At 73.0% G+C, this 57,671-nt stretch carries 47 protein-coding genes and 2 pseudogenes; 21 read left to right on the top strand and 28 right to left on the bottom strand.

Translation table 11 applies throughout. The annotated features are described in order from the left end of the window. Positions 1–150: 150 nt before the first annotated feature. The 7 genes from QQM72_RS08215 to tgmB all read left to right on the top strand — a co-directional run bounded on the left by QQM72_RS08215 (position 151) and on the right by tgmB (position 7,502). On the top strand, positions 151–1,311 hold the full coding sequence (locus tag QQM72_RS08215) for a hypothetical protein (protein ID WP_314220161.1): 1,161 nt from the start codon (positions 151–153) through the stop codon (positions 1,309–1,311). 164 nt (positions 1,312–1,475) lie between these two features. Further along, on the top strand, positions 1,476–2,036 hold the full coding sequence (locus QQM72_RS08210; RefSeq protein WP_314220100.1) for a (2Fe-2S)-binding protein: 561 nt from the start codon (positions 1,476–1,478) through the stop codon (positions 2,034–2,036). A gap of 66 nt (positions 2,037–2,102) precedes the next feature. Then, entirely contained in the window at positions 2,103–3,152 is a 1,050-nt protein-coding gene (locus QQM72_RS08205; RefSeq protein ID WP_314220099.1) for an FAD binding domain-containing protein, read from the top strand. Beyond that, positions 3,149–5,263 carry a xanthine dehydrogenase family protein molybdopterin-binding subunit gene (locus QQM72_RS08200; protein ID WP_314220098.1) on the top strand — a complete coding sequence of 705 codons (2,115 nt, stop codon included), beginning with the start codon at positions 3,149–3,151 and terminating at the stop codon, positions 5,261–5,263. Before QQM72_RS08205 ends, QQM72_RS08200 begins: the two co-directional genes overlap by 4 nt. Before the next feature lie 536 nt (positions 5,264–5,799). After that, complete coding sequence (locus tag QQM72_RS08195) at positions 5,800–6,084, top strand: YkvA family protein (RefSeq protein ID WP_314220097.1); 285 nt, start codon at positions 5,800–5,802, stop codon at positions 6,082–6,084. A gap of 223 nt (positions 6,085–6,307) precedes the next feature. Then, positions 6,308–6,499, top strand: a complete 192-nt coding sequence (gene tgmA / locus QQM72_RS08190; RefSeq protein WP_314220096.1) for a putative ATP-grasp-modified RiPP — start codon at positions 6,308–6,310, stop codon at positions 6,497–6,499. A 16-nt stretch (positions 6,500–6,515) separates the two neighbouring features. After that, entirely contained in the window at positions 6,516–7,502 is a 987-nt protein-coding gene (tgmB, locus tag QQM72_RS08185; RefSeq protein ID WP_314220095.1) for an ATP-grasp ribosomal peptide maturase, read from the top strand. Positions 7,503–7,567: 65 nt separating this feature from the next. On the opposite strand, the gene QQM72_RS08180 is transcribed toward tgmB, so the two are convergent. From QQM72_RS08180 to bdeA, 14 genes are all read right to left on the bottom strand, one after another. Beyond that, entirely contained in the window at positions 7,568–7,813 is a 246-nt protein-coding gene (locus QQM72_RS08180) for a DUF5133 domain-containing protein (RefSeq protein ID WP_314220160.1), read from the bottom strand. 106 nt (positions 7,814–7,919) lie between these two features. Further along, positions 7,920–9,689 (bottom strand): ABC transporter ATP-binding protein, encoded by a 1,770-nt coding sequence (locus QQM72_RS08175; RefSeq protein WP_314220094.1) that lies wholly within the window; start codon positions 9,687–9,689, stop codon positions 7,920–7,922. A gap of 26 nt (positions 9,690–9,715) precedes the next feature. Continuing rightward, positions 9,716–10,576, bottom strand: a complete 861-nt coding sequence (locus QQM72_RS08170) for an aldo/keto reductase (RefSeq protein ID WP_314220093.1) — start codon at positions 10,574–10,576, stop codon at positions 9,716–9,718. A gap of 169 nt (positions 10,577–10,745) precedes the next feature. Further along, complete coding sequence (locus QQM72_RS08165; protein ID WP_314220092.1) at positions 10,746–12,023, bottom strand: ABC transporter substrate-binding protein; 1,278 nt, start codon at positions 12,021–12,023, stop codon at positions 10,746–10,748. Then, positions 12,020–13,132 carry a branched-chain amino acid ABC transporter permease gene (locus QQM72_RS08160; protein WP_314220091.1) on the bottom strand — a complete coding sequence of 371 codons (1,113 nt, stop codon included), beginning with the start codon at positions 13,130–13,132 and terminating at the stop codon, positions 12,020–12,022. The genes QQM72_RS08165 and QQM72_RS08160 overlap by 4 nt, the downstream gene beginning before the upstream one ends. Continuing rightward, positions 13,125–14,021 (bottom strand): branched-chain amino acid ABC transporter permease, encoded by an 897-nt coding sequence (locus tag QQM72_RS08155; RefSeq protein WP_314220090.1) that lies wholly within the window; start codon positions 14,019–14,021, stop codon positions 13,125–13,127. The genes QQM72_RS08160 and QQM72_RS08155 overlap by 8 nt, the downstream gene beginning before the upstream one ends. Further along, complete coding sequence (locus QQM72_RS08150) at positions 14,018–14,923, bottom strand: ABC transporter ATP-binding protein (protein ID WP_314220089.1); 906 nt, start codon at positions 14,921–14,923, stop codon at positions 14,018–14,020. The genes QQM72_RS08155 and QQM72_RS08150 overlap by 4 nt, the downstream gene beginning before the upstream one ends. Next, positions 14,920–15,702 carry an ABC transporter ATP-binding protein gene (locus QQM72_RS08145; protein ID WP_314220088.1) on the bottom strand — a complete coding sequence of 261 codons (783 nt, stop codon included), beginning with the start codon at positions 15,700–15,702 and terminating at the stop codon, positions 14,920–14,922. The genes QQM72_RS08150 and QQM72_RS08145 overlap by 4 nt, the downstream gene beginning before the upstream one ends. Positions 15,703–16,052: 350 nt before the next feature. Then, positions 16,053–17,330 (bottom strand): acyltransferase family protein, encoded by a 1,278-nt coding sequence (locus tag QQM72_RS08140; RefSeq protein ID WP_314220087.1) that lies wholly within the window; start codon positions 17,328–17,330, stop codon positions 16,053–16,055. Next, positions 17,327–19,528 carry a polysaccharide deacetylase family protein gene (locus tag QQM72_RS08135; RefSeq protein WP_314220086.1) on the bottom strand — a complete coding sequence of 734 codons (2,202 nt, stop codon included), beginning with the start codon at positions 19,526–19,528 and terminating at the stop codon, positions 17,327–17,329. Before QQM72_RS08135 ends, QQM72_RS08140 begins: the two co-directional genes overlap by 4 nt. Positions 19,529–19,621: 93 nt before the next feature. Beyond that, positions 19,622–20,425, bottom strand: a complete 804-nt coding sequence (locus QQM72_RS08130; RefSeq protein ID WP_314220085.1) for a hypothetical protein — start codon at positions 20,423–20,425, stop codon at positions 19,622–19,624. 434 nt (positions 20,426–20,859) lie between these two features. Beyond that, on the bottom strand, positions 20,860–22,203 hold the full coding sequence (locus QQM72_RS08125) for a PucR family transcriptional regulator (RefSeq protein ID WP_314220084.1): 1,344 nt from the start codon (positions 22,201–22,203) through the stop codon (positions 20,860–20,862). Between the two features lie 108 nt (positions 22,204–22,311). Next, a complete protein-coding gene (locus QQM72_RS08120; RefSeq protein WP_314220083.1) occupies positions 22,312–25,524 on the bottom strand; it encodes a helix-turn-helix transcriptional regulator in 3,213 nt (1,070 codons plus the stop codon). Between the two features lie 209 nt (positions 25,525–25,733). Then, entirely contained in the window at positions 25,734–26,654 is a 921-nt protein-coding gene (gene bdeA, locus QQM72_RS08115) for a bis(hydroxyethyl) terephthalate hydrolase (protein ID WP_314220159.1), read from the bottom strand. A gap of 323 nt (positions 26,655–26,977) precedes the next feature. On the opposite strand from bdeA, the gene QQM72_RS08110 reads away from it, so the two are divergent. The 3 genes from QQM72_RS08110 (at position 26,978) to QQM72_RS08100 (ending at position 29,678) form a co-directional block, all read left to right on the top strand. Then, positions 26,978–28,381, top strand: coding sequence for a type III PLP-dependent enzyme domain-containing protein (locus QQM72_RS08110; RefSeq protein WP_314220082.1), 1,404 nt, complete (start codon positions 26,978–26,980; stop codon positions 28,379–28,381). A 71-nt stretch (positions 28,382–28,452) separates the two neighbouring features. Continuing rightward, on the top strand, positions 28,453–28,653 hold the full coding sequence (locus QQM72_RS08105; protein ID WP_314220081.1) for a hypothetical protein: 201 nt from the start codon (positions 28,453–28,455) through the stop codon (positions 28,651–28,653). 134 nt (positions 28,654–28,787) lie between these two features. Then, a complete protein-coding gene (locus tag QQM72_RS08100) occupies positions 28,788–29,678 on the top strand; it encodes a Gfo/Idh/MocA family protein (protein ID WP_314220158.1) in 891 nt (296 codons plus the stop codon). Between the two features lie 115 nt (positions 29,679–29,793). Here QQM72_RS08100 and QQM72_RS08095 read toward each other — a convergent pair whose 3' ends face one another. Next, positions 29,794–30,681: a GNAT family N-acetyltransferase gene (locus QQM72_RS08095; RefSeq protein WP_314220080.1), complete on the bottom strand. Its 888-nt coding sequence runs from the start codon at positions 30,679–30,681 to the stop codon at positions 29,794–29,796. A 230-nt stretch (positions 30,682–30,911) separates the two neighbouring features. Between QQM72_RS08095 and QQM72_RS08090 the strand changes: the two genes are divergently transcribed. Next, a complete protein-coding gene (locus tag QQM72_RS08090; RefSeq protein ID WP_314220079.1) occupies positions 30,912–32,003 on the top strand; it encodes a PP2C family protein-serine/threonine phosphatase in 1,092 nt (363 codons plus the stop codon). Here QQM72_RS08090 and QQM72_RS08085 read toward each other — a convergent pair. Further along, entirely contained in the window at positions 31,960–34,212 is a 2,253-nt protein-coding gene (locus QQM72_RS08085; RefSeq protein ID WP_314220078.1) for an MMPL family transporter, read from the bottom strand. The genes QQM72_RS08090 and QQM72_RS08085 overlap by 44 nt on opposite strands. Positions 34,213–34,352: 140 nt before the next feature. On the opposite strand from QQM72_RS08085, the gene QQM72_RS08080 reads away from it, so the two are divergent. Together QQM72_RS08080 and QQM72_RS08075 are read left to right on the top strand one after the other, a co-directional pair. Then, positions 34,353–34,559 carry a hypothetical protein gene (locus QQM72_RS08080; RefSeq protein ID WP_057603951.1) on the top strand — a complete coding sequence of 69 codons (207 nt, stop codon included), beginning with the start codon at positions 34,353–34,355 and terminating at the stop codon, positions 34,557–34,559. Between the two features lie 136 nt (positions 34,560–34,695). Beyond that, a pseudogene (locus QQM72_RS08075) lies at positions 34,696–35,055 on the top strand (Si-specific NAD(P)(+) transhydrogenase); the annotation flags it as partial. 30 nt (positions 35,056–35,085) lie between these two features. On the opposite strand, the gene QQM72_RS08070 reads toward QQM72_RS08075, so the two are convergent. Next, complete coding sequence (locus tag QQM72_RS08070; protein ID WP_314220077.1) at positions 35,086–35,547, bottom strand: DUF5709 domain-containing protein; 462 nt, start codon at positions 35,545–35,547, stop codon at positions 35,086–35,088. A gap of 333 nt (positions 35,548–35,880) precedes the next feature. On the opposite strand from QQM72_RS08070, the gene QQM72_RS08065 reads away from it, so the two are divergent. Continuing rightward, on the top strand, positions 35,881–37,353 hold the full coding sequence (locus QQM72_RS08065; protein ID WP_314220076.1) for an APC family permease: 1,473 nt from the start codon (positions 35,881–35,883) through the stop codon (positions 37,351–37,353). 11 nt (positions 37,354–37,364) lie between these two features. After that, entirely contained in the window at positions 37,365–38,324 is a 960-nt protein-coding gene (locus QQM72_RS08060) for a hypothetical protein (RefSeq protein ID WP_314220075.1), read from the top strand. Between the two features lie 219 nt (positions 38,325–38,543). Here QQM72_RS08060 and prcB read toward each other — a convergent pair whose 3' ends face one another. From prcB to QQM72_RS08040, 4 genes are all read right to left on the bottom strand, one after another. Beyond that, a complete protein-coding gene (gene prcB / locus QQM72_RS08055) occupies positions 38,544–39,407 on the bottom strand; it encodes a proteasome subunit beta (protein ID WP_314220074.1) in 864 nt (287 codons plus the stop codon). 87 nt (positions 39,408–39,494) lie between these two features. Next, positions 39,495–41,837 (bottom strand): glycoside hydrolase family 65 protein, encoded by a 2,343-nt coding sequence (locus tag QQM72_RS08050; protein ID WP_314220073.1) that lies wholly within the window; start codon positions 41,835–41,837, stop codon positions 39,495–39,497. Then, on the bottom strand, positions 41,834–42,622 hold the full coding sequence (locus QQM72_RS08045) for a beta-phosphoglucomutase family hydrolase (RefSeq protein ID WP_314220072.1): 789 nt from the start codon (positions 42,620–42,622) through the stop codon (positions 41,834–41,836). Before QQM72_RS08045 ends, QQM72_RS08050 begins: the two co-directional genes overlap by 4 nt. 57 nt (positions 42,623–42,679) lie before the next feature. Beyond that, complete coding sequence (locus tag QQM72_RS08040) at positions 42,680–43,075, bottom strand: YybH family protein (protein ID WP_314220071.1); 396 nt, start codon at positions 43,073–43,075, stop codon at positions 42,680–42,682. A 63-nt stretch (positions 43,076–43,138) separates the two neighbouring features. Between QQM72_RS08040 and QQM72_RS08035 the strand changes: the two genes are divergently transcribed. Both QQM72_RS08035 and QQM72_RS08030 read left to right on the top strand, forming a co-directional pair. Then, entirely contained in the window at positions 43,139–43,819 is a 681-nt protein-coding gene (locus QQM72_RS08035; RefSeq protein WP_314220070.1) for a nucleoside/nucleotide kinase family protein, read from the top strand. A 10-nt stretch (positions 43,820–43,829) separates the two neighbouring features. Then, positions 43,830–44,465 carry a DUF6461 domain-containing protein gene (locus QQM72_RS08030; protein ID WP_314220069.1) on the top strand — a complete coding sequence of 212 codons (636 nt, stop codon included), beginning with the start codon at positions 43,830–43,832 and terminating at the stop codon, positions 44,463–44,465. Here the strand turns inward: QQM72_RS08030 and QQM72_RS08025 are convergent. The 7 genes and pseudogenes from QQM72_RS08025 to QQM72_RS07995 all read right to left on the bottom strand — a co-directional run bounded on the left by QQM72_RS08025 (position 44,455) and on the right by QQM72_RS07995 (position 51,487). Continuing rightward, the gene (locus QQM72_RS08025) at positions 44,455–46,290 is read right to left on the bottom strand and encodes a hypothetical protein (RefSeq protein WP_314220068.1); all 1,836 of its coding nucleotides are present in this window, start codon (positions 46,288–46,290) and stop codon (positions 44,455–44,457) included. The genes QQM72_RS08030 and QQM72_RS08025 overlap by 11 nt on opposite strands. Positions 46,291–46,360: 70 nt before the next feature. After that, positions 46,361–46,669, bottom strand: a pseudogene (locus QQM72_RS08020) (hypothetical protein); the annotation flags it as partial. Then, complete coding sequence (locus QQM72_RS08015) at positions 46,645–46,818, bottom strand: hypothetical protein (RefSeq protein ID WP_314220067.1); 174 nt, start codon at positions 46,816–46,818, stop codon at positions 46,645–46,647. The gene QQM72_RS08015 and the pseudogene QQM72_RS08020, both read right to left, overlap by 25 nt. A gap of 2 nt (positions 46,819–46,820) precedes the next feature. Further along, complete coding sequence (locus QQM72_RS08010; protein WP_314220066.1) at positions 46,821–47,723, bottom strand: carbohydrate ABC transporter permease; 903 nt, start codon at positions 47,721–47,723, stop codon at positions 46,821–46,823. Then, complete coding sequence (locus tag QQM72_RS08005; protein WP_028806721.1) at positions 47,720–48,631, bottom strand: carbohydrate ABC transporter permease; 912 nt, start codon at positions 48,629–48,631, stop codon at positions 47,720–47,722. Before QQM72_RS08005 ends, QQM72_RS08010 begins: the two co-directional genes overlap by 4 nt. 116 nt (positions 48,632–48,747) lie before the next feature. Then, the gene (locus QQM72_RS08000; RefSeq protein ID WP_314220065.1) at positions 48,748–50,076 is read right to left on the bottom strand and encodes an extracellular solute-binding protein; all 1,329 of its coding nucleotides are present in this window, start codon (positions 50,074–50,076) and stop codon (positions 48,748–48,750) included. Between the two features lie 277 nt (positions 50,077–50,353). Further along, complete coding sequence (locus QQM72_RS07995; RefSeq protein ID WP_314220064.1) at positions 50,354–51,487, bottom strand: ROK family transcriptional regulator; 1,134 nt, start codon at positions 51,485–51,487, stop codon at positions 50,354–50,356. 321 nt (positions 51,488–51,808) lie between these two features. Here QQM72_RS07995 and QQM72_RS07990 point away from each other — a divergent pair, with 321 nt between their 5' ends. From QQM72_RS07990 to QQM72_RS07975, 4 genes are all read left to right on the top strand, one after another. Beyond that, positions 51,809–52,717, top strand: a complete 909-nt coding sequence (locus tag QQM72_RS07990; protein WP_314220063.1) for a BadF/BadG/BcrA/BcrD ATPase family protein — start codon at positions 51,809–51,811, stop codon at positions 52,715–52,717. A gap of 228 nt (positions 52,718–52,945) precedes the next feature. Further along, positions 52,946–54,862, top strand: a complete 1,917-nt coding sequence (locus tag QQM72_RS07985) for a phosphatase PAP2 family protein (RefSeq protein WP_314220062.1) — start codon at positions 52,946–52,948, stop codon at positions 54,860–54,862. A gap of 96 nt (positions 54,863–54,958) precedes the next feature. Beyond that, on the top strand, positions 54,959–56,617 hold the full coding sequence (locus QQM72_RS07980; protein ID WP_399076353.1) for a glycosyltransferase family 39 protein: 1,659 nt from the start codon (positions 54,959–54,961) through the stop codon (positions 56,615–56,617). Between the two features lie 98 nt (positions 56,618–56,715). After that, positions 56,716–57,639 carry a MurR/RpiR family transcriptional regulator gene (locus QQM72_RS07975; protein WP_171401163.1) on the top strand — a complete coding sequence of 308 codons (924 nt, stop codon included), beginning with the start codon at positions 56,716–56,718 and terminating at the stop codon, positions 57,637–57,639. The last annotated feature ends 32 nt before the right edge of the window (positions 57,640–57,671 follow it).

The raw sequence follows: 57,671 nt of genomic DNA, 5'->3' as shown, positions 1-57,671 counted from the left end.
CTGCGGGTGCCCGCGCCACCGACCCGCTTGATCGCGCACCCCCCGCGGCGGGCGATACTGGCCTTCGCACGCCGTCGCCACGTCGTCACCGCCCTCACGAATGGACTCACCCACATCTCCGCGACCGTTCCGCCCACGACGCCCTCCACGGTGTGGCAGACCCGTGGCCGTCACACCGGCCCCACCGCTCCGGACGTCCTGCGCAAGCACCTTCAGGCACTCAAGGACGCCGAGACCCTCCAGGACTTCATGGAGCTGCCGGACACCGACACCCCCGAGGGGGAGACGGCCTTCGAAGCCCGGTGGCTGGTCGCGGAGGAGGTGACCGTCCGTGCCCGGCTCAGGCTCGCCGAGTGGTCGGGCCAGGGCCAGGAATGGACGCTGACGGCGGAGGCGGAACGGCCGTGGGACCAGCGATGGCCCTCGCCCGCCGGGATGTTCTGGTCCTGGGAGGCGGCCACGCCATGGGGCAACGAGACCGTCACCGGTGAGCGGTTCCTGGCCGCGAACCCGCTCCCGGCGGACGACAAGGAGCTGCGGCGCGCGCTCCGGGGCGCCCTGCGGGACACCTGGGCCGTCCACCTCGTCGTGCACGAGGCCATGACACCCGACGAGCTGGGCCGGCGGTCGCTGGTCCCGTTGCTGCCGCCCGGCCTGCACCACCGGGTCGTCGAGCACCGCGCGGCCCCGCACCAGCTGCGCACCGTGAACTGGGCCCTCAAGGAGGCCCGGGTGGAGGTGCCGCGCGGCGGGGCGCTGGTGCTGCCGGGCATCCCCGCCCCGGCCGAGTACGACGCCGCCGACTACTCGGTGCGCAGCGTGTTCCTGGACGGCACGCATCCCACCGAGCTGCTGGACGCGGTACGGCGCTTCGCGGCGCTGCCCAGGGCGCTGCCGGAGGACGCCGACGCCGCGCTCACCGCGCTGCGGGAGGAGTGGCAGCTGCTGACCCCGCAGGAGGAGCTCGCGCGCGAGCGCAAGCTCGTGGTGATGTACAAGGAGGCGCTGGAGGCGATGACGGAGTCCCGGGACCTGTACCGGGAAGCCGCCGAGCACGCCCACGAGGCGCTGGCCGCGTACCGGGAGGCGGCGGCCGAGGGCGGCGAGCCGCGGCAGGCGCCGGCCAGGAAGAGCGGCTCGCCGTTCCAGCAGCTGGGCCGGACCCTGGAGCGGTTCAAGGAGACGACCAAGGGCCTGCGCCCGGTGACGTACGCCGCTCCCGCGGACCGGGTCGAGTCACCGGAACACGACCGCACCGGCGGCACCAGCGGCACGACCGGCGGCGCCGAACCCGAGGTCACCGACCGGTAAGGGGTCGGCGGGCCGACAGGTCGCCGGGCAGGCGGGCGCCGGTGGGCTCGCGGGCGCCCGTCCCCGCCCGTGCACGAATTACCTCGTACCGGGACGTGTCACACGCCCCTGTCTGGATACGCGGTCCCCACGGCACCACGGACCGCCCCGGAAGGGACCAGCACATGGGCAGCGAGCACGGCCCCCGGTCTTCGCCCCACCGATCCGACACGACGCTGCGCGTCAACGGCAGGCCGCACACCCTCGCCGTCGACCACCGGCGCGTGCTGCTGGACCTGCTGCGGGAGGATCTGGACCTCACCGGCGCGAAGAAGGGCTGCGACCACGGGCAGTGCGGCGCGTGCACCGTCCTCGTCGACGGGCGGCGCGTCAACAGCTGTCTGCTGCTCGCCGTCACCCTGGACGGCAGCGACATCACGACCGTCGAGGGGCTGTCCGGCGACGGCGAGCAGCCGCATCCGCTCCAGCAGGCCTTCCTGGAGCGCGACGCCTTCCAGTGCGGGTACTGCACGCCCGGACAGATCTGCTCGGCGGTGGGCGCGCTCGCCGAGGCGGAGTCGGGGCATCCCTCGCACGTCACGGACCCGGCGACGCCCTCCGGAGGGCCGGTCGCGCTGGACCGGGACGAGATCCGCGAGCGGCTCAGCGGCAATCTCTGCCGCTGCGGCGCGTACCCGCGCATCGTCGACGCCGTCGAGGACGTGACCGGGGCGGACGGCACATGAGCGGGCAGCGCGTGCCGGGGCCGGCGGCCCGAGGGCACGACCGGGGCGACCAGAGGACGTGATCCGGTGGAATCCTTCGCCTACGTACGGGCCGGCAGTCTCGCGGAGGCCGCCGAAGCCTTCGCAGCGCACCCGGGCGCACGCTATCTGGGCGGCGGCACCAACCTCGTCGACCTGATGAAGCTCGGCGTGGAACGGCCGAGCGCCCTCGTCGACGTCACCCGGCTGCCGCTGGACGGGGTGACGGAACTGCCGGACGGGTCGCTGCGGATCGGCGCCCTGGTGCGCAACAGCGACCTCGCGGCGCACCCACGCGTGCGTGACGGCTACCCCGTGCTCTCCCAGGCGGTGCTCGCGGGCGCCTCCGGCCAGTTGCGCAACGCCGCCACCACCGGCGGCAACCTGCTCCAGCGCACCCGCTGCCCGTACTTCCAGGACGTCTCCAAGCCGTGCAACAAACGGGAGCCGGGCAGCGGCTGCGCCGCCCGGGACGGCGCGCACCGCGACCACGCGGTGCTCGGGTACTCCGAGCAGTGCATCGCCACGCACCCGTCGGACATGGCGGTGGCGCTGGCCGCGCTGGACGCCGAGGTCGAGCTGTACGGCACGGCGGGCGTACGCCGGGTGGCGGCGGCCGAGTTCCACCGGCTGCCCGGGGAGGAACCGCAGCGGGACACCGTGATCGAACCCGGCGAGCTGGTCACCGCCGTCCTGCTGCCGGCCGCCACGGCCGGGCTGCCGTCCGCGTACCGCAAGGCGCGCGACCGGGCCTCCTACGCCTTCGCGCTGGCCTCCGTAGCCGTGGTCCTGGAGGTCGCCGACGGTGTCGTCGCGCAGGTGGGGATCGCCTTCGGGGCGCTGGCCCACCGCCCGTGGCGGGCTCGGCGGGCCGAGGAGGCGCTGCTGGGCGCGGCTCCCACCCGGGCGGCCTTCGAACGCGCCGCCGAGCTGGAACTCGCCGAGGCCAGGCCGCTGCGCGACAACGCCTACAAGGTGCCGCTGGCCCGCAACCTCGCCGTCGACGTCCTGACCCGGCTCGTACCGCACGAGCCGCGGGAGCCCGGACCGGAGGGGCCGCCACCGCACGAGGCCGGATCGCAGGAGGAGGACTCATGACCGCCGTGGGCGCTCCCGCCGAGCGCAGGGAGGGCCGGGAGAAGGTCACCGGAACCGCCCGCTACGCCGCCGAACAGCCCCTTCCCGGGCGGCTGTTCGCCCGTCCCGTCCCGGCGGCGATCGTGCGCGGCCGGGTGACCGACGTCGACGACACGGCGGCGCTGGCGCTGCCCGGCGTCGTCACCGTGCTCACCCACCGCAACGCGCCCCGCCTCGCCTCGGCGGACGACGCCACCCTCGCCGTGCTCCAGGACCCCGAGGTACCGAACCGGGGCTGGTTCGTCGCCCTGGTGGTGGCCGACAGCCCGGAGGCGGCCCGGGCGGGCGCCGCCGCCGTGCGGGTCACCTGCGTCGAGGAGAAGCACGACGTCACGCTCACCGCCCGGCACCCGCAGGCGTACGTCCCCGAGAAGGTCGGCGGCACCTTTCCGGGCGCACGCGAACTGGGCGACCCCGACGGCGCGTTCGCCGACGCGGACGTGCGGGTCGACGTCGCCTACCGGGTGCCGCCCCTGCACAACCACCCCATGGAGCCGCACGCCAGCACCGCGCACTGGGACGGCGAACGGCTGACCGTGCACACCTCCAGCCAGGGCACCACGGTCGTGCGCGCCGTGCTCGGCACGATGTTCGGGCTGGCGGACGAACGGATCACGGTCGTCGCCGAGCACGTCGGCGGTGGCTTCGGGTCCAAGGGCATGCCCCGGCCCGACGTGGTGCTCGCCGCGATGGCCACCTGGCACACCGGACGCCCGGTCACCGTGGTCCTCCCCCGCCGGATGCTGCCCACCTCCGTCGGCCACCGGGCCTCCACCCTGCACCGGCTGCGCCTGGGCGCGGACTCCGACGGCAGGCTGACGTCGCTCGTGCACGAGGTGACCACGTACACGTCGCGGATCAAGGAGTTCGTCGAGTACGCGGGCCTCCCGGCGCGCATCATGTACGCCGCCCCGAACCTGCGCAGCCGGCATCACGTGGTCCGGCTCGACGTGCCGACGCCGTCCTGGATGCGGGCGCCCGGTGAGGCGCCGGGCATGTACGCCCTGGAGTCGGCGGTGGACGAACTGGCCGAGTCGCTGGGGATGGACCCCGTCGAGGTGCGGGTCCGCAACGAGCCGGACGCCGAACCGGACAGCGGCAAGCCGTTCAGCAGCCGGCACCTCGTCGAGTGCCTGCGGGAGGGCGCCCGCCGGTTCGGGTGGTCCGACCGGGACCCCCGTCCCCGCACGCGTTCCGACGGCCCGCTGCTGCTCGGGACGGGCGTGGCCGCCGCCACGTACCCGGTGCAGGCGTATCCGTCGAGGGCGGCGGCTCGTGCCCTGCCGGACGGGTCCTTCCTCGTCGAGGTGAACGCCGCGGACATCGGCACCGGGGCCCGTACGGTCCTGGCGCAGGTCGGGGCGGACGCCCTGAAGGCGCCCCTGGAGCGGGTGCGGATCCGGGTGGGCAGCAGTGATCTGCCGCCGGCCCCGCTGGCGGGCGGTTCCTCCGGTACCGCCTCCTGGGGCTGGGCGGTGCACGAGGCCTGCGCGCGGCTCGCCGCACAGCTGGCGGAGCATCAGGGTCCGTTGCCCGAGCAGGGGTTGGAGTCGCGCGCCGACACCAAGGGGGTGGCCGACGCCGAAAGTCCCTTCGCGCGGCACGCGTTCGGCGCGCACTTCGCGGAGGTCTCCGTGGACACGGTGACCGGGGAGGTGCGGGTGCGCCGGCTGCTCGGGGTGTACGCGGCGGGACGCATCCTCAACCCCCGTACCGCGCGCTCCCAGTTCGTCGGCGGGATGACCATGGGTCTGGGCATGGCGCTGACCGAGGGCAGCACCCTGGACCCCGCCTTCGGCGACTTCACCGAGTCGGATCTCGCGGCCTATCACGTGCCCGCGCACGCCGACGTGCCGGACATCGAGGCGCACTGGATCGACGAGGACGATCCGCATCTCAACCCGCTGGGCGGCAAGGGGATCGGAGAGATCGGCATCGTGGGCACGGCGGCCGCCCTGGGCAACGCCGTGCACCACGCCACGGGCGTCCGCTTCCGCGAACTGCCCCTCACCCCCGACCGGGTGCTGACGGGCCTGCTGGAGACCCCTCAGCACCCGGTACCGGCCGGCTAGCCGCCGCCGAGCGGACGCCGGTCCGGGGCGCTCCGCGCCAGGCGCGTCCGCCGCCCGCCCGGCAGGCCCCCGACGAGCGCGCGGAGCGGGTAGGCGGGTCCGGCCTCGCCCGGCGGGCCGGCGTCGGGCCCGTACGCTGCCCAGCAGGGCGACGCCGAGGGTGGCCAGGACGCCGACCGTGACGTGACGGACGTCCGGGCGCCGCAGACGACGCGGTCGCCGGGGCCGGGGGCAGTGCGGTGGTGGCGGCGGACGCGTCGGGGAGCGGTGGGACGGAACGGTCCGTGACGGACCGTGTGGAGCGGGTGATCATGCGGAGCTCTCCGTGGTGCGGCCGCCCCCGCAGCCCCGGGAGACGACACGCGGCGTGACCCTGCCCGTGACACGGGCCGTCCGGCGCGCTCCGCCATTCGGACGCGGCAGCCGTGCGAACCGCGTCCGATGCGGTAATCCCGCCGGAAACGGGAATCCGGAAACCGAAAGCGGGGAAATCGAGTAAGAGCAGATGTCGCGCGACGGACCATACGGGAGGGCCCGTGGATGCGCCAACCACGCTCGTCGTCGTCGCGGCACTGGCCGCCGCGGCGCTGTTCGCCGTGGCCGCCGCCGTGCTCGTGCGTCTGGTCCGCGCCCGCCGGGGCCTGAGACGAGCGGGGCTTCCCACCGGGCCGCGCTGGGTGTTCTGGGGGGCGGTCCTGTACTTCGTGCTTCCCACCGACGTACTGCCGGACCCCGTCTATCTCGACGACATCGGTGTCCTCCTGCTGGCTCTGCGTTCCCTGCGCCGTACGCCCGGTGACACCGCACACCTCCCCGACTGACCGTCCGGGAAGAGGTTTTCACCCCCGCTCGACCCGATCTCCCCTGCTCCGCGCCCTGTTCGGCGCCCGCCCGCGCGATGATCACGGAGAGTAAGGAAACCAACCACCCGTTCGATTCGTATAAGTGACTGAAGGACGCACCTATCCAGCACCACGCAGCGGGCCCGAGTGACGTCGCACAGCGGCACCGCTTGATCGAAGCAGTACCGACGAGGGAGAGACGATGCAACCGTTCACGCTCAACTACGCACGCCCAGCGGCCGAGTCGGAGTTCAGCACTCCGTACGCCTATGACCCCGGAATGCAGTTGAACGTAACTCTCGACGGCCGGATCGCCGCTCGTGACCACGCCCTCCTGAGAGAACTCGGGACGACGACCTCGACGGCGGGCTCCAAGACCCACTTCGACGACTGAACACGGGCCGACGAAAATGACCGTGCTCATCCTTACCTGTGAAGAGGACGTCACGGCGGACATGGTGGTCGTGCACCTGAACGCCGCCGGCGTCCCCGTCGTCCGGCTGGACCCGGCCGACCTGACCCACTCCGTCGCGCTCTCCGGCGAGTACGTGCACGGTGCCTTCCGGGGCCATCTGTCGTCCGCCGGACGGCTGGTGAGCCTCGACGGGCTGCGGTCGGTGTGGGTCCGGCGGCCCGGCGAAGCGGCGGCCCGGGCGGCCCAGCCGTCCGCGTGGCTCACGGAGGAGGCCTCGCAGGCGCTGTACGGCATGCTCCGCGGTACCGGGGCACGCTGGATGAACCACCCGGACGCGTCCCGGCGTGCCCGGCACAAGCCCTGGCAGCTGCGGCTCGCGCAACTCAGCGGGCTGCCCGTGCCGGCCACGATCGTCACGACGTTCCCGCAGGCGGCCCGGGAGTTCGCGGACCGCTACCCGGATCTGGTGGTCAAACCGGTGTCCGGGGCACATCCGCAGGACCCGCCCCGGGCGGTGCCCACCACCCGGGTCCCGCCGGGCGCGGACTTCGCCGCCGTCGCCTACGGACCGACGCTGCTCCAGCGCCGGGTGGCCAAGCGGGCCGACATACGGCTGACCGCGATCGGCGACCGCATCCTGGCCGCCCGCAAGGAGACGACCCCCGACGGCGACCCCGACGTGGTGGACGTGCGCTACTCGCCCTCCACCGCACCGTGGCGTCCCGCCGATGTCCCGCCGCGCCTCGCCGAATCCGTGCGCAGATATCTGCGGGAGGCGGAACTGGCCTACGGAGCCTTCGACTTCGCGGAGGACGCCGACGGGACGTGGTGGTTCCTGGAGTGCAACCAGTCCGGCCAGTTCGGCTTCGTGGAGGTGGACACCGGGCAGCCGATCGCCCGCACCATCGCAAAGTGGCTGGCCGGCGCGCCCCCCGAGCGCGATGCCCGGCAGCCCGACCGGTGCGGCTCGACCGCCTCGTGAGACGTCCGGGCGCGGCGGGCACCGCTGGAGCGCACCGCCGCGCCGGGTCCGGCTCGGGGCCGCCCTCAGACGGCCAGGGACAGTCCGCTCTCCGGGTCGCGAGCCGGCACCGCCGCCGCGGACTCGAGCAGGGCGTCCGCCGCGGCGACCGCCTCCCGGACGTCGGGCGTGTCCATCAGCACGCACAAGGTGTACGTCACGTCCTGTAGTTCACGAGCCGTCTGCGGACTGTCCCACTCCGCCTGAGCGATCCTCAGCGTCGCGTACCGGGTCAGCAACGTCCTGGCGACCCTAGGGTCCGGCACGATCACGAGCGCCCCTCTCTCCTGTTTGCGCTGCGTGTGCCCGGACTTGGGCGAATCATGCACGGCGGGCGGGAATGTCACCCGCCGGGGTCATGATCCGGCCACCCGCGCTTCACGCGACCTGCCCGCTGTGCAGCTCCGTGTAGGCGCCGCCCCGGTGCAGGAGCTCGTCGTGCGTGCCGGTCTCCAGGATCCGCCCCTCCCCCATCACCACGATCCGGTCCGCGCCGCGCACGGTGGACAGCCGGTGCGCCACCACGAAGGTGGTGCGGCCGCGCAGCAGCCGGGCCAGGGCCTGCTGGACGAGCGCCTCGGACCGGGTGTCCAGCGCGGACGTCGCCTCGTCCAGGACCAGCACCTTCGGATCCCGGATCAGGGCTCGGGCGATGGCCAGCCGCTGTTTCTGCCCGCCCGACAGCCTGGCCCCGCGCTCCCCGACGAGGGTGTGCAGGCCCTCCGGAAGCCGTTCGACGAACTCCAGGGCGTTGGCGTCGCGCAGGGCGGCGCGGACCGTCTCCTCGTCGGCCTCGTCCTCCATGCCGTAGGCGACGTTCTCGCGGATCGTGCCGTCGAAGAGGATCGACTCCTGCGGCACCACCGACACGAACCGCCGGTAGGTGCGCAGGTCCAGGCTGTTCATGTCGGTCCCGTCGAGCAGCACCCGGCCCGAGGTCGGCCTGATGAAGCCGATGACGAGGCTGAGCACCGTGGACTTGCCCGCGCCGGAGGCCCCCACGAGGGCGACCGTCTCCCCGGGGGTGACGGAGAGGGTGAAGTCGCGCACCGCCGGGCTGCCGCTGTCGTAGGCGTAGCCGACGTCCTCGAAGGTCACGCAGCCGTGCAGCGAGGCGAGTTCGGACTTGCCCTCGTTGTCCTCCAGCTCGGGCGCCTGGAGGACCTCGCCGACCGAACGCACCGACTCCAGGCCCTTGGTGATGACCGGGGCAAGGCCGGTCAGGGTGGTGGTGGAGTTGGTGAGGGTGGTCAGGAACGCGCTCAGCATCACGACGTCGCCGGCGGTGACGCCCCAGACGCCGTAGTACGAGATGAGGGCGGCGCCGGTGAGGACGAGCACCCCGATCACGTTGAGCAGCACCCAGGCCAGTGAGCCGAAGCGGCCGTTGAGCAGGTCGAGTCGCATCCCGGAGGTGAGCAGCCGGCTCAGGGTGCCGTCCATACGGCGCAGCGCCTTGCCCTCGAGCCCGTGGGCGCGGGTGACGGGGATCAGGCGGGTCATCTCGGTGACGCGGGAGGAGAGGGTCTCCACCTCGTGCCGGAAGTCCTCGTTGTGGGTGCGCAGCCGGGCCCTGAGCCGGTCCACGAGGACGGCGGCGACCGGCACGACGACGAGGAAGACCGGCACGAACTCGGGGGTGCGCACGGCGATGATGACGAGGCCGCCGGTGAGCACGGTCAGCGCGCCGAGCCCCTGTTCGGCGGTCTGCTGCACCATCTGCTCCACGGTCTCCACGTCCCGCACCACCTTGGCCTGGAGCACGCCGGCGCTGACCCGGGAGTGGTAGCCGATGGACAGCTGCTGCATACGGGTGCACAGCGCGGACCGCAGGGTGGTGCCCATGCGGCGGACACTGCCGTAGAGCAGCCGCACGTAGAGCAGGTGCAGGGGGAAGTTGACCAGCAGGATGAACAGGATGACGCCGGTGCTCGTCCAGAGTCTGCCGATCGGCTGGTGCTGGACGACGGTGTCGATGATGGACGCGGTGATCAGCGGCAGCAGCCAGATCGGACTGTGCTTGACGGTGAACACCCCGGCCGCGGCGGCGAGGCTGCGCCGGTCGGCGCGCAGGAGGTAGGCGAGGGTGCGGATCGGGTGCTCGCCCCGGTAACGGTGGTCGAGCGGTCTTTCGTACGACGACGCCATGGACGGCGCTCCTCCTGGTGGTCGTGTCAGACGGCGGCGTCCAGCTCGGCGAGTTCGGCGGCGGTGAGGACGAGGTCCGCCGCGGCGAGGGAGTCGAGGATCGTCTCGGGACGGCTGGCGCCGGGAATGGGCACCACGACCGGTGACAGGGCGAGCATCCAGGCCAGGCACACCCGTTGCGGGCTGGCCCCGTGGGCCTCGGCGACATGGGCGAACGGGGCGTAGGAGGAACCCAGTTCGCGGGCCCGGGAGATGCCGCCGAGCGGGCTCCACGGCAGGAACGCGATGCCGAGTTCGTCGCACAGGCGCAGTTCGGGCTCGCTGGAGCGGAAGGCCGGGGAGAACTGGTTCTGCACGGCGACCAGGCGCCCGCCGAGGATGTCGTTCGCCTGCCGGATCTGCTCGGGGTTCGCGTTGGAGATGCCGGCGGCTCGGATCTTGCCCTCGTCGAGCAGCTCCCGTACCGCGCCGACGGACTCCTCGTAGGGGATCCGCGGGTCGGGGCGGTGGAACTGGTACAGGCCGATGGCGTCCACGCCGAGCCGGCGCAGCGACGCCTCGCAGGCCGCCCTGAGGTGCGCGGGGCTGCCGTCCAGGGTCCAGCTGCCGTCGCCGGGACGCAGATGGCCGCCCTTGGTGGCGACCAGGACGTCCCGCCCCCGGTCGTGGCGGGCGAGGGCCTTGGCGATCAGGGTCTCGTTGTGGCCGACCTCGTCGGCGTGCAGGTGGTAGGCGTCCGCGGTGTCGATCAGGGTGACACCCGCGTCGAGTGCGGCGTGGATCGTGGCGAGGGACCGGGCCTCGTCCGGTCGTCCTTCGATCGACATGGGCATGGCGCCGAGGCCGATCGCGCTGATGTCCAGGTCACCGATACGGCGGGTCTGCATGGGCTCGCGACCTCTTTCGGATGCGGGCGGGCAGGGCTAAGTCCGGTGCACCGGGAGGTGATCGCGGTGCACCGGACGTCCTCCAGCCTGACCCCGCCGTCACCCGCGGGTCCAATGGAGATAAACGAACGCATTCAGCAGCACGGCCGCTGAATCACGGGAGTGCGGGTCAGGAGCGGCTCGCCAGGTACTCCGTCACGCCCGGCGCCTGGTGCGCGTCCTCCACGCCCACCAGGCCGCCGACCGCCTTCGCGTCCGGCTTGAGCACATAGGTCGACAGGGCGGCGGGGCGGGACACGTCGGAGAAGTCCTGCGGGGAGCCGAGTCCGGTGTCGACGCTCTTCTGCCCGCGGTGCGCCTTCACCACGTCCTCCCGGGCGAGGCTGCCGGCCGCGCAGGCCTTCTTCAGGTCGGCGCCCAGCAGTTGGGCGGCGTTGTAGCCGGACAGCACCCCGGAGTCGACCGGGGAGGCCGGGTACTTCTTCCCGTACGCGGTCACCATCTTCTGGACTCCGGGCAGGTCCGAGCTGACGGCGGGCGCCGCGCTGACCACGTTCAGCAGGCCCAGCAGGGCCGGTGCCGCGGGCGTCTTCAACAGCTGCGGTGCGTAGCCGGGCGCGCTGCTGACGACGGGCACCTTCAGTCCGCGGGAGGCGGCGACCCCCACCAGGGAGGCGGTCTGGGCCGGGCCCGCGCTGATCAGGACGGCCTTCACGCCCGCCTTGCCCAGCGCCGACACCTGGGCGGTCAGATCCGTGTCCGTCGCCTTGATCTTCTGCGGGACGATCTTCAGCCCGGCCTTCTCGGCCGCCCAGGTCGAACCCTCCAGGGCGTTGGCGCCGTAGTCGCCCTCGAAGTAGACGTGTCCGATGGAGTCTCCCTTGGCGAGGCCCTTGGTGCGGGTGAGGAAGTCGACGGCCGTGATCATGTCGACGTCGTAGGTGGTGCCCATGACCTGGACGGAGTCCTTGCCCAGCAGGGAGGCCGCCCAGGCCTGCGGGAAGGTGAGCAGGTGGTCGCGCTCGATGTCGTCGAGGAGGGCGGCGACGACGGGGGATCCGATGACCTGCGGCAGCGCGACCACGTCCGGGGCGATGTCGGCGTAGGCGGTGACCGCCTTCTGCACGTCGTAGCCGTGGTCCTTGACGACGATCTCGACCTTGCGGTCGCAGATGCCGCCTGCGGCGTTGGTCTCGTCGGCCCACAGCTGCTGGGCCTGCACGATGCTCTTGCCGAGGGTGGCGTAGGGGCCGGTCAGGTCGGTGAGGGCGCCGAGTCTGATGGTCTTGGCCGTCACTCCCGGGCCGGACTTGACGCCGTCGGCGCTGTCGGAGCCGCTGTCGCCGTCCGCCTTGGAGCTGCAGCCGGTGGCCGCGACGAGCAGGGCCGCGAGCGCGGCGGCGAGGAGGGTTCCGGGGACGCGGTGTCCGTGGTGCGTGCGGTTCACGGGGTGGGCTCCTTGGTTCGGACGGCGGTGGCGGATGGACGGGTGGCGGGCGCCGGGGCCGTGGCGGCGGGGCGCAGACGGGCGCGGACACGGCGGGTGATGCCGCTCAGTCCGTCGGGGGCGTACAGCAGGACCAGGACGATCGCCGCGCCGTAGAGGTAGCGGGCCGCCTCGGTCGGGCCCACCCCGCCGTCGGTGGTCCCGGGGGCGGTCACCAGCGGCAGCTGGTCGGCGTAACGGGTCATCAGCAGGGGCAGCGCGGTGACGAAGACGGCGCCCGCGGCGGCCCCGGCCACCGAGCCGAGGCCGCCGATCACGATCATCGCCAGGTAGTCGACCGAGAGGGCCAGGCCGAAGTAGTCCGGGACGACCCGCCGGAAGGCAAGCGCGAGCAGCACCCCCGCCAGGCCCGCGTACATCGACGACACGACGAAGGCCGACGCGCGGTGGCGGGCGACGTCGACGCCCATCACGGCGGCCGCCGTCTCGCTGTCGCGCAGGGCCGCGAGGGCGCGCCCGGGGCGGCCGCGCAGGAGACCGCGCGCGGTCCACCAGGTGCCGGCCAGCAGGGCGAGGCCGAGGAACCACAGGCGTTCCTCGGCGCCGAACGGCACGCCGAGGACGACGAGACCGCCATCGTCGTCGCCGAAGGTGAACCCGCCGAGGCTCAGCGGGGGCACGGAGCGGCCGTTGAACCCGCCGGTGACGGAGTCGGCGGTGAGCAGCACGTGGTGGCCCAGGAAGACCAGGGCGAGCGTGGCGACGCCGAGGTAGATGCCGCGCACCCGGCCGGCCACGGGACTGAACAGTCCGCCCGCCGCCCCGGCGAGCAGCACGGCGAGCAGGGCGGCGAGCCCGGTCGGCAGTCCGGGGCCGGGCTCTCCGGCCAGCCAGGTGTAGCCGTAGGCGCCCACCGCGAGGAAGAAGGCGTGCCCCAGCGAGAGCTGGCCGGCGGTGCCGGTGAGCAGGCCGAGGCCGACGGCGCCGATGGCGGCGGCCATCGAGAACAGGCCGATGCGCAGCCAGAAGGCGTCCAGGTAGAAGGGCGGCGCGCACAGGAGGAGGGCGGCCAGCAGCACGACGGCGCCCTTGGGGATCCGCTCAGACACGAGCCGCTCCCCTCGCGCCGAACAGTCCGGTGGGCCGCACCAGCAGGACGGCCACCATGACGGCGTACGGGGCGACGTCGCCGAACCCCTCGCCCAGCACGTGCAGTTCGGACTGGTAGCCGGCCGCCAGGGCCTCGGTCAGGCCGATCAGCAGGCTGCCTGCCAGGGCGCCGGGCGGGGAGGTCAGGCCGCCGAGGATCGCGGCCGGGAAGGCCTTGAGGGCGATCTGACCGGTGGTCCGTTCCAGCCCGGGGGCGGGGAACGCGGCGAGGAACACGGCGGCCAGCGCGGCCAGGGCGCCGGCCAGGCACCAGGCCAGCATGCGCACCCGGCTCAGCCGGACGCCCATGAGGGCGGCCGCCTCCGTGTCCTCCGCGGCGGCCCGCAGGGACAGGCCCCAGGAGGTGTGGCGGAACAGGGCGAAGACGGCGCCGATGGCGAGCGCGGAGACGGCGATCGCGGCGAGCCGGCTGTCCGCGACGGTCACGGGGCCCAGGCGGGTGACCGAATCGCCCCACGGGTCGCCGAGGGGCAGCAGGTCGCCGCCGATACGCCGGGAGAGGTCGGTGAGCAGCACGATGTCCACGCCGATGGTGACGATGGTCTGCACATGGGCGGCCTTGGGATCGGGGTCGCCGCGCTGGAGCAGCAGCCGGTCGAGGGCTCCGGCGAGCGCCGCGGTGGCCAGGACGGACACCGCGAGGGCGCCGGCGAATCCGAGGTCGTCGTGGAGGACGGCGACGAGGTAGCCGCCGAACAGGAGCAGCGATCCGTGGGCGAAGTTGAGCACCCCCGACGCCTTGAAGATCACGACGAAGCCGAGCGCGACCAGGGCGTAGACCGCGCCGAGCGCGAGCCCGGTGAGGATGCTGTCGAGGAAGGCGGTCATACGGAGTCCCCTTCGGAGTCGGATTCCTCTTCGAGGGCGGCGCCCTGTGCGGTGGTGTCCTGCGCTGTGGCGTCCTCGCCGGGGGGCTCTTCGCCGGGGGTGCCGAGGTAGGCGCGCAGCACTTCGGGATGGCGGCGGACCTCGTCGGGGGTGCCGTGGGCGATGCGCCGGCCGAAGTCGAGCACCGTGACCTCGTCGGCCAGCCGCATCACGAGGCCCATGTCGTGCTCCACCAGCAGGACGGACAGGCCGAGTTCCGCGCGGACGGTGTGGATCACCTCGGCCGTCCGGGCGCGTTCGGCGCCGTTCATGCCGGCCACGGGCTCGTCGAGCAGCAGGACGCGCGGCTCGAGACAGAGGGCTCGGGCGAGCTCCACGCGCTTGCGGTCGCCGTACGACAGCAGGGCGACGGGCGTCTCGAAGCGGGCCGCCAGTCCGGTGAGTTCGGCGATCTCCCGGGCCCGGGCGAGGTGGGCGCGCTGTTCGCGCACCGCACGGGGCAGACGCAGTGCGGTCGCGGCGAAGCCCGCGTGGGAGAGCACGTGCCGGCCGAGCATGAGGTTGTCGGCGACGGTGCCCTCGGTGGTGACGATGTTCTGGAAGGTACGGGCCACGCCGAGGGCGGCGATCCGGTGGGACGCGAGTCCGGTGAGTGTCTCGTCGCCGAGCCGCACCTGTCCGGACACCGGGCGGTACAGGCCCGACAGGACGTTGAAGCAGGTGGACTTCCCGGCGCCGTTGGGGCCGATCAGGGCGTGCACGGACCCCGGGGCGACGGTGAACGACACCGTGTCCAGGGCGGTCAGGCCGGCGAAGCGCACGGTCACGTCCTGAACCCGTAGTTCGGGGGGTGCCGCCGCGGGACGGCCGGGAGCGGTGGCAGTGGTGGGGCGCAGGCTCACGCGGCCCCCTGGGCGCCCGCGTCGTCACCGAGGTAGAGGCGCCGTACCGCGTCCGTGCTCGCGAGGTCGTCGGCCGGCCCGGACAACCGGACCTCGCCCACTTCCAGGACGTAGGCGTGGTCGGCGAGGGACAGCGCCATGCCCGCGTTCTGTTCGACCAGCAGGACGGCCGTGCCCTGGGCGTTGATCTCCCGGATCACCTCGGCGATCCGGAACACCATGCGCGGGGCCAGGCCGAGGGACGGCTCGTCGAGCAGGAGCAGCCGTGGTGCGGCCATCAGGGCCCGCCCGATGGCCAGCATCTGCTGCTCTCCCCCGGACAGCAGACCGGCGGCCTGCCGACCGCGCTCGGCGAGCACGGGGAACAGCGTGTACACGCGGTCGCGGGCCTCCCGGACCTGTTCGGGTGCCCGGCGGCCGAGGCCGAGGCCGCCGGTGCGCAGGTTCTCCTCCACGGTCAGGCCGGCGAAGACCCGGCGGCCCTCCGGGACCTGGACGACGCCGGCCCGCACCGCCGCCACCGGGTCACGGCCGTCCAGGACCGTCCCTCCGTAGCGGACGAGGCCGGCCGTGACGGTGCCGCGGTGCAGGCGCAGGGTGCCCGACACCGCCCGCAGCAGCGTGGACTTGCCGGCGCCGTTGGCGCCCAGCAGCGCCACGACCGCGCCGTGCGGGACGGTCAGGGACACGGAGCGCAGGGCTGACAAGGCCCGCCCGTACGTCACGTCGAGACCCTCGACGTGCAGCGCGGGCCGCTCCTGCGGGGGTACTCCGGGCATCGCGGCTCCTCGGGTCCGTGCCGGCGGGCACGGAGTTTCGGGGGAAGGGGAGCTCACGACAGCACGCCGGAGGAGGGGCGGTACAGGCGCGGACGCGGGGTCGCTGCGCCACCCCAACGGGAGGTCGGCGGGGTTGTGCGGCTGCCCAGGCCGACGAGCCGCGGATACCCGCGAACGGTGGGACGCGAGGGGCGGGAGGGCGGGCCCGCCGACCGCCGCCGGCGCGCGGTACCTGCCGGCAGAGCGGACGGCACCGACGTCGTGGGGGCACGAACGTCGTGGACGGCGCGACCTGGCCACGGGCCGCCGGGCTCAGCGGCGGCGGCCGGGACCGCCCGCCCGCCGGCACGTCACTTCGCGCGTCGTGCCTTGCTCCTGCGGCCGTCGGGCCACAGGCGTGGCTTCCTCTTCGCCGCGATGTCCTCGATCCAGCCGGTCGCGAGGATCATCACCGCGATGAGGGGCCAGACCAGCACGAACATCCACAGCATGTAGCTGGAGTCGAGGGCGGACGTCATGCTCGGGCTCTCCATGAAGGGGAGTCCGTACGCCAGGTCGATGATCGGGACCGTGGCCATGATCAGCAGGTTGTGCCACAGGTAGATCGTGACGGCCCGGTTGTTGGAGAGCGTGATCAGCCTGTCCCAACGGGCCAGTGGGCCCGGGAGTTCCTGCCACGAGGGCGAGTACTGGAGCAGGATCACCACGAAGCCGAAGGACCAGGCCGCCTGGGCGAGCGGGATGTCGTTGAGGTCCCAGCCGTCCGGTCCCAGGTGCCCGGAGGCCCACCACAGGCCGAAGGCCATCACGAGTGCGGAGCAGGAGACCGCCGCGTAGCGGGGAATCCGCGCGAGCAGCCCCTCCTGGTGGGCGAAGCCCAGCACCCAGCAGCTGCCGTAGACGGCGAAGTCGCTGACCGCGTTGCCGGTCTCGCCCGGTATGGACACCAGGCCCGTACCCACCACCGCCGTCAGCGCCAGCGGCGCGAACAGCGTGACCCAGGGCGCTCGGCGGAACGCCCACAGCAGCAGCGGCGAGGCGAGCACGAACCACAGGTAGGCCCGCAGGTACCAGAGCACGCCCGCGGCCTGGACCGCCCAGGTGTTCTCCAGCAGGCCGGACTTGGAGCCGATGTCCCAGGGGAACGGAGGCGCGCCGAGCGGGACGATGTAGTTGAGCAGTTCGACGACGCCCAGGGTGCCCCCGTGGTCGGGGTCGTCCAGCGGGTTCCAGCCGCCCGCGAACATCAGCGTCAGGACGACCGCCCCGAACAGCCACAGCGGCGGCAGCAGCCGCCGGACGCGGTCCCGGATCACGCCCAGTGGCGGACGCTTCAGCGAGCGCGCCATCAGCGAGCCCGCCAGGGCGAACATGACGCCCATGGACGGGAACAGCACGGTGAGCCAGGCCCAGCCGAACAGGTGGTAGACGACCACACGGACCAGGGCGATCGTGCGCAGCAGGTCGAGGTAGCGGTCGCGCCCCGGCTTCCTGGCGGCCGTCGTGCCCTCGGCCCCGGCCGTGGCGGGAGGTTCCGGGAGGGCCCCCGAAGTCCGCTGCCGGGGGACGCCGAAGGCCGGCGTCCGCTCGGGACCCGCGTTCGTCCCGGACGGGTAACCCTGGGTCATGCGACAGGCCTCCGGTCGTGGGTGCCGCCGGTGCGCTGACGCGGCGCGGGACCGCCCGGCGCCTCGACCGCGCCGGTGCGGCGCAGCTTCTGCCAGCGCAGCCGGCCGCCGGTGAGGGCGGTGATCCAGGACTGGAGCAGCACGACGTACATGAGCTGGCGGTAGAGGATCTGCTGGAGGGGCAGCGAGATCAGGTGGATCATGCGTTCGCGGTCGAGCCGGAAGGCGTAGGCCGCGCAGACCGCCTGGACGGCCAGGACTCCCAGCCAGGCCACGATCGTCTTCTCGGTGGGGCCGAAGACGACTCCGTACAGGAGGAAGACGTCGATGAGCGGGGCCAGCAGCGGGGCCAGGACCATGAACAGCGAGACGAACGGCAGACCCACGCGGCCGAACCGGCCGGACGGGCCGCGCTCGAAGACCGCCCGGCGGTGCTTCCAGATCGCCTGCATGGTGCCGTACGACCAGCGGTAGCGCTGGGACCACAGCTGCTGCACGGACTCCGGGGCCTCGGTCCAGGCGCGCGCCTTCTCCGCGTAGACGACCTTCCAGTTGTCGCGGTGCATGGCCATGGTGATGTCGGTGTCCTCGGCGAGCGTGTCGTCGCTCATCCCGCCGACCCGTTCCAGGGCCGAGCGGCGGAAGGCGCCGACCGCGCCGGGGATGGTGGGCATGCAGCCCAGGACGTCGTACATCCGGCGGTCGAGGTTGAAGCCCATCACGTACTCGATGTGCTGCCAGGCGCCGATCAGCGAGTCCCGGTTGCCGACCTTGGCGTTGCCGGCCACGGCGCCGACCTTCGGGTCGCCGAAGGGCTGCACCAGTTCACCGACGGTGGACGGCTCGAAGACGGTGTCGCCGTCCATCATCACGATGAGGTCGTACCGGGCGTTGGCGATGCCCCGGTTGAGGGCCGCGGGCTTGCCCGCGTTGTGCTGGCGGACGACCCGGACGTTCGGCAGGCCCATGGCCTCCACGATCAGCGCGGTGCCGTCGGAGGAACCGTCGTCGATGACGAGCACCTCTATGGGGTGCTCACTCGCCATCAGCGAGCGGACGGTGTTCTCGATGCACTTGGCCTCGTTGTACGCCGGCACCAGCACCGAGACCGGTTCGGTGACCGGCGGGCCCCAGCTGAACCCGGGCCGGCGCACCCTGCGGGCGTGCAGGGCGGACAGCAGCAGCATGAGCACGAACCGGCTGATGACCAGGACACCGATCACCGAGAGGCCGACCATCAGCACTCCGGTGATGTTCTCGGCGGCTGCGACGAGGTAGATCCAGGCCTTGCCCTTCCACAGGTCGAGGCCGGTGACAGGGGTGTGTGCGCTGGGCGCGCCGAGTGCCTCGGTGAGGTTCTCGAACTCGTAGCCACGGGACTTCAGCTCGGGCAGGAACCGGTCCAGTGCCTGGACCGTCTGGTGACGGTCGCCGCCGGAGTCGTGCATCAGGACGATCGCGCCCTTGCCGCCCTCGGGCGTGGCGCGCCTGATGATCTCCTCGACGCCGGGCTTCTTCCAGTCCTCGCTGTCGGTGTTGTTGACGACGGTCAGATAGCCGAGCGAGCCGATGTACTGGGTGACCGGCCAGGACTTGTCGTCCATCGCGTCGGCGAAGGACGAGTACGGCGGGCGGAACAGCGAGGTGCGGATGCCCGCCGCGCCGGCCAGCGCGAGCTGGTTCTGGGACAGCTCCCAGGAGATACGTTTCTTCGACTGGAACGACAGGTCCGGGTGGTTGAAGGTGTGCAGGCCGACCTCGTGGCCCTCGTCGACCATGCGCTGGACCAGGTCCGGGTAGCGGGAGGCCATGGTGCCGGTGACGAAGAAGACGGCGTGCGCGTGATGCTTCTTGAGCACGTCCAGGACCTTGGGGGTCCACACCGGGTCGGGTCCGTCGTCGAAGGTCAGGACCAGCCGGTGGTCGGGCACCTCGCGGCTGGTGCTGCGGCCGCCACGGCTGTCGATGACCGGGCCGCCGTCCAGGATCTCGTCGGGCACCTTGCCGGTGGACGCCTCGGGCTGGACGCGGTGGTCGGCGAGGATCTCACTGTGGACGTAACCGCGCACCATCAGCATCGCCATCATGGCGATGAGGACGAGGCTCGGCAGCATCAGGCGCATCGGTACGCGGCGGCGCCGGGCGGCGCTGTCACGGGCCGCGGCTGCGGCCCTGCGACGGCGGGCGGGGAATGCCATCGGAAGGTGTGCTCCAGAACGGGACAGGAAGGGAGATGAGCGGGGCTGAGCGGGAGCTGAGAGGGACCGAGCAAAAGCAGAGCGGAAGCGGTGTCAGCCGACGGAGGACGCGGAGTTCGCCTCGCCGACGATCTCGCCGGTTCCCCCGGTGTCGTCGACGGCGCTCGGCGAGGCACTCGCGCCGCCGTCGGGCTGGCTCGCCTCGGGCGAGGCGGCGGCGGACTCCGACGCGGCCGGGCCGGACACGGTCGCCGTGGCGGTGGGGTGCACGGCCGTCGTCCCGGTGGACGCCTCGGGCAGCGCGGACGCCTCGGTCCCGCCGGGGCTCGTGGTGACACCGGGCACGTCGGTGGCGCCACCCATGGACGATGCCGTCGGGACGGAATCCGACGAGCCCGCGTCCGGAGCGGCGCGGTCCGAGCCCGAGGGGCTCTCCGAGACCGACGGCACGGACGAGGTCTCGACCTTCCCGGCGGGCGTGTCGTCGCCCTGTCCCGGCAGGGGCAGCCAGGGTGCGCTGGAGTTGCCGGAGACGAGGGTGGCGACGATGACGACGGCGTACACGGAGCAGGCGATGCCGACAGCCACGCCGAGCCGGCGCAGCCGACGGCTGCGGCGGCCCGACTCGTCGACGAAGACAGGGGTGCCGGCGATACCGGGGGCGCCGTGGGACTCGAACCGACCGCCGAAGGCACCAGCCGTGGACGCCGGGTCGATGCCCGCGAGCTGCACCGTCAGTTCGTCCGCGTCGTGGAGGGGCTCGGCCGTGGCGGCGTCCGTGAAGGTGTCCGCGAAGGCGGGGTGCACCGCGGTGCCGCCGGGCAGGGGGGCCGCCGTCTCGGTGCGCGCGGAACCGGGTTCCTCCGCGGCCTCCCAGAAGCTCCCGGATCCCGGCACCCTCGCCTGAAGACCGGTTCTGCGCCCGGTGAGCGCGGAGCCGTCGGGCCCGGATGCATCGTCAGCCCCGCCAGGTTGGGCCTCATCCAGCCAATGTTCCACTTACCCAACCCCCACGAGACTGCTGCGGGGATGCGCAGACGATGCCACGCACTCGTCGACCGGACCAAGCCCCCACCTGGTCCGAGCGTCCCCCGAAATAGTTGATGCTTGGACGGTGACTATAACTCACCTAGCGAAAGCGTGAAATTTGTGTCAGAAGTGTGAAGAGTATGGCCCGCCGTGCATGGCTGAAAATGATCCTCGCACGTTCGTGCACGCTGAACGCATCCCATCTCACAAGGCGGACGACTTTCACGGGTGGCGCCATAGGCGACTGTTCGGTAACTCCGGCCAAAAGGTGTTTGTCGTTCCATAACGCCGACGGCGGGCGTTCAGCGGGTACGCAGGCCCCGTGCCGTCAGGGCGAGGCTGATCTCCACCAGGTCGGCCGGCCGGGACAGGGAACGGCCCGTCAACTGCTCGTAGCGGCGCAGTCGGTTGAGGACGGTGTTGCGGTGGCAGTACAGCCGTTCCCCCGCCCGCTGGGCGGAGCCGTCGCAGGCCAGCCAGGTGGCCAGGGTGTCGAGCAGGACGGCCTCGTCGGCGGGTTCCAGACCGCCCAGCGGGCCGAGCACCCGCTCGACCAGCGCCGTACCCAGGTCGGGGGTCGAGACGACCAGCGCGGCCGGGAGGTGCTCGGTCAGCCGGATCGCGCCTCCGGTCCGCGGGCACATGTCCAGCGCGATGTCCGCGAGGCGGCGGGCGTCGCCGACCGCGGCCAGTCCCGACACCGCCGTGCCGACCCCGGTCCGTGCGCTGCCGGAAGCCGGCGGGACGGCCGACGTCGGGGCCGGTGAGCCGGCGTTCCGACCCCCACTCCCCCTCCCGCTCCCGCCCTCGTCTGCGCCCTCGATCTCGCTCTCGTCCTCACCCAGGAGGACGATGCCGTAGTCCACCTCCACCCCCGTGTGCCAGTACACGCGCCTGCCCCGGCCGTGGGCGGCCCGCGCGCCGGCGGCGTCGGAGGGACAGCCGGCCGTCACCGCCACGACGACGTACCGGCCCTCTTCGGGGAGGTCCAGCGCCTGGGCGGTCTCGGGCAGGTCCGCGATCCGGCTGGCGCCGTCGAGCAGGGCGCCGGCCAGCACCCGCAGGCGGTTCTCGCGCCGCCAGGCGAGTTGCCGCTCGACCTGCCGGTAGGCGTCCGCGACGAGGGTGCAGTGCTCGTCGACGAAGTTCCACACGTCGGCGGCGATGTGCACGAGCAGCCGCACGTCCTCGGGAGCCGTGCGGCAGGTCTCCTCGATGAGGCCCTGCCACACCAGGGACCCGCCCAGCCGGAACGCGTGCAGCAGGGCGTCCAGCGGAAGGCCCTGTTCCGCGCGGGTGGCGCCGATCTTCCACGAGCAACGGCGGGCCGCGTCCCGGCTGCCGCGCGGGTCGATCAGCGAGGACACGCTGTGCCGCAGCGAGCGGTGCACCTCCTGCCAGATGGCGGCGGGATCGCTCGTCACGGCCGCGCGGTAGGCGGGCTCCTGGTCCTGGAGCGCGGCCACCAGCCGGTCGGTGAGGTCGGGCAAGTCCGCCAGGAGCACCCGGGCGGCACGGTGCAGGACCCGGAGGGCGTCGGCGTCGATCAGCGACCGGACGTGCCGGGGATGCGGCCGGGGGCCGGGGGCCGCCGGCGCACCGGCCGCGGGGCGGAAGACGGTCCGTGACCGTAGGGCCTGATGCATCGCGGTCCTCCCCCTGGGCAGTGTCCAGCCGTCCGACTCGTCCTGCCACGAAGGATGGCATACCGTCCGGTCGGTCCCTAGGGGTGTGCACCATTGTTTTCTCTCCGGTCAGCCCTCCTGTCCGGCCTTCTCGACCATGCGCACCAGTTCGACGCGTGAGCGGACGCCCAGCGCCGCGAAGACCTTCCGCAGGTGGTAGTCGACGGTTCGGGTGCTGACCGAGAGGGTCAGCGCCACCTCCCGGTTGGTGGCGCCCTCGGCGACGCACCGCGCGATCCGCAGCTGCTGTGGTGTCAGTCCGTCCAGCCCGAGGCCCGGCCCCATCGCTCTCACGCCGCCTCCCGGCGCCACGCCCCCCGCCCGCAGTTCGGCGCGGGCCTGGTCCGCCCAGGCGCGGGCGCCGCAGCGTTCGAAGCCGACGAGGGCGGCGCCGAGACGGTCGCGGGCCTCGCTCAGCCGGCGGCGCCTGCGCAGCCACTTGCCGTGCAGCAGTTCGGTGCGGGCACGTTCGAAGTCGCCGCCGGCGGCCACGTCGTGCAGGTCGAGCGCACGACGGAACAGGGCGTCGGGCCGGTCCGCCGGAGCCAGCAGCGCACGGCAGCGCGTCAGTTGGGCGGGGGCCTGCGGGTCGGCGCCGAATCCGGCCCACCGGGCGAACTCCTCGACGACCTCGACGACGCCGTCGTCGGCCCGTCCGGTCGAGGCGGCGGCCTCCACGAAGCAGGGCACGGCGAGCATCCACACCGCGAAGTGCCCCCTGCGCGGCCCCGGGCGCACGAGGGGACCGAGCCGGTCCGCGGCCTCCCGGGGACGCCCGCGGGCGAGGTCGGCGCGGGCCGCCGCCCACTCCGCCAGCGTCGCGGCCTGGACCAGGCCGTGCCGCCGGGCAGTGGCCAGCGCGGTGTCCACGTGGGCGGCGACCTCCTCCGGAGCGCCCTCGATCGACGCGGCGAGGGCGAGTACCGCGTGGTGGTGGGCGGCCGTGTTGCGCTGCCCCGTGCGGTGCGCGGCCCGCAGCCCCTCCTCCGCGTGGGTCCTGGCCAGCGTGTGCCGTCCGGCGCGCAGCTCGGCGTAGGCGAGGTACTCCCGGGCCCGCGCGAGGGCCGCGGCGGTCACGGGGGTACGGGCGGCGGCCAGGGCCCGTGCCCCGGCGCGGCGGGCGGCCGCCAGGTCGCCCAGCAACAGGGCGGCGGCGGCCGCGCGCAACGCCGTGTCCGGTTCGTCGGCGCCCGCCGCGTCCCCCGCAGCCTCCGCGTCCACCACCAGCCGCCGCAGAGGTCCCGCCGCCTGCGCGAACTGCCCTTCGAGCAGGGCCCGCAGGCCCGTGCGATAGCCACGCGACACGGCGCTGCCGCCTGCGCGGACCGGCCCACCGTCGTACGCCGGACCGCCGGGAGACTCAGGCCGGTCCACCGAACGGTCCCGGGACCGCCGGACGCCGGGCAGTGGGCCGGCGCCCGGGCCACCGTCCTCGCCACCCAGCATGTGCAGCCTGCCCAGGGCGTCGCCCCGGCGCCCCGACCACTCCCCCAACGGCCGGGAACCGGACCGCACGTCGGAATCCAGGACGCCATCCCCACCGCCCGGCACCAGCAAACGACCGGGTGCGTCGCCCGGAAGCCCCGACTGCTCCGCCGCCCACTCCCCGAACGGCCGGGAGCCGGACCGCACGTCGGAATCCAGGACGCCATCCCCACCGCCCGGCACCAGCAAACGACCCGGCGCGTCGCCCGGAAGCCCCGACTGCTCCGCCGCCCACTCCCCGAGCGGCCGGGGGCCGGACCGCGCGTCGGGATCCGGGAGAAGGCCGTGCTCACCGTCGGCCAGTATGTGCGGGCGCTCCGAGGCGGGATCCGGGGAGTCGGCGCCGGTGCTCAGCAGGTGCAGGCAGCCCTGGGCGTCGCCTGCCGCCCAGGCGGCGTCCACCGCGGCCAGCAGGGCCGACTGGGCCTGCCGTGGGGACGACTCGGTCAGCAGGCGGGCCGCCAGGAGCAGGGATGCGCGAGCCTCGTCGACCGGGCCGTCGTACAGGACCGTGGTGCCGCGGACCAGTTCGACGCGGCCGCGCAGCGCCGTGGGCGCAGCGTCGTCCCGGGCCCTGTCGAGCAGCCGCAGGGCCCGGTGCGTGCGGCCGCCGAGCAGGGCCTGCTCGGCGGCGGCCGTGTACCACTGCGCGCGCCGTGTGCCGTCCTCGGCCAGTGCGGCGGCGTGGGCGTACGCCGCGCACCGAAGGCTCCGGGGAAGCGTCCGGTCGTCGGCCGCCGCGGCCAGTTCGGTAGCCGCCCCGCGCCGGGGCACGGTGGCGGACCGGGCCCGGTGCAGCAGGACGGGCAGGCTCGCGGACCCCGCCTCCTCCAGAGCCCGGGCCAGCGCGTGGTGCGCGGCACGGCGCCGCTCGGGCCGCGCCCCCGCGTACACCGCGCGGCGCAGCAGGTCGCTGTGGAACCCGACCTCGCCGTCGGCCAGGACGAGCACCTCGGGCGGCGGATCGGAGGCGGGGGCGGACTCCGCGGCGGGACGCGTCGCCCGCAGGTGCTCCGCGCCCCGCCGCGCGAGTGCCAGGCCGACCCGGGTGTCCTCCGTGTCGTCCGCGTCCCGTAGGGCCGCCGCGACCGTCAGCAGCAGGTCCTCCTGCGCGGGCGTGAACCCGGTCAGGAAGCGTCCGGCCAGGCCGGTCAGGAGCTCGGCGTCGGCCGGCGGGCCGGGCAGCCTGCGGTGACCGCGGAGCTGGGCGGGCGACAGCCGCCGGACCATGGCCAGCAGCAGGGCCGGACTGCCCTCGGCCGCGTCCACCAGGTCGTCGCGCACGGCCCGGTCGAGAGCCCCGCCCGTCGCCTCGTCCAGGAGCGCGGCAGCCTCCACCGGGGAGAGCGGGTCGACGCGGACCACCGGCAGCGCGGCGAACTCCCGGTCTACCGGGCGGTGTCCCGACACGCTCAGCAGCACGTTCAGCCGGCCGTCGCCGCGCAGCTGCTCGGCGGCGCGCCCCACCGCGGCCCGGGTGGGGGCGTCCCACAGATGCGCGTCGTCGACGCACAGCAGCATCGGCCGGCCGGCGGAGGCGGCCCGCAGGGCGTCGAGGAGTGCCGCGCAGGGCTGCCCCGTGGCGGCCCACGGGCCCACCGGTGCGCCGAGGGCGCGCAGCAGCGCGCGCAGACCTCCGAGGGGTACGGCCGACGTCACCCGGTCGGCCCGAACACCGACCACGAACGCGGCCGGGCACGAGCGGGCGGCACGGGCCAGGAACGCCGTGCGGCCGCAACCGGGTTCACCGGTCACCACCCGCACACCGCCGTCGGCGGCGGTCGTCTGTCCGGTCATTCCCGTGACGTTACGTACGGGTAACGAGCGGTGGAAGCCGTGCGACCGCGTGGGCGACGACGCCGACGCGGGCCGTTCGGGGCCTGTCACCAGTGGGTTCGTGCGCGACGGCCGTGGCACACCTTGTGCCGGGTCCCAACGACCGCCGCCGCGCCGCGTGCACGGGCACAGCGACGGCGACGGCAGCGACCCCGTTCTCCTCACCTGGCTCAGGACGAGTGCGGGCAGTTGCCCCGGTACTCGTCGATCGTCGAGCTCGGCTGCGGAAGCGGGCACAGGAACTGCTCGTAGCGGGTGTCGTTGTCGATGAAGCGCTTGAGCCACGAAATGCTGTACTTCGCGATCGTCGTGTTCGACGAGTTCGGGGTGAAGTGGGTGGCGTTGTTCAGCTCCAGATAGGCGCGGTCCAGGGAAGACGGCAGCGAGGAGTAGAACGGCTCGGCGTGGCCGGCGACAGGGGCGATCGTGTCGCCGTCGGCGCCGACGATCAGCGTGGGTGTGCCGACCTCGGGCCAGGTCTTGTCGGTGTTCCACGGCGTGAGCGGGATCGCGGCCTGGAGCGAGGACCGTGCCTTGGCGGCCTCAAGGCTGCCGCCGCCGCCCATCGAGTGGCCCATGACGCCGAGCCGGCTGCCGTCGACGCGGGTACGGACGGAGCTGACCTGCGTGAGGTGGTCCAGGGCGGCGAGCAGCTGGCGGCCGCGGGAATCGGGCTGGTCCAGCGTGGTGAGGGTGTCGATGGTGAAGACGACGAAGCCCTGGGACGCCAGCCGCGGGCCCAGCCAGGCGATGGAGGACTGGGTGGCGGTGTAGCCCGGCGAGACCGCGATCGCGCCGAAGGTGCCGTCGCTGGTGCTGGTCGGGTAGTAGATCGTGCCGCCGCCGAAGCCGGTCACGGCGAGCGAGGAGACGGTGGTCTGGGAGACCGCGTAGGGACCGCGTGCCGCCTCGATGCTCGCGGTGGTCGGCGCCGGGCCCCGCTCGTAGGGGTTGTCCGCCGCCTGCGCGCCGGGGCCGCTGAGCGTGGTGAGGCCGACGACGGCGGCGACCGCCGTCGCGAGCCGGGCGAGCTGTCCGGACCTGCGGTGGGGGGAGCCGGTGGAGGCGCGGCGGGCCGCACCGGTGCGCATGTGATCCTGCACGAGGGGTCGTCCTCTCGGTCGGGCGGGCCGCGGGGGGCGCCGCCGCTGGGCTGGCGGTGCCACTGTCGGGGCGGGACCGTCGCGCGGGGATCGGCGATGTCACCGGTCTCGTGACTTTCCGCCGTAGGACTCGCGGCGCGGCTGGTCCCGCCCGAGGGATCCTGAGCGCCCGAGTGCCGGATGCTGTCCGCTGACACAAAGGTTCCGCTTGTCTTTGGCCCGGCTCCCGAAGACGTGCGGCCGGCGCGGGAGGAATCTGGAAGTGTCACCCGACCGCGTGACACCCTTCCTCGCCCGAAGGAGACGAGCACGTGCTGCTCCCCACCGAGAACCAGCGGACCGGCCGGCGAGCCGACGCCCCGGCCGACCGGCCGACCGATCAGCCGAACGACGACTCTCCCGTCGCCCTCGCCGTCCGGCAGGCCGTCACGGACGGGCTGCTCGGCGAGGACCGGCCGCTGGCCGGGTTCGTCGACGGGCGGGGTGTGCGCGACAGCGTCGCCGGTCTGCACGAGGCGTTCGCGCAGGTGCCGGACGTCCTGCACACCTTCGCCGCCAAGGCCTGTTCCCTGGTGCCCGTGCTGCGGCTGCTCGCCGACGCCGGCATGGGCTGCGAGGTGGCGAGCCCCGGCGAGCTGCGACTGGCGCTGGACGCGGGGTTCGCCCCGGCGCGCATCGTGCTGGACTCGCCGGCGAAGACCCGCCGGGAGATCCGGGAGGCCCTCGCCCTGGGCGTCGCGCTCAACGCGGACAATCTCGACGAGCTGGACCGGATCGACGCGCTGCGCCCCGAGGACTGCGCGTCGGTGCTCGGGGTACGGGTCAATCCGCAGGTCGGGGGCGGGGCGATCGGTGCGATGAGCACGGCGACCGCGCACTCCAAGTTCGGGGTGGCCCTGCGTGATCCCGGGGCCCGCACCCGCGTCGTGGAGGCCTTCGCGCGGCGCCCGTGGCTGACCCGGCTGCACGCGCACGTGGGCTCGCAGGGCTGCCCCCTGCCGCTGATCGCGGAGGGCCTCGCGCAGACCCACCGGCTCGCCGAGGAGATCAACGCGTACGTCGGCCGCCGCCAGGTGACGAGCCTCGACCTGGGCGGCGGGCTGCCGGTGAACTTCGCCGACGACACGGTCACGCCCACCTACGCGGAATACGTGGCCGCGCTCACCGCCGCCGAGCCGGCGCTGCTGGACGGCCGCTACCAGGTGGTCACCGAGTTCGGCCGCTCACTGATCGCGAAGAACGGCTTCACGGCGGCCCTCGTCGAGTACGTCAAGGACGCCGGTGGACGCCGGGTCGCGCTCACCCACGCCGGCGGGCAGGTCGCCACCCGCACCGTCTTCATGCCGGACGACTGGCCGCTGCGGGTGTCCGCGTACGGCCCGGACGGCACGCCCAAGCGCACGCCCCTCGTCCGGCAGGACGTCGCCGGGCCGCTCTGCTTCGCCGGGGACGTCGTGGCGCACGACCGGCCGCTGCCCGCCCTCTTTGAGGGGGACCTGGTGGTGCTGCACGACACGGGCGGGTACTACTTCTCGGCCCACTGGTCGTACAACAGCCTGCCGAGGCCCGCGGTGTACGGCTACCGGATCGCGGACGGCCGGGTCGCGTTCGCCACGATCCGGTCCGCGCAGACGGTGCGGGAGATCTCCGCGGAGAGCGGGCTGGCGCAGGCGGACGCCCTGGTGACGGGCTTCGCCGAGCCGCCTCGCACCTGATCCGCGCCCGGCAGGCATCAGCGGCCCGATTCTGAGCACCCGGCATGGCGTCGTCTGCCGAGGAGAGAACCGTGCTCTGGGTCGCCGTGCTGTTGCTGCCGCTGTTGTCCGTCCTGATGGCGGTCATGGACCGGGTCGAGGAGCGCCTGCTCGCGCCGGTCCGGGACAAGCGACGACATGCCAGGCGCAGGCGGCATCTGCGCCTGGTCCGGGGCGCCTCCGACGCCCCGGTGGCGGAGGCCGCCCGCCCGGCGAAGGCCCGGGCGGCCTGACGGCCGGGAGTACCGCCCGGGGTGTCCCGGGCGACGGCGGTGTGCGAGGCTCGCGGTCGGAGTCGGCGCCCCGGCGAGGGACGCCACCCGTCATGTCACCCGTCACGTCGGTCGGCATCAGGAGAGTCAGCGGTATGCGCATCGGTCTGCTCGGCACCGGCCCCTGGGCACGGATGGTCCACGCCCCCGTCCTTCGAGCGCACGAAGCGCTCGACTTCGTCGGCGTCTGGGGCCGCCGCCCGGAGGCGGCGAAGGAACTCGCCGACCGGCACGGGACACGGGCCTACGACGACGTGGACGCCCTGCTCACGGACGTGGACGCGGTGGCGGTCGCGCTGCCGCCCGACGTCCAGGCACAGCTCGCGGTGCGGGCCGCCGGGGCCGGCTGTCATCTCCTGCTCGACAAGCCCGTCGCCACGACGGCGGCGGGAGCGCGGGCCGTGGTCCGGGCCGCGCGGGAGACCGGGGTCGTCTCGGTCGTCTTCTTCACCACCCGGTTCGTGCCCGAGGCCGGTGCCTGGATCTACGAACAGGCGGAGACCGGGGGGTGGTTCACGGGACACGCCGAGTGGCTGGGCGACGTGTTCCACGGTACGGCCGACCACCCCTTCGCCACGCCCTGGCGCGGTGAGAAGGGCGCCCTGTGGGACGTGGGTCCGCACGCGCTCTCCGTGCTGCTCCCGGTCCTGGGCGACGTCCGCCGGGTGACGGCCGCGGCCCGTGGTCCCCGGGACACCGTCCATGCGGTCCTGGACCATGTGGACGGTGCCTCCAGCACGCTGACGCTCAGCCTGACGGCCCCGCCGGCGGCGACGGGCGCGGGCGTGGAGCTGCGCGGCACGGCCGGGGTGACGCGGCTCCCCCAGGGCGGCGGCGACGCCGCCGGCGCCCTCACCCGGGCCGCCGACGAACTGCTCGCGTCGGCCCGCGACGGCCGCCCCCATGCCTGCGACGCCGCGTTCGGCCTGCGCGTCACGGAGATCCTGGCCGACGTCGAGGCCCTGCTGGAGGGCGGAACGCACTGACGCACCGCCCTCCCCGAGCCCCCGAGCCCCCGGGTCCGGGCAGGACCACGCAGGACCGCCAGGACCCGAAAGGTCCGTCCCGGGGGCTCGGCCGGCCGTCAGCCGGGCTCGGGGTTCACCCGACCTCGAAGTTCACCCGCTCCCGCACGATGGGATAGCCGGCCCTGGCGAAGTGCGCCGCCATCGGGAAGTTCCCCTGGTCGGTGGCGGCGGCGACGAACTCGGCACCCCGCTCGACGAGATAGTGGGTGCACTCGGCGAGCAGGTCGTAGGCGTAGCCGTGACCCCGGTGGTCCGGCAGCACGCCGATGAAGCCGACGCAGGGTCCCGAGGGGTTGTGGGCCGGGATGTGGATGCCGGCCAGTTCGCCCCGCGGGGTGCGGGCCACCTGCCACCACTCGCGCGGCGACGGGCACCAGCGGAAGAAGTCGATCTCCTCCTGGGCGGCCCGGTCGAGGCCGCCTTCCCCGATGGCCTTGCGGGCGTGGGCGTCGAGGGTGTCGGAGTGGATGCGGCGCAGCGCGTCGAAGAACACCGCGTCGTCCGGTTCGGGGGCGAAGCTCAGGCGGCCGGGACGGTCGGGCAGCCCGCACTCCGGGGTCCAGCGGTACACGAAGCGTTCCACCAGCGGGGTGTGGCCGGCCGCGCGGGCGGCGCGGTGCCGGGCCTCGGCGGCGGCCACCATGGCGGGGTCGTCGCGCCAGCCGCCGGGCATGACCAGTTCCAGGCCGACCTGCCAGGGAGCGGTGCGCAGGAGTTCGGCCGCGGCCTCCTCCTCGCCGTCGGCGAAGTCGAACCAATGCACCACGAGCGGTTCGGTGTCCTCGGGGCCTCCCCACCAGACGGCGCGGGCGACGACCCGGCCGTCCCGCAGGGCGACGCGCTTCCAGTCGGGCCGGTAGGTGATCCTGCCGAAGGCGTCGGCGGCGCGCAGCGGGTCAGGCAGGGTGTCGAACAGATGGACGTCGCTCTCGTCGAGAGCGCGGATGACCAGATCGGTCACGGATTCCTCCGGGTCGCGTACGGCGTGGTGCGCTCCCGAGGCGTCGGACGAGGGTCAGACGCGGCACGCCGGGGTCACGGATCGGGAGCGCGGGATGAATGTGGTGTGCATGGCGCTCGCCTCCTTCCGTGGGTGTGCGGGCGTGCGATCACATGGTAGGGGGCGGTTATCGGGCCCGTCCACCGGTTTTTCGGCGTGCGGCCGCCGCGGCCACGGTGGAGCGTGGGGGTGTGGGACGACTCGACGGGGACCGGCGGGGCTGGCTGCGGGGCGCACCGCCGCCGCGCTGGGTGCGGGCGCTGCCGCTCGTCCTGGCCGCGGGTGTCTGCGTCGCCACGCTGGTCAGCCCCGAGCCGCTGGACATCGGGTTCATGCTGGGCGCGATCCCGCCGCTGGCGGTGCTGTCGTACGGTCCGGCGGCGACCGCGCTGCTGGGCGCGGCCGTGGTCGTGATGCTCAACCTGCCCGCGTTCCAGCTCGACCAGCCGGGCCAGACCGATGTGCTGACGGTGTGCTTCGTCGCGGTGCTGAGCGTGTTCGTGGCGTTCGTCCGGCGCCGCCGGGACGCCCAGCTGGACACCGAGCGCACGATCGCCGAGGCCGCGCAGAACGCCCTCGTGCCGCCGGTTCCCGAGCGGGTGGGTCCGGTGCGCTGCGCGGGTCTGTACCGGGCTGCACAGCGCGGGACGCTGGTCGGCGGTGACTTCTTCGACGTCCGGGCGAGCGACCACGGGGTGCGGGCGGTGCTCGGCGACGTCCAGGGGCACGGCCTGGCGGCGGTGGCGACGGTGGCCTCGCTTCTGGGGGCGTTCCGGGAGGCGGTGCTCGACCAGCCGGACCTGGCGCGGGTCGCCGCCCGGCTGGACCGGCGGCTGACGGTGGACTCGGCGCGGGTGACGCACGCCGAGCTGTTCGCGACGGCGGTCCTGCTGGAGTTCACCCCGGACGCCGACGCCGTGAGCGTGGTCGTCTGCGGGCATCCCCCGCCGGTGCTGCTGCGCGAGGGCACGGCCAGGGAGCTGGACGTCGTCCCGTGGACGCCGCTGGGGCTCGGTCTGCCGGAGGGCGCCCCGCTCACCGCCCACGTGCTGCCGTTGCGCCCCGGCGACCGCCTCTTCCTGGCCTCCGACGGCGTCTCGGAGGCCAGGAACGCCGCCGGAGTCTTCTACCCCCTGCTCGACCGCCTGCCCGCTCTCGCCGCCGGCGCCGACCCGGCGACGACGGCCGGACGGGTGTGGACGGACGTCCTGCGCCACTGCCCGGCCGTCCGCGACGACGTCACGATGCTCGTGCTCGCGCCGGCGGGTCCGGCGGACCGCTGAAGGTCTCAGCGTCACCCTCGGCGTCGATGTGCGGCAGGATCCGGTCCAGCCAGTGCGGGGTCCACCAGGCGCGCGCGCCCAGCAGGGTCATGACGGCGGGCACCATGAGCAGCCGTACCACGGTGGCGTCGATCAGCACGCTGACGGCGAGGCCGAGGCCCAGCATCTTGACCACGATGTTGTCGCTGATGATGAACGCCGAGAACACGCTCACCATGATCAGGGCCGCGCAGGTGATGACCCGGGCGGTGATCTCCAGGGCGTGGGCGACGGAGTCCTTGGCGTCGCCGGTCCGCAGCCAGGCCTCGTGCACCCGGGACAGCAGGAAGATCTCGTAGTCCATGCTGAGGCCGAAGATGATCGCGAACATCATCATCGGCACATAGCTCTCGATGGGCACCTTGCCGTTGACGCCCAGCGCGGGCCCGCCCCAGCCCCACTGGAAGACGGCGACGACGACGCCGTACGAGGCGGTGATCGACAGGACGTTGAGGACGGCGGCCTTGACCGCGACGAGGAGCCCGCGGAACACGGCGAGGATGATCAGGAAGGCGAGCAGGACGACCACGCCGATGATCACGGGCAGCCGGTCGGCGACGATGTCCCGGAAGTCGACCTGGGCGGCCGTGGTGCCGGTGACATAGCCCTCGGCGTCGTAGCCGGAGACCGCGTCGGGGAGGGTGTCGTCCACGAGCCGGTTGGTCAGGGCGGTGGTGCTCGCGTCCTGCGGGGCCTGCTGGGAGTAGACGGTGGCGAGCAGCACGTCGCCGTCGCTGGTGGGCGTCAGCGGGGTGACCGTGGCCGCGCCGGACACCGCGCCCAGTGTCTTCTGCGCCTGCGTCGAGAGGTCGGAGCGCTTGTCGGACGGGACGGACGTCTGGTCGATGACGACGGTGAGGGGGCCGTTGGAGCCGGGCCCGAAGGCGTCGGTCATCAGGTCGTAGGCCCGCCGGTCGGTGAAGGAGGTCGGGTCGGCGCCGTCGCCGATGTGGCCGAGCTGGATGGAGAAGACCGGGATCGCGAGGATCGCGATGACGGCCACACCGGCGCCGAGGTACTCCCAGGGCCTGCGCTCGACGCGCTTGGCGTAGCGGTGCCAGGTGCCGTGCGGGGTGGCGCCCGGTTCGGCGTCGGTCTCGGCGACCGGCTTGCGGACGTGGTAGCGGTCGATGTGTCTGCCGACGAGGCCGAGGAGGGCCGGCACGAGGGTGAGGGCGCCGACGACGGCGGAGACGACGGTGACGGCGGCGGCGAGTCCGAGTTTGCCGATGAAGGACACCCCGGACGCGTACAGACCGAAGAGCGCGATGATCACGGTGGTGCCGGACACGAGCACGGCGCGGCCGCTGGTGGCGTTGGCGTGTCCGGCGGCCTCGGCGGGATCCGCGCCGTCCATCAGGTTCTGCCGGTGCCGGGTCGTCAGGAAGAGGGCGTAGTCGATGCCGACGCCCAGTCCGATCATGGTGGCGAGGGTCGGCGAGACGGTGGCGAAGGTGAAGGCGGCGGCCAGCAGCCCGAGGCAGGCGAGTCCGCCGACCACGCTGATCAGGGCGGTGACCAGGGGCAGTCCGGCCGCGAGGACGCTGCCGAAGCCGACGAGCAGGACGACGATGGCGACCGCGAAGCCGATCAGCTCGCTGATCCGGTCGTTCGCTGCGGGCCGGGCGAGCTCGCCGAGCGAACCGCCGTACTCGACGTCGGCGCCGGCCGCCCGCAGCGGCTGGACGGCCTTGTCGACGCCGGTCAGGTAGTCGTCGCCGAGGGTGGAGGGCTGTACGTCGAAGCGGACGGTGACATACGCCGTCTTGCCGTCGCCCGACACGGGGCCGACCTTCGACGACGTCACGGAGAGCGGGTTCTGGGCCGAGAGCACGTGAGGGAGCTTCTGGAGGTCGCCGACGGCCGTGGACAGCTGTGAGCTCAGCGTGCTCACGGCCTGGTCGTCGTGCAGGACGATCTGGCTGCTGTAGCCGCCGGCCTGCGGGTCGTGCTTCTTCAGCACGTCCAGGCCGTCCGTGGACTGCACGCCCGGCAGTTGGAAGTCGTCCTCGTAGGTCCCGCCGACGGAGCGGCTGACCACCTGGAGGGCGACGACGGCCACGAGCCACGCGATGATGACGATCAGGAAGTGACGGGCGCACCAGGCGCCGAGCCTGCGCAGTCCCCCGCGGCGCGGGTTCCCGGCGGTGGTGGGTGCCATGGAGCCCATTAGACGCCCGGTTGATCTTCCCGGCATCTCGGGCCGGAGCTGATCGGGATTGCAGGGTGCGGCTCCAGGATGAATGGTGTTAGTGGACCCGATGACCGCACCGGGCCGAAGCCCTTCTTCGGACGCGAGGAGCAGACATCATGCCGACGTCACAGCCAGGCGGCTCCCGGCCCTCCCCGGAGCGCGCCACCCCGGACAACCTGCTCCACACGCGTACCGGCACGGAGGTGTCGCCGGAGGACATGGTCCTCGCCACCGGCCGGGACATCACCCCGCGCAGTCTCGAGTGGGCGCGGCGCAAGCTCGCCGAGGAGGGCCCCAGCGCGATCGAGAAGCTGCTGCCCTAGTTAATCCGGGGCAATCGGGGCCCGCCCTTTCGCGGCGGGCCCCGCGGCTGCCAGACTCCGGAGCGTGCCCGACTTCGACATGCTCGTCCTCGGATCAGGTCCCGGCGGTCAGAAGGCCGCCATAGCGGCGGCCAACACGATCCCGGAGATCAGCTTCGTGGGGCGGACGGAGGACCAGCTCACCGAGGACAGCGTGCCGTACGAGGTGGGCATCGCCCGCTACCGCGAACTGGCCCGCGGGCAGATCATCGGCGACGCCCACGGCATGCTGAAGCTGCTGGTCTCGCCGGGGGACCGGAAGCTGCTCGGGGTGCACTGCTTCGGCACCGGCGCGACCGAGCTGATCCATATCGGGCAGACGGTGATGGGCTGCGGCGGGACCGTCGACTACCTGGTCGACGCGGTGTTCAACTACCCGACGCTGGCGGAGTCGTACAAGGTCGCCGCCCTCGACGCCACCAACCGGCTGCGGCAGTTGGACCGCATCGGCGACTGAGGGCGGCGGGAAGCCCGGGACCGCGGGCGCTCACTCCTCGACGATGTGGACGGCGGCCTCCTCGGCGCCCGCGGCCCCGCCGTCGATGCCCACGTCCCGGGCGATCTCCTCCTTGACGGCGTCGGGGTGGGCGCCCTCGTCGGGGGCGACCAGCCGGCCGGCGCGCCGGTCACCGGCCTCGGCGTCGACGGGTTCGCCCTCGCCGTCGGGGAGGTCGCCGACGCCGTCGCCGGCCGGTTCCGAGACGTCCGGGACCTCCTGGGCGAGGCGCTGGTCGAGGCTCTCGCCCTCGTGCTGTTCGGCCGCGGTGGTGCCGTACTTGGTCACGCCGAGCGGCTTCTCGGGCGGGGAGTAGCCCTCGTCGAGGGTGTCGTCGTAGGTGCGTCCGCCGACGGCGTCCTGGAGGTCGAGCGGGGCGGCGTCCTGCTGTTCCTCGTTCGTTGCGGTGGGCTGGTAGACGTCGTCGCCCATCGCCTCGGACTCCGTACCCATGGGTTGCTCCTTCGCCGTCGGGGACCGTTGTCTCCCCGTCCGCGTTTCCCGTGCGGGCCGCTCCAATCGCGGCACATGCCACCTGCACGGGCGGCCGTGGACATTACTTATCCGTCAATCTTGAAAGCTCAATCGTTAGGGCTATAGTCACTCGCACACTCGGTGTGACCGTCCGCCGACACAGTGCTGGCACGGTATCCCTCCGCGCTTTCTCCGCCGACGTCTGCCGAGGTCATCCCTCTCGACGCGCGGCGGCGCTCCATCACTCACCCCCCCATACGCCGCCGGGTCGTCCCCGCTCGGGCGGCGTGCACGACGGAAAGCAGCGCAACCATGAGCAACAGCACCGGAAGAGGCCTCCAGGCGAATGTCCTGGGCACCTTCGACACGGTGGTGATGGCGGTCGCCGGCAGCGCGCCGGCCTACTCCATCGCCGCCACCACGGCGGTCCTGGCCGGCGCCGTGGGCCTGGCGGGACCGGCGGCGCTGCTGTACTGCGCGATACCGATGCTGGGCATCGCGCTGGCCTTCAGCCGACTCAGCCGGATCGACGTCAACGCGGGCGCCAGTTACTCCTGGGTGGGGCGCACGCTCCACCCCTTCCTGGGCTTCATCAGCGGCTGGGCGCTGGTGATCTCGGCGACCATCTTCATGGTGGCGGGATCACTGCCGGCCGGATCGATGACGCTCGCCCTGTTCGACGAGGGCCTCGCCGACGACACGGCGCTGTCGACCGTCGTCGGCGCCGCCTGGTTCCTGGTGATGCTGGCGGTGGTGCTGGGCGGGGCCAGACTCACCGTGCGCGCGCAGTTGATCATGTCGGGTGTGGAGCTGGCGATCCTGGCGCTGTTCGCGGTGCTCGCCGTGTTCCACACGGACAGCTCGCTGCCGTTCGACTGGTCCTGGCTCGGATTCAGCCACTTCGACGGGGTGTCCGGCTTCGCGTCGGGGGCGCTGGTCGCGGCCTTCTACTACTGGGGCTGGGACGTGACCAGCAACCTCAGCGAGGAGACCCGCGACAGCCGCCGCACGACGGGCCTGGCCGGGCTGATCGGGGTGGGCATCGTCTTTCTCCTCTTCGAGGTCTTCACCATCGCGGTGAACGTCGTCCTCAGCTCGCAGCAGATCGAGAACAACGGCGCGAACGTGCTGGCGGCGCTGGGCGAGGAGGTGTGGCCGGGCTGGGGCGGCAAGGTGCTGGTCGTGGCCGTGCTCCTGTCCACCGTCGCCACCCTGGAGACGACCCTGATCCAGGTGACGCGCTCGCTGTTCGCGATGGGCCGGGACCGTACGATGCCGTCCGCGCTGGGCCGGGTGCACCGCGCCTGGAACACGCCCTGGGTGGCGATCGCGGTGGTGGGCGGGGTGGCGCTGGTGCTGTTCGTCGCCTCCAACGCGCTGGGCTCGGTGGGCGACATCCTCGCCGACGCCATCTCGGCGATCGGACTCCAGATCGCCGTCTACTACGGGCTCGCGGGCCTGGCGGCGGTCGTCGCGTACCGCAGGACGCTGCTGAAGTCCCCTGCCGACTTCCTCCTCGGCGGGCTGTGGCCCCTGTTCGGCGCCGCGTTCATGTTCTGGATCTTCGTGGAGTCGCTCGGTGAGCTGGCCCCCGCGGCGGTCGCCATCGGCATCGGCGGGCTCGCCGTGGGACTGGTGCCGATGCTCTGGTACTGGCGGCAGGGCAGCGACTACTACCGGCCCGCCCGGCTGGACGCCTCGCGCACCGTCGAGGCCGACTACGTGCCCGAGGGGCGCCCGGCGGCGCACGCCGCCGGCCACGAGGGTCTCTCCACCGACTTCTGAGAGGGGCCCCGATGGCGCGTGACCGCTTCGCTCCCGATTTCGACCCCGACTGCGGGGACGCCCCCCTCTCCTCCACCCGGCACGACATCGTCATCGGCCGCTGGCAGGGCCTGCGGGACCTGTTGCGCGCGACCGGACCCGACTGGCTCGCCCGCGGCCACCGGGTCCGGCTGCTGGCGCAGGCCTGCGCGGGCAGTTCGACGGTGGAGACCTGGCTGGCCGCCGAGCCGCACAGCGCCGACGCGCTGGTGCTGCGGGCGGCCACGGAGACGGCACGGGCGTTCAACCTGGCGATCACCGCGGGCCGTGGCGTGCCGATCGACCAGACCCGGGTCGACGCCGCGGTGCTGTCGTGTCTGTCCGCCGCCGAGGCGTACCTGGACGACCCGACGCCGTGGACCTCGCTGATCTCGCTCGCCCGTCTCTATCCGGCCGGGGTGCGCCGCCAGGAACTGGCCCGCTGGTGGGACGAGTTGCACCAGCGGGATCCGTACAGCATGGAGGGCCACCTCCAGGTGCTGCACTACTACTCCGCCCGCTGGCACGGCTCGCACGGGCTGATGTACGACTTCGCCCGTGACGCGGCCGGCGCGGCCCCGCCGGGCTGTCCGCTGCCGGTGCTGGTGCAGTACGCGCGCGTCGAGGAGTTCCGTCACGCCCTCGACACCACGCAGGACCGCTCCACCGCGGTGGGGCTCGGCCAGCACTGGACCAACGACGGCGCCGTCAGCGACGTCCGCCGCACCTGGGAACGCTGGGTCATGGGCCGAGGGGAGGACGTCGTCGCCCCGGGTGAGCTGCGGGACTTCAACTACCTGGCCCACGCGGCGTGTTCGGCGGGCATCGCGGAGGTGGCGACGCCGCTGCTGCGGATCCTCGGCCACCGGGCGACCCGCTCGCCCTGGTCGTACACCGGCGACCCGGTCCAGCAGATCGTCAGACGGCGCAAGGAGTGGGGCGTACGCGACTGAGGCCGGGGGCTCCCCCGCCGTACGGCCCCCGGGATCGCCCGGAGCGCGGTAACCGGCGGGTGCGGCGGCGGCCGCGACCGGCCTGGTACGGGCGCTGCCCGCGCACCCCGGCACGGTCGCCGTGACCGGCCCGCCCGGCGAGGAGACGGGCGGGGCCGGGAGGTGCGGCTCGCCGAGGCGGGGGTGTTGAGCGACCGGGTCGGCTCACGGCGTCGTCGCCTACGGGCGCGGCTCGGTGGCGTGGGGACCGTCGGGCCTGGTGCGGCGCTGCTCGACCATCTCGTGGCTGAGTCGCTCCGTCTCCGGCTCGGGCAGCCGCTCGAAGCCCTCCTCGGTGATGACCGAGACGATCGGGAAGATGCGGCGGCCGATGTCGGGGCCGCCGGTCGCGGAGTCGTCGTCGGCCGCGTCGTACAGCGCCTGGAGTGCGGCCAGCGCCGCCTCGCGCCGGGACATGCCGGCGCGGTACAGCTTCTTCAACGCCCCGCGCGCGTACGGCGATCCGGAGCCCTCGGCGTGGAAGGGCGCCTTCTCGTACAGGCCGCCCGCCACGTCGAAGCCGAAGATGCGGCTCCTGGCGCCCGGGGCGGCCGCCGTGTCGTAGCCCGCGAGGAGCGGGACGACGGCGAGGCCCTGCATGGCCTGGCCGAGGTTCTGCCGGATCATCGTGGCCAGTCTGCGTGCCTTGGCGCCGAGGGTCATCGCGACGCCCTCGACCTTCTCGAAGTGTGTGAGCTCGACCTGGTACAGCTTCACCATGTCCACGGCGAGTCCGACGGTGCCGGCGAAGGCGACGGCGGTGTGGTCGTCCGCCGGGTACACCTTCTCCAGGTCGCGCTGCGCGATCAGGTTGCCCATCGTGGCCCGGCGGTCGCCGGCGATCAGCACACCGTCGCGGTAGACGAGGGCCAGCACGGTCGTACCGTGCGGGAAGGCGTCCGGGGCGGCGCGGAAGCCGTCGGCGAACGGGCTGCGCGTCGGCAGCAGTTCGGGGCGGTGCGCCGCCAGGAAGTCGCTGAAGGACGAGCCTCCCGCCGTGAGGAACTCGTCCGCGAGCCGCCCGTCGTGCCCACTGTCCGCCATGCCACTCCCCCTCGCTGCCTGCGACTCCCCACTACCTACCAGCACCCGGCGGCCGGGAAACACGCCCGCCGGACACCGGGCCGGTGTTCAGCGGGTGTTCGGCCCCCGGTGCGTGGGCTGCCGGGGCGTCGGCCGGTCCGGCACGGGCGGTACGGCGCGGACGACGGGTCCGTCGCCGTTCACCAGCACGGAAGTGCCGTGGTGCCGGATCGTCAGGGGGGAGCCCGAAAGCAGGGTGTACGCGGCCTTGTCGGGGCCGATCTCCACCCGCAGGCGGCGGCCGAGGAGTTGGACGCTGAAGGCGAGCCGGCTGAACCTCTCCGGCAGCCGGGGTGCGAACCGCAGGCCCTCGCTGTCACCGCGCAGCCCGCCGAACCCGGCGACCAGCGCCATCCAGGTGCCCGCCAGGGACGCGATGTGCAGCCCGTCGCGGGTGTTGTGCTCCAGGTCGGCCAGGTCCATCAGCGCGGCCTCGGTCGTGTAGTCGTAGGCCAGTCCCAGGTGGCCGGCCTGGGCGGCGATCACCGCCTGGCAGCAGGCCGAGAGCGAGGAGTCGCGGACGGTCAGCGGTTCGTAGTAGGCGAAGTTGCGGGCGATCTGCTCCTCGTCGAAGTGGTCCGCGCAGGTGTACATGGCCAGGACCAGGTCCGCCTGTTTGACGACCTGTTTGCGGTAGAGGTCGAAGTAGGGGAAGTTGAGCAGCAGGGGGTACTGGTCGGGGCGGGTGCCGGCGAAGTCCCACTGCTGGTAGCGGGTGAAGCCCGCATGCTGTTCGTGCACGCCGAGTACGTGGTTGTAGGGCACGTGCACCGCTGCGGCCGCGTCCCGCCAGGCCGCGCTCTCCTCCTCGTCCACGCCGAGCCGGGCGGCCTCGCCCGGGTGCCGTGCCACGACGTCGGCGGCGGCGAGGAGGTTCGCCCGGGCCATGAGGTTGGTGTAGGTGTTGTCGTCGGCGACCGCGCTGTACTCGTCGGGTCCTGTGACACCGTCGATGTGGAAGGTGCCGTCGGCGTCGTGGTGGCCGAGTGACCGCCACAACCGGGCCGTCTCCACCAGCAGTTCGACGCCGGTGGCCGCTTCGAAGTCCGTGTCCCCGGTCGCCGTGACGTACCGGACCACGGCGTCGGCGATGTCGGCGTTGACGTGGAAGGCGGCGGTCCCGGCCGGCCAGTACGCCGAGCCCTCCGAGCCCTCGATCGTCCGCCAGGGGAACGCGGCGCCGCGCAGGCCGAGCTGGACGGCACGTTCGCGGGCGGCGGGCAGGGTGTTCTGCCGCCAGCGCAGGGCCTCGGCGACGGCGCCGGGAGCGGTGTAGGTGAGCAGGGGCAGCACGAAGGTCTCGGTGTCCCAGAAGGCGTGGCCGTCGTAGCCGGAACCGGTCAGCCCCTTGGCGGGGATGGCGCGTTGTTCGGCGCGGGCACCGGCCTGGAGCACATGGAAGAGGGCGAAGCGGACGGCCTGCTGGATCTCCTCGTCGCCGTCGACCTCGACGTCCGCGCGGGACCAGAAGTCGTCCAGGTAGGCGCGCTGGTCGTCGAGCAGGCCCGACCAGCCGCTGTGCCCGGCCGCCGCGAGGGCCGCCTCCACCTGGTCGCTCATCGCGGGCCGGGAGCGGACGCCGGACCAGCCGTGCGCGACGAGCTTCTCCACCCGCAGCCGCTCACCGGGCTCGAGCACGGAGGTGACGGTGAGCCGGGCGACGTCGACGTTGCTCTCGCTGTCGACGGTGGTCCGCTCGGGGCCGGTGACCTCGTGGTCGGCGGCCACGGCCACCCGCAGTCCGCTGCGTTTCGTACGGTGGACGAGCCGCAGTCGGCGGCCGACGGCGACGTCCTCCTCCGGCTCCAGCGGCGACTTCAGGGCACGGGCCGCGCGCGGGTCGCCGTTCGGGTCGGGCAGGCTCTCGTTGGTGACCAGCTCGGACTGGATCACCACCCGGGAGCTGCTGCCGACGGCCTCCACCTCGTAGGCGACGGCGGCCACGGCCCGCTGGGTGAGCGAGACCAGCCGGGTCGAGCGCACCCGGACCGTGGACCCGGCGGGCGAGGTCCACTCGCAGGTCCGCTCCAGTACGCCCCGGCGCAGGTCGAGCACCCGCTCGTGCGTGACGAGCCGCCCGTAGCGCAGGTCGAACGGCTCGTCGTCGACCAGCAGCCGCAGGATCTTGCCGTTGGTGACGTTGATGACGGTCTGCCCGGACTCCGGATAGCCGTAGCCGGCCTCGGCGTAGGGCAGCGGGTGCAGTTCGTGGACGCCGTTGAGGTAGGCGCCGGGCAGGCCGTGCGGCTCGCCCTCGTCCAGGTTGCCGCGCCAGCCGACGTGCCCGTTGGAGAGCGCGAAGACGGACTCGCTCTGCGCCAGGACGTCGAGGTCGAGCCGCGTCTCGCGCACGTACCAGGGCTCGACGGCGTAGGACCGGTCCTTGATCACTCCCGTCCTCCCCCGTCGACGCCGCCCGGGAGGTCTGCGGGTTCCGTGAGGTCCGCGAGTTCCGCGAGGTCCTTCACCACGATGTCCGCGCCGTGCGCGTACATCGCGTCGCTCTGCCCCACCCGGTCGACGCCGACGACGTACCCGAAGTTCCCGGCGCGGCCCGCGTCCATCCCGGCCAGCGCGTCCTCGAAGACGGCCGCCCTCGCCGGCTCGACGCCGAGATCGCGGGCGGCGGCCAGGAACGTGTCGGGGCGCGGCTTGCCCGGCAGTTCCCGCTCGGCCGCCACGACGCCGTCGATCCGTACCTCGAAGAGCTGCTCGGCCTCGATCGAGCGCAGCACGTCGCGGGTGTTGGCGCTGGAGGAGACGATCGCCGTCCGCAGGCCACGCGCGCGTGCCGCCGCTATGTAGCGCAGGGTGCCGTCGTACGCCTGGACGCCCTGGGTGCGGATCTTCTCCAGGAGCAGCTCGTTCTTGCGGTTGCCCAGCCCGTTGACGGTCCGCGCGTCGGGTGGGTCACCGGGTTCGCCCTCGGGCAGTTCGATGCCCCGGGAGGCGAGGAAGGTGCGGACGCCGTCGGCGCGCGGGCGGCCGTCGACGTACTCGTCGTAGTCGTGGGCCTCGTCGAACGGCCGGAAGTCCTTGCCTCCGCGCGCGTAGAGGAACGCGTCGAAGGTCTCCTTCCAGGCGGCCGCGTGCACCACGGCCGTTCGGGTGACGACCCCGTCGAGGTCGAAGAGACAGGCCTGGATCGTTTCGGGGAGACCGAGCGTCGACGTCATACGCCCCTGATTCCCCCGCATCGGGCCTCTCACCGGTGTGTCGCGCGCCACATCCGGTCAGTCGTGCGGGAAGGAGTGGTGCTCGTGGGCGATGAGCCAGCGGCCGTGCTCCTTGCGCAGGCCGAAGGTGAGCCGCAGCCGCAGGCTCGGACACTCGGCGAGTTCCTCGGGCGTGCCGCAGCGCAGCAGGGCGTGGGCGTAGGCGACGTCGTGGCCCGCGGTGACGTCGAGGGTGTCGATGTCGAAGCGGGCGCCCTGGGCCTGCCAGACGAAGAAGGGCGGCCAGGTCGCCCGGTAGGCGGCCAGGCCCCGGATGCCCTCGTGGGGCGCGGGCACGTCGTACATCACCAGGTCCTCGGCGTGCTGGTCGAGGACGGTGTCGAGGTCGCCCCGGTGGACGGCGTCGGCCCAGCGGGTGATCAGGGTGCGGATCTGCAGCTCGTCGTCGGACACGGTCGTCCTCCTTTCCTTGCGGCCTTGCGGGTCACCTTCCAGGAGACTGCGACACTCTGCTGTGTGCTCACTTTCGACGATCTGCTCGTACGTGCCCGTGCCCTCGCCGGGGACGGCCGCAGGCGCGCGCTCCTCGGTGTCGCGGGCAGTCCGGGCGCGGGCAAGACGACCCTCGCCGAGCGCCTGGTGCGGGAGCTGAACGGCGCCGGGGATCCCTGGGTCGCGCACGTTCCGATGGACGGCTTCCATCTGGCCGACGTGGAACTGGACCGCCTCGGCCGACGGCACCGCAAGGGGGCGCCCGACACCTTCGACGCGGCCGGGTACGCGGCCCTGCTGCGGCGGTTGCGGGAGGAGACGGACGGCGAGGACCTGGTCTACGCGCCGGGCTTCGAGCGGGAGCTGGAGCAGCCGGTCGCGGGGGCCGTGCCGGTACCGCCGACGGCCCGGCTGATCGTCACGGAGGGCAACTACCTGCTCGTCGGCACGGGTGCGTGGCAGCGGGTGCGGGCCGCCCTGGACGAGGTGTGGTTCTGCGAGACGGACGAGGACGAGCGTGTCCGCCGGCTGATCGCCCGGCACGAGGAGTTCGGCAAGGGCCACGAGGAGGCGGTGGCCTGGGTGCTGCGGAGCGACCAGCGCAACGCGGAGCTGGTGGCGACGACGAGGGACCGGGCCGATCTGGTCGTGCCCCTGCCCGTCCGCCCCCGGCCCGCCGGGGGCGTTGTCGGTGGCACGCGTTAGTTTCGGCCCCATGACCGACGGAATCGTGTGGCTGGTGGATCTGGACGGCTGGATGTCCGGCGTCGTGTTCGCGCGCGGGATCTCCCCCGAGGAGCTGGCCCACCGCATGGGAGCCGAACCGGGCCGGGCCACGGAGCCGGTCACCGACGCCGAGGTGTGGCGGCTCGGGATCACGCAGTGGCGGCCGGCCGAGGACGGGGACGGCGTGGTCCGGGTGGGCAGATCCGGGGACTGGTCGTTCGCCCTGGAGTACGGGGACTCGACCGGCGGGGACCTGCTCGCGGAGATATCGCGCGACGGCGTGGAGGTCGTGCGGTACGTGCCGCCCCAGGAGCACCCGCCCGCCGACTTCCACTACGCGCGCGACGGTGTGTTCGTGTCCGGCCACGGGCTGCGGGAGGAGGTGTGGCGCTGGGGCGCGGAGCCGGATCTGCTGCTGCCCGACCTGGTCGCCGCGGGCGTCCTGTCCTGCGACGGAAGCACGTATCTTCCGCCGCAGGACGAGGACTACCGGACGGGCTGCCGGCGCAGCCTCGGTGTGGTGGAGCGGCGGTTCGGGCTGTCCCTGTCCCCCGCGTTCCTCCAGGACGCCCGGCTGCCCGCGTACGCGGTACGCGGCACCCCGCGGATGACCCTCAGCCCCTGACGGCGGCGCGCAGCGTGAGCGTCGGCTCGGCGTGCTCGTCGTCGGGGCCGAGAACGGCGGTGAAGGCGTCCGTCCGCACGGTCAGGCCCTCCTCGGCCCACTCGACCGCGACGGTGAGCGGCTCCTCGGTGCCGTGGCGCACCGCGAACACGTGCAGGTCGTCCGGCGCGTCCGGGAGCGGTCCCGCCTCCAGCGCCGTCGAGCTGACCAGGTGGCGCCAGCCCTCGTCGGGGTTGCCGTAGCCGCGCGGGTCGGCGGCGAGCGCGAAGGCGGCCTGCTCCTGGGTGAGTTCGGCGCGCGCGTCGAAGTGCTCGGGTCCCTGTGCTTCGGGGTGCGTGAGGCGCAGGCCGCCCGGCGAGGAGACGGCGCCGTGCGCGGTGCGCCGGACCCGGTCGCCGTCGTCCTCGGCGTACGGCAGGCCGGCCAGCAGGTACGGCGTCCCGCCGAGGCGCTCCACGGCGACCGTCGTCCACAGGGTGGCGCCGTCGGTGACGTACAGGGAGCGCACGTACCGCAGGACGTGGTCGCGGCCGACGACCGGCTTGGTGACCAGCTTGGCCGTCAGGCCGTCGGCGCGGGTGTCGCGGACCCGGACCGCGCCCATGGGGCGGCACAGCAGGAAGCCGTCGGTGACGGGACCGAAGCCGTGCTGGCGGTTGACGGCGGCGGGCAGGTAGTAGGTTCCGGCGGCCTCGACGACCGCGGGGGTCATCCGGTCGTCGAAGGCCACCGAGACCGTGCCGGCGCGCAGTTGGTGCCGTGCGGGTCCGGTGGACGGCTCGCGGTGCCAGGGCGTGGTGTCCTGGATCTGCCAGACCAGCATCCACGCGAAGTGGCCGTCGACGCCGCCGTCCGCCTTCACGGCGTGCCGTGCCCAGCGGCTGTCGCACCGGTAGCGGCCCAGGTCGGCGCCGACAAGGGCGCCGAAGTAGCGCAGGCCGAGGACCGACTCGAAGGCGGAGTGCTGCTCGCTGTAGCGGGGGCCGCCGTTGTCGAAGCCGCCGCCGGTGAGGCGGGCGTCGAGGTAACGGGCGAGCGCCTCGCCGTCCTCGGCGAAGACCTCCTCGCCGCTGACCCGGTGGGCCTGGGCGAGGAAGGAGAGGGAGATCGGGCCGTAGTTGTTGTCGTAGGCGCCGCCGTGCTCGGGGGGCAGCAGGGCGCCCCGGTCGCGGACCCGGTGGGCGCGGATCTCCTCGGAGTACAGCGCGAGGGCCCGTGCGCGGACCGGCTCGCCGTCCTGCGGCGGGAGATGGCGGGCCAGCATCAGGCCGCCGACCACGCAGCCGATGGCCTGGTTGCCCGCCTCCTGGGGGTTGAAGAAGGTCGCCTCGGTCAGCCAGCTCCAGTAGCCGCGCGCCACCTCCAGCAGCTCGGCGCGCTGCTCGTCCGGCACCAGGCCGTCGGCGGTGTCGAGCACGTTCACGGCCTGGAGCAGCGCCCACACCGTGCTCGGCCAGTCGCCGACGGGGTGCGCGCCGGCCGCCAGCGTGTAGCGGGCGTACGGGAGCCCGCAGCCGCGCACCCTCAGGTTCGGGTAGCCCGGGTTGTCGTCCCGGTAGACGCGTTCGCGCAGGTGGAAGGCGAGGCTGCGGTGCACCGCCTCGGGCAGCCGCGGGTCCTTGGTGCGCTGCCAGGCCAGGGCCAGCAGGGAGGTGATGCCGAGCGAGGTGTCGCCGATGTCGTCGACGCAGTCCGGGTGCTCCAGGTTGCCCTGCGGGGTCAGGCGGCGCAGCGCCTGTTCGGTGACGTCGGCGAGGACGGCGTCGTACGCCTGCGGGGTGTCGGGCAGGTCGTGCAGCCGGCCGCGCTGGTGCGTGAGGTGCACGGGAGGGGACGTGAGGTGCACGGGGATCAGCCCTTCGTACCTGAGATGGCCATGGCGTGGGTCGTCGGAGTCAGACGGCGGGTGCGGGCCGGCGGGCGCGCAGTGCGACGGTCAGTGTGTGCGGGCCGTGCCCACCGAGGTAGACGCGGTTCCCGGTCGTCGCATCGGTGCCGCCCACCACGGTGTGGTCCTGCCCCGGGTCGTACCGCAGCACGTCGCTTTGGTCCGGACCGGCGAGCGGTTCGCCCGCCTCGACGTCGGCCTCGACCCGGATCTCGTCGTCACCGACCCGGTAGGTCATCGGTCCGGTCGTCAGGCACCATCGTCCGTCGCCGATCGGTACGGCGCCCTCTGTCACGCCGCCGGGCCGGAACGGTATGCCGCGACCAGGGTTTTCACCCGCCGCGCCAGACCACGGTGCGGCACACCGGAGGGTTCCTCGTCCGGGCGGGCCGCCAGCGGGACGGCCAGCCGGTCGGCGGCGCGGGCCGCCGCGCGGACGAACTCGTGGTCGAGCGGGGTGGGCAAGGTCAGTCCTTCAGTCCGGCGTTGATGTCGGCGTTCATGACGTACTTCTGGAACACCAGGAAGACGACGATCAGCGGGATCATGGAGATGACCGAACCGCCGAGCAGCACCGACCAGTTGATGTTCTGCGCCCCTACGAGGCTCTGGATGCCGATCTGCACGGTGAACTTCTCGGGGTCGTTCAGCATCAGCAGCGGCCAGATGTAGTCGTTCCACCGCCACTGGAACGACAGGATGGCGAGCGTCAGCATGATGGGCCGGGAGAGCGGCACCATGATCCGCAGGAAGATCGACAGCTCCTTGGCGCCGTCGATGCGGGCGGCCTCGATGAGCTCGTCGGGGACCGTCAGGAAGAACTGGCGGAACATGAAGCACCCGGTCGCGGTGAGCAGGGCCGGGAGGATGATGCCGGCGAGCGAGTTGTAGAAGCCCAGGTCGCGGACCACCAGAAACAGCGGGGCGAGCATGACCTCGGCAGGGAGCATCGTGGTGGCCAGGATGCAGAGGAAGAAGGCCTTGAGCCATCTGTTGTCGTACTTGGCCAGCGCGTACCCGGTGCAGCAGCTGACTCCCACCGTGAGGATCGTCGCGATCACACAGACGAGGGTCGTGTTGATGAAGTACTGGGCGAAGTTGGCGCTTGCCCACGCTTCCTTGTAACCCGACACGGTGGGGTTCTGCGGGAGCACCGTCAGCGGAAGGGAGAACAGGTCTCCCGCCGGTTTGAAGGAGCTGAGGACGAACCACAGCACCGGGATCCCGTAGAGGCCCGCCAGGACCCACAGCAGAGTCGTCGGGGCAATCGCGCGCCGAAGCCCGCCGGTCGCCGACCCGCGGGACCTCTTCTTGGAGACGGCCCGTACGGAGGCGGCGTCGGCCTTGCGCGGCATGTCTGTGGTTGTCATCGGTTCTCCACCCGCCGGTTGACCATCATCTGGATGACCGCGACGCCCATCAGGATGAGCATGAGCACGAACGACGCGGCGCTCGCGTAGCCGATCTGGCCTGCCTTGAACCCCGTCTGGTAGATGTACTGGACCAGCAGATTGTTCGACGTTCCGGGTCCGCCGCTGTTGAGGGAGGCGAACACCGCGTATTCCTTCATCGCGTGGATCGTGTTGAGCAGGATGACGATGAAGGAGGTGGGCGCGATACTCGGCAGTGTGATGCTGATGAACTGGCGCCACGGACCGGCGCCGTCGAGCGCCGCCGCCTCGTAGTACGACGTCGGCACGTTCTTGATCGCCGCGATGAACAGCAGCATCGAGAAGCCCGTCCAGGCCCAGGCGGCCGCCACCACGACCACGATCAGTGACAGGTCCGCGTTCGACTGCCACGGAACGGCGCTTCCGCCGAGCTTCTCGATGAGGTAGTTGACCAGTCCGAAGTTCTCACCGAACAGCCATCGCCACAGGACACCCACGATGATGGGCGACAGCAGCCACGGGATGAAGAAGAAGAGCCGGGCGACCGACGCACCCTTGGCGTGCTTGCTCACCAGCACGTTGGCGATGAGCAGCGACAGCACGAAGTTCAGCGGAACGAAGAGCACGGTGTACAGCAGCGTCCGGGTCGTCGCGTCGTAGAAGGTCGAGTCCCCGAGCAGCTTCTGGTAGTTGTCCAGTCCGACGAACTGGAACGACCCCACGCCCGTGTAGTTCGTGAAGGAGTAAACGAGCCCGATCACCGCCGGCCAGACGAAAAACAGCGCGAAGAGCACGACATTGGCCGCGATGAGGACGAGCGGCGCAAGGGTGTACTTACTACGGCTCCTGGGCGGGCTCACGGACACGTCCGAGGCTCGTTTTGTCATCTTCCTGACTCCGTGCTGGTGGATGGGATTGCGGTGGGCTCACGCCATGAGCCCGGCATCACGCGGACGTCCAGGTCCGGGCGGCAGCGGCTCGCACCGCCGCCCGGACCTGGGACCTACTTCACGCCGCCGACCTGCTGGTTGTAGCCGGCCACGATGTTCTCCAGGGCCTTGTCGGCCGACTGCTCACCGTTGATCGCCTTGCCGATCTCCGCCTTGGTCGGGTCGTCGGTGAGGCTCTTGCCGTTCAGCGCCCAGTTCGTCTGCGCGACGTTGAAGTAGCCGGAGACGGGGGCGTAGAGCGGAATCGACTCGTTGTAGAGCTTGAACGCCGCCTGCGCCGCCTCGGACTTGAAGGGGTACGTCGGGTTCAGGCCGCTCTCGACCGGCAGGAACCCGGACGCCTCGCACAGCGCCTTGTAGTGCTCGGGCTCGTACAGCCACGAGATGAACTTGTTCGCGGCGGTGGCCGCGTCGCTGTTGTTGTTGAAGCCCACGACCATGCCGCCGCTGTTCACGTCGCTGGCCTGCACCGGCTCGGCGGGGGTCGGGACGCTCGCCCACTCGAACTTCGTGACGCTCTCCGCGAAGGAGGCGACCTGCCACACACCGGACCAGTAGGCGACGACGTCACCGCTCTGGAACATGGCCGACGGGTCGGCGCCGCTGGTCCACACCGACTTCGGCATGGTCTTGTCGTCGTTCCAGCCGACGAAGGTGTTCACGGCCTTCTTGGTCGCCTCGTCCGCCGAGAACTTGCCGGAGGAGTCGGCGTGCATGTACTGCCCGCCCATCTCGTACACCATGGCGCGGAGTCTGGACGGCGACTGGTCGAACGTCAGGGAGTACTTGGCCTTGGTCTTCTCCCGGACCTCGTTCGCCGCCTTGATGAACTCGGTCCAGGTCCAGGTCTTGGAGGGCGAGGTCGGGTAGGAGACGCCGGCCTTGTCGAAGAGCGACTTGTTGATGAACATGCCGGACGCGGTGACGTCCGAGGGGATGGACAGCACCTTCCCGGACGAGTCCTTGGCGACGAAGTTGGCGTTGATCTTGTTGGTCTTGTTGTTGGCGATGGAGCCGAGGTCGAGCAGCTTGTTCGACCAGATCGGGTCGATCTTCGGCACCGCCGCCACGTCGGGCAGGGAGCTCGCCTGCGCGGCGTTGCGCAGCTTCGCGTCGTAGCCGTCGTACGGGATGTTGACGAGCTTGACGTTGACGCCGGTTTCCTTCTTGTACGCCGCCACCGACGCCTTCCAGCCCGCGTCCTGCCCCGGAACCGTGGAGATCCAGAACGTCAGCGACTTGGAGGTTCCGCCCGAGTCGGATCCCGACCCGCAGGCGGAGAGCAGCAGGGCACCTGCCGCGGCCCCGGCAGCGAGGGGAACCAGGCGGCGTATGCCGCCGCGGCCGAGTCGGCGGGAGCGCCGCACACCCACAGTGGTCATCTTCGATCCCTTTTTTTCGTCGTAGGGGACGGAGCACGGCGCCGATCGAGGCGGCACGGGTGCATTTTGCAGGAAGTTTCGCTTTCCGGGGGCGCGGCCTCGCCCGGCCGCGTCGCCTTGACGGATGGGGTCCCCGGCCATGAGGGCCGTCGTCGCACAAGCACGCCCTCGTGCGGCTGCCGTACTTCGAGTACGGGCGGGAGGCTCATCCGGAGTCGGCGTCCCGGCCGACTTAGAAAGCGCTTGTCCGGACATTGGCAGACCGGGCCGGAAGCCGTCAATCCTTAGCTTGCGCGGCCTGGGTCACGGTTTGGACTCCCCGGGCGACAGCGAGCCGCGCGGCACCCGCGACGGTGCCGGTGTCGCCGACCGTGCTGCTGACCACCTCGGTGGGCCAGCTCAGCCGCGCCAGCTCGGCCCGCACGCCGGGCAGGAGCCGCGGATCGGCGCCCGTGCTGCCCCCCAGCACGATCAGGCCCGGGTCCAGCACGGCGGTCACGGCGGCGGCCAGCCGGCCCACGTCCGCGGCATGGCGGCCGACGACCTCGACGGCCGGGGCGCGGCCCTCCCCGGCGAGGGCGAAGAGCCGCTCGGTGGTGCGCGGGCAGGGGCCGTCGGCGCCCTGCCAGGCCGCCGCGGCCCGGCGCAGCAGGGAGCGTGCCCCGATGTACTCCTCCAGGGCCTCCTGGCGCGGCTCACGGCCGTCGTCCCAGGGGTAGGGCAGCCGGGCCAGCTCTCCCGCGGCGCCGTTCGAGCCGCGCAGCACCGAGCCGCCGACGACGATGCCGAGGCCGATGCCCACGCCGATCCGCAGATACCCGAAGGTGTGCCGGCCGCGCGCGGCCCCCTCGTGGAGCTCCGCCAGCGCGGCGCAGTTGACGTTGTTCTCCAGGTGGACGGGCACGCCCGGCGGCAGCGCGACGGCCATGGCGTCGAAGACCGGACCCGCCTTGGCGGTCGCCGGGCGCATCCCGCTGCCCTGCCGGTCGCGCGCGGCCACGTCACCGACGGCGACGACGATGCTGCGCAGCGGAAGGCCGGCGGGCAGCGCGGCGAGCGCCTCGCGCACGGCGTCGGCGGCATCCGTCCGGGACGCGGTCGCCTCGGCGAGCAGGGAGCCGTCCAGGGCGCAGCCGCGGACCCGGGTGAGGGCGGGGCCGAGGTCGACGGCGAGCACGGCCCCCGCGGCCGGCCCGAGACAGTAGACGGCCGCGAAACGCCCCGTGCCGCTGGAGGAGGTCCCGGAGTGCGTGGCGAGCCGGGCGCTCTCCAATTCCGCCACGGCGGCCGACACCGTCGGCTTGGACAGGCCCGCCAGGCTCGCGAGCTGCGGCCGGGTCGCGCTGCCCGCCTGGGCCAGCACGGCGAACACCGCACTCGCGCTCTCGGTCAGGCGGGGGGCCTCCGCCACGTCGAGTTCCACAGTTTCCCCCACACGGGTACAGGGCCGCGCGCCCGGACCGGTCGTCCCGGCGGGCTGCGGCGATGGGATGCTCCGACGTCGCGCGTTCCCGTCCCGCGGCGGCCCGGACAGGAGCCTGGACGGTCGAGTGCGCGATTACTCTTGACGCACTGTACTTCGTTAGTTAACTTCCTAACGAACTTCACGGTACTCGCCTGCCGTGCTCGTCAGAAGCCCGTCCCGGGGCTTCCCTAGTTCACCGATCCGCAATCCCTCAGACACGGTTCGCCCGCCGTCGCAGCTCGACGCAGCAACGACGAAAGAGGATCCGTGCAGGACTCTCCCCCTTCGGCCGCCCTCGTGGTCGGCGTCGACGTGGGCGGCACCAAGACCCATCTCCGCGCCCTCACGGGCGACGCCGTCGTGACCGACCACGTCCGCCCCAGCACCGGCTGGCGGCCGCACGACCCGTCCGCCGCCGCACGCTGGCTCACCGGGCTCGTCCGCGAGACGCTGCCCCGGGGCGTGCGCCCGGCCGCCTTCGCCGTGGGCGCGCACGCCTGCGAGACACCCCGCCAGTGCGCGGAGATCCGCGATGCCCTTCAGCTCTCCCTCGGTGTCCCCGCGCGCGTGGTGGGCGACGCCGAACTCCTCGTGCCCGCCGCCGGACTGGACAAGGGCGTCGGCCTCGTGGCCGGCACCGGCTCGGTGGCGGTGGGCCGGCTGCCGGGCGGCGACCCCGTCCAGGTCGGCGGCTGGGGCGCGGTCCTCGGCGACGAGGGCGGCGGCGCCGGTCTGGTCCGCGAGGCGGCCCGGGCCGTGTGGGCGGCCCACGACCGCGGCGAGGAACCCGGAGCCCTGGCCCGGCGCCTTCTCGCCGCTTTCGGCGTGCCCGAGGTCCCGGCGCTCGGCGCGGCCCTGGAGGGCGCATCGGACGTCTCCGCCGAGTGGGGACGGCACGCGCCCGCCGTCTTCGCGGCGGCGGCCGACGGCTCCGCGCTCGCCCGTTCCGTGATCGCCGAAGCCGGCGCGGCGCTCGCCGCGCTCGTCGCCCGCCTCGCCGCACGCGGTGTCGCGGTCGACGACGTGGTCGTGGCGGGCGGCACGGTGCTCGGTCAGCCGGCGCTCTACGAGGCGTTCGCCGCCGCGCTCGCCGACGTGGTGCCGGGGGCGCGGCCCCGGCCGCTCACCGTGGCGCCGGCCGAGGGCGCGGTGGCGTTGGCGCGTGCCCTCCTGTGAGGCGCGGGCCTCTCGTTCACCCGCAGGACACGCACCGGTCGGCGGGTCATCGCGGACGCGACACGACCCGGCCGTAGATCTTCGCTCGTACGCGTCGTGCGGCTCACACGTCCTCGAAAGGCGGACGGGTCGCACCCGATCGATCGCACGTGCCCCGCACGTATCCCCGCATGTATCCCGCACGTCCTCCCCGGCCGCACGGCCGAAGAACTCGAGAGAGGCACACTCATGCCGTCACCCGCCGGGCAGTCCACCCCCTCGGCCGTGAACAGAAGGCGCTTCCTGAAGGTCTCCTTCGGCGGCTCGGCGGCCCTGGTGGCCGCTCCGACGCTCGCCTCCTGGCTCGGCGCCGCCGACGCCAAGGCCGCCACGGCCCCGCTGCCGTTCGTCGACGACTACAAGACGAACGTCACGGCGAACCTCACGCCCGAGACCAACGCCGTGGTACGGATCCTGGGCGGCTTCGCCGAGGTGTGGAAGACGGGCGGCGCCTGGAACACCGGCACCCCGCTGCGCCCGGAGATACTGCGCGCCAACATGCGCTACTGCATCGCGATCACCCGCTCCCGCACCGAGGCCGCGGGCCGGCAGGCGTTCGTCTACGACCGGCAGCACCAGAGCTACGCGATGATCGCCGGGCTCGGTCCGCTGACGGATCTCTACAAGACGGGCGCCAAGGCCGTCACGTCGATCACCAGCGCGCCGGACACCACTCCCGCCACCACGATCAGTGACGCCGTGCCCGCGGACGCGCCCGCCGGCTCCGCCATCGGCGCCGGCTCCTACACCTCCGACCTCGGCCAGGTCGCGAGGCTCGTCGACACCGTGCGCGGCCCGTTCGCCTCCGGCAACCCGGGCAAGTACGCCTTCCAGTACCCGCGCCCGTGGCGCATGAACGAGAACAGCGAGGTCGTCGACACCGGGAAGACCGATGCCCTCGGCTTCCCGGTGTACGACTCGAAGGTGGTCGTCGTCCCGCAGCTGCTGCGTCAGCGCGGTACCTCCGCGACCGACGACGGCGGCTTCCCCAGCGGGCACACCAACGCCTTCCACCTGGCGTCGCTGGCGTTCGCGTACGCCGTGCCCGAGCGGTTCCAGGAGCTGGTGACGCGCGCCCTCGAACTCAGCCACACCCGGATCGTCTCCGGCATGCACTCCACCGTGGACGTCCTCGGCGGCCGCATCATGGCCACCGCCCTCGCCGCCGCCGCGCTCGCCGACCCGGCCAACGCCGGCCTCAAGGCGGCCGCCCGCGCCCAGGCCCTGGCCTACTTCACCGAGAAGACCGGCACCACGGCCGACACCCTGTCCGCCTACGCCCACTCCGACGCCTCGGACGCGTACGCCGACCGGGAGGCCAACGCGCGGGCGAACGAGCCCCGTCTGACCTACGTCCTCGAGCGCCAGGGCCGCAGGACGCCCCTCACCGTGCCCAAGGGCGCCGAGGTGCTGCTGGAGACCAGGCTGCCGTACCTGACGGCCGCCCAGCGCCGTGAGGTGCTGCGCACGACCGCGCTGCCCTCCGGGTACGTCATGCTGGACGGCTTCGAGCAGTGGGGCCGGCTCGACCTGTTCGCCGCGGCGGACGGGTACGGCGCCTTCGACTCCGACGTCACGGTCACGCTGGACGCGTCGAAGGGCGGTTTCGAGGCGGCCGACGTCTGGCGCCACGACATCGAGGGCGAGGGCGGTCTCACCAAGCGCGGCTCGGGCACGCTCACCCTGACCGGGCACAACCGCTACCACGGCGGCACCGTGCTCACGGAGGGCGTGCTCGTCGCCGGGCACGCGGGCGCTCTCGGCCAGGGCGATGTGCGGCTGACCGGCGGCACGCTGCGCGCGGACGTCCCGCTGCGGGTGCGGGGCGCCTGGGCCCAGGAGTCCGGCGCGGAGCTGGACCTGACGCTGCGCGGGCACCACGGGCCCGTCCTCACGGTGTCCGGGCGGGTCCGGCTGGACCGGGGCGCCGTGCTGTCGCTGCGCCTCGACGCCGACCGGCCGCCGGCCGCGGGGACGACGGTCCCGGTGATCGACGCCTCGGCGCTGCGCGGTCAGTTCGACCATGTCAAGCTGAACTCCGACCGCCTGCGCGCCGTACCCGTGTACACGGCAGACGGTCTGTCGGTACGACTCCTGAAGCGGTAACACCCTTCGCGGCGGGAGCCGGTGCGCGGCGAGCCCCCGAGGCGGCTGCGCACCGGCTCCGGCCGCCGCCCGGCCGGTGTCACCGCAGGGCGGACGATGGCAACCCAACCGCATCCGGTCCTGGAGACCACCCCCGACGCGGAGCCGGCGCGGCCCCCGCGGTCGGGCCGCCGGCGTCTGCTCGTCCCGGTCCTGGTGGCCGTCCTGCTGGCCCAGATGGCCGTCGCGATGGTCACCACGGCGGCACGGCAGACCCCGACCATCGACGAGCCGGTGTACGTCGCCACGGCGGCCGGCTACCTCCACGAGCACCGGGTGCGGCTCAACCCTGAGCACCCGCCCCTCGGCAAACTCGTCATAGCCGTCGGCGTGGCCCTCGCCCGCCCGCACGTCGATCCGTCGTTCACCGGCACGCAGGAGGCGGCGGGCCGTCACCTTCTCTACGAGTCCGGCAACGACCCCTGGCGGCTGATGCTGTGGGCCCGGCTGCCGGTGATCGCGCTGACCCTGCTGTTCGGCCTGGTGGTGTTCGCCTTCACCCGTGACCTCGCCGGGCCCGCGCCCGCGCTGACGGCGCTGGCCCTGTACGCCCTCTCCCCCGACGTCGTCGCGCACGGCTCGCTGGCGACGCTCGACGTCCCGGCGGCGGGCTTCCTGCTGACCTCGGTGTGGCTGCTGTGGCGGGCCCGCGACGGCAGGGCGCGCCGGTACCTGCCGCTCGCCGGGGCCGCGCTCGGCGCGGGGCTCGCCACGAAGATGAGCACGCTGCCCGCGGTCCCCGTGCTGGTGGCCCTGGCGGCGCTGTCGGTGTGCGCCCGTCGGCCCCGCGACGCCCGGCGCGCGCTGCGGGCCGCGGGAGTGGTGACGGTGACCGCCGTCGCCGTGGTCTGGGCCGCGTATCTCGCGGTCGATCCGCTGCTGCGCCGGGATCCCGGGGCGACCCATGTGCCCGTCGTGCACGGCCTGCACGGGCACCTCGTCGGGATGCTGCCCTTCCCCGAGGCGTACAAGGACGGTATGCGGATCCAGTTCGGCCTGGAGAACCGGTCGTGGGAGGGCTTCCTGTTCGGGCACCGGTACTCCGGCGCCCGCTGGTACTACCTGCCGGTCGCCCTGGTCGTGAAGACGCCGCTCGGCATGCTCGCCCTGTGGACGGCCGGGGCGGTCGCGACGGTCGTGCTGCGACGACTGCGGCCCGCGGCGCCGTACGTGCTGGTCCCGGCCGCCGTGCTGCTGGCCTCGGCCATGACCGGGGCGCGGGACCTCGGGACCCGGTACGCCGTCTTCCTGCCGATGTTCCTCGCGGTGGCCGCGGGGTGCGTCCTGGCGGTGCGCCGACGGTGGGCCCCCGTGGTGGTGGTGGCGCTGACGGTGTTCGTCGCCGTCAGCTCGCTGCGGACCTACCCCTACTACCTGCCGTACTCCAACGAGGCGTTCGGCGGGCCGGCCAGGACGCATCTGTGGCTGCACGACTCCAACGTGGACTGGGGCCAGGACCTCGGACGGCTGGCGGACCGGCTGCACGGCCGCTACCGGGGCGAGCGGGTGTGGCTCGTGTACAAGGGCAGCGGGGTGCCCGCCTACTACGGCATCGAGGCCTCCGACCCGAGGCGGGTGCCGCCGGCGCGGGTGCACGGGCTGCTGGTCGTGTCGGACTCCGCGGTCGCCGAGGCCAGGGACGGCCTGGACGTGCTGCTGCGCTCCAGCCGGCCGGTCGACGAGGTCGGCGACTCGATCACGCTGTACCGGCGGTAATCCACGATCACCGGGTGTGCGAGGGGCCTCTTCGCCCGCCCTGTCCGGCGCGGTCCCTGAAGTATGTTGAGCCCGTGGAAGACAAAGGAGGCGCACCGGTGCCATCGCCGCAACAGGCACGCGCACAGGCATCCGCGATCACCTCGGGCAGAACCGGTCCGGAGACGGAGGTGTCCCCGACCTCCCGGCTCAGGGCGCTCTTCGACGGACCCCATCTGTCCCCGGGGCAACGGCGCATCGCCCAGTATCTGATCGAGCACATCACCGAGGCGGCGTTCCTGTCGATCACCGACCTCGCGGACCGCGTCGGGGTCAGCCAGCCCTCGGTGACCCGGTTCGCCGCGGCGGTCGGCTTCAGCGGGTATCCCGCGCTGCGGGAGAGGCTCCAGTCGATCGCGCTCGGCGCCCTGGCCGGCGGTCCGGCGGCGGCCGAGGTGAACCGGAGCAACGAACTCCAGGCGGCGGTCGAGGCGGAGATCGAGAACCTGGAGAACCTGCGGCGCGACTTCGCCGACCCGGACCGGGTCATCGACGTGGGCCGCAAGCTGTCGCAGTCGACCCCGCTGACCATCCTGGGCCTGCGGATCTCCGTCTCGCTCGCCGAGTACTTCGCCTACGCCGCCCGCCGGGTCCACCCGGACGTGCGGCTGGTGACCCGGGGCGGCAGCGTCGCCTACGACGCGCTCCTGCAGTCCCGGGAGGCGGGCGGGACCTGGGTGCTGGCGTTCTCGATGCCGAGGCACGCGCAGGAGACGCTGACCGCCGTACGGGTCGCGCGCAGCGCCGGTCTCAAGGTCGCGCTGATCACCGACCTGGCGCTGGGGCCGGTGGCCGACGAGGCCGACGCCACCTTCGCCACCGGCACCGGTTCCCGCCTGGTCTTCGACTCCTACGCCGCTCCCGGGGTGATGGCCGCGGCGCTGCTCCAGGCCATGACCGACGCGGGCCCCGAACGCACCCAGGCGCGGCTCGAGGAGTACGAGCAGATCGCCGAGCAACACCAGTTCTTCCTGCGTGAGTGACCGGCCTGCCGAAGGCCACCCCCCTCCCCCAG

It is taken from the genome of Streptomyces zaehneri, from assembly GCF_032248645.1.
Lineage (GTDB): Bacteria > Actinomycetota > Actinomycetes > Streptomycetales > Streptomycetaceae > Streptomyces > Streptomyces coriariae.
The sequence above is the reverse complement of the archived record's forward strand: the minus strand, read 5'-3'. Positions and strand labels throughout refer to the sequence as shown.

Coding starts and splice junctions, on each gene's coding strand:
- QQM72_RS08210 (WP_314220100.1), top strand. CDS start 1,476: ATGGGCAGCGAGCACGGCCCCCGGTCTTCGCCCCACCGATCCGACACG.
- QQM72_RS08200 (WP_314220098.1), top strand. CDS start 3,149: ATGACCGCCGTGGGCGCTCCCGCCGAGCGCAGGGAGGGCCGGGAGAAG.
- tgmA (WP_314220096.1), top strand. CDS start 6,308: ATGCAACCGTTCACGCTCAACTACGCACGCCCAGCGGCCGAGTCGGAG.
- tgmB (WP_314220095.1), top strand. CDS start 6,516: ATGACCGTGCTCATCCTTACCTGTGAAGAGGACGTCACGGCGGACATG.
- QQM72_RS08175 (WP_314220094.1), bottom strand. CDS start 9,689: ATGGCGTCGTCGTACGAAAGACCGCTCGACCACCGTTACCGGGGCGAG.
- QQM72_RS08170 (WP_314220093.1), bottom strand. CDS start 10,576: ATGCAGACCCGCCGTATCGGTGACCTGGACATCAGCGCGATCGGCCTC.
- QQM72_RS08155 (WP_314220090.1), bottom strand. CDS start 14,021: ATGACCGCCTTCCTCGACAGCATCCTCACCGGGCTCGCGCTCGGCGCG.
- QQM72_RS08145 (WP_314220088.1), bottom strand. CDS start 15,702: ATGCCCGGAGTACCCCCGCAGGAGCGGCCCGCGCTGCACGTCGAGGGT.
- QQM72_RS08140 (WP_314220087.1), bottom strand. CDS start 17,330: ATGACCCAGGGTTACCCGTCCGGGACGAACGCGGGTCCCGAGCGGACG.
- QQM72_RS08135 (WP_314220086.1), bottom strand. CDS start 19,528: ATGGCATTCCCCGCCCGCCGTCGCAGGGCCGCAGCCGCGGCCCGTGAC.
- QQM72_RS08125 (WP_314220084.1), bottom strand. CDS start 22,203: ATGCATCAGGCCCTACGGTCACGGACCGTCTTCCGCCCCGCGGCCGGT.
- QQM72_RS08120 (WP_314220083.1), bottom strand. CDS start 25,524: ATGACCGGACAGACGACCGCCGCCGACGGCGGTGTGCGGGTGGTGACC.
- bdeA (WP_314220159.1), bottom strand. CDS start 26,654: ATGCGCACCGGTGCGGCCCGCCGCGCCTCCACCGGCTCCCCCCACCGC.
- QQM72_RS08100 (WP_314220158.1), top strand. CDS start 28,788: ATGCGCATCGGTCTGCTCGGCACCGGCCCCTGGGCACGGATGGTCCAC.
- QQM72_RS08085 (WP_314220078.1), bottom strand. CDS start 34,212: ATGGGCTCCATGGCACCCACCACCGCCGGGAACCCGCGCCGCGGGGGA.
- QQM72_RS08080 (WP_057603951.1), top strand. CDS start 34,353: ATGCCGACGTCACAGCCAGGCGGCTCCCGGCCCTCCCCGGAGCGCGCC.
- QQM72_RS08070 (WP_314220077.1), bottom strand. CDS start 35,547: ATGGGTACGGAGTCCGAGGCGATGGGCGACGACGTCTACCAGCCCACC.
- QQM72_RS08065 (WP_314220076.1), top strand. CDS start 35,881: ATGAGCAACAGCACCGGAAGAGGCCTCCAGGCGAATGTCCTGGGCACC.
- QQM72_RS08060 (WP_314220075.1), top strand. CDS start 37,365: ATGGCGCGTGACCGCTTCGCTCCCGATTTCGACCCCGACTGCGGGGAC.
- prcB (WP_314220074.1), bottom strand. CDS start 39,407: ATGGCGGACAGTGGGCACGACGGGCGGCTCGCGGACGAGTTCCTCACG.
- QQM72_RS08045 (WP_314220072.1), bottom strand. CDS start 42,622: ATGACGTCGACGCTCGGTCTCCCCGAAACGATCCAGGCCTGTCTCTTC.
- QQM72_RS08030 (WP_314220069.1), top strand. CDS start 43,830: ATGACCGACGGAATCGTGTGGCTGGTGGATCTGGACGGCTGGATGTCC.
- QQM72_RS08010 (WP_314220066.1), bottom strand. CDS start 47,723: ATGACAACCACAGACATGCCGCGCAAGGCCGACGCCGCCTCCGTACGG.
- QQM72_RS08005 (WP_028806721.1), bottom strand. CDS start 48,631: ATGACAAAACGAGCCTCGGACGTGTCCGTGAGCCCGCCCAGGAGCCGT.
- QQM72_RS08000 (WP_314220065.1), bottom strand. CDS start 50,076: ATGACCACTGTGGGTGTGCGGCGCTCCCGCCGACTCGGCCGCGGCGGC.
- QQM72_RS07985 (WP_314220062.1), top strand. CDS start 52,946: ATGCCGTCACCCGCCGGGCAGTCCACCCCCTCGGCCGTGAACAGAAGG.
- QQM72_RS07980 (WP_399076353.1), top strand. CDS start 54,959: ATGGCAACCCAACCGCATCCGGTCCTGGAGACCACCCCCGACGCGGAG.